Raw genomic sequence first — 55388 nt, 5'->3', positions numbered from 1 at the left:
CGTCCAGGTCCCGTCCGACGAGGAACACGCCGTCCCGGCGCGGCGCGCCGCACACCCGCCGGGCCGCGTCGTCCCCGACCAGGACGAGCGGCGCCGATTCCCATCCGGTGCCCGCGCCCGGCCCGCCCGCGGCGCTCGGCTCCGGCAGCTCGTGGTGCACGTGCGGCTCGGCGCCCGCGGCGGCGCACAGCCGCAGCAGATCGTCGAGCAGCAGGGGATCCTCGGTGATGATCAGCGGTCGCCCGCCCGCGCCCCCGGCCGGCGCCGCGGACGCGGCCCCCGCCCCGGCCGCCGCGGTCTCCGGTGTTTCGCACGACTTCGATCGAGCCACGATCTCCGCCCCCTTCTCCCTGCGATATCCAGCGCCGCGGACTTCGCGGCTGGAATCACCGTGCAGCGATCAGGGAAAAGAAGTGGATCTTGGTCCAAAGCTGTGGACAACGCGTCGATTGTGAATAACCCGGTCACCCGCCCAGGTGAGTTCCGGAGCGGGGCGGAACCACTACGCACCGTGACGAGTCTCAAGGGGTGTGGGCCTTCGCCGCGGAGGCGCCGTACGACAAGGAGGGCCGAAGGGATGGTCACTTGGGGCCGAAGGCAGGGACGCGAACCGCGTCCGGACATGCGACGACCCCCGCCGGGGGGGAGAGCGGGGGTCGTCCCCACGGTCCGACTCGGGGGGGGGAGGAGCCAGACCGGGTTAGCACGGTCGCGAACGATCCGTGACTTCCATGGTGTACCCGAGAGCCTTCTCAGGCAAACCCACGCGCCACACCTTACGCCGAATGGTGGGCGCATATGCTCGGAGCGTGGAAAATCAGCCCTTGCCGCACTCCTCGCCTCGCACCGCAGCCTTCTTCGACCTGGACAAGACGGTCATTGCGAAGTCGAGCACCCTGACGTTCAGCAAGTCCTTCTACCAGGGCGGCCTGATCAACCGGCGAGCGGTGCTGCGCACCGCGTACACGCAGTTCATCTTCCTGGCGGGCGGCGCCGACCACGACCAGATGGAACGGATGCGCGAGTACCTCTCCGCCCTGTGCAAGGGGTGGAACGTGCAGCAGGTCCGGGAGATCGTCGCGGAAGCCCTGCACGACCTCATCGACCCGATCATCTACGACGAGGCCGCCTCCCTCATCGAGGCCCACCACACCGCGGGCCGCGACGTGGTGATCGTGTCGACCTCCGGCGCGGAGGTGGTCGAGCCCATCGGGGAGATGCTCGGCGCCGACCGCGTCGTCGCCACGCGCATGGTGGTGGGCGAGGACGGCTGCTTCACCGGCGAGATCGAGTACTACGCCTACGGCCCCACGAAGGCGGAGGCCGTCCGCGAACTCGCGGAGTCCGAGGGCTACGACCTCGCCCGCTGCTACGCCTACAGCGACTCGGCCACGGACATCCCGATGCTGGAGGCGGTCGGGCATCCGCACGCCGTCAACCCCGACCGGGCGCTGCGCCGGGAGGCGCTGGCCCGGGAGTGGCCGGTGCTCGTGTTCAACCGCCCGGTGCGGCTGAAGCAGCGGCTGCCCGGGCTGTCGATGCCCGCGCGGCCCGCGCTCGTCGCCGCCGCCGCCGTGGGCGCCGCGGCCGCCACCGCCGGGCTGGTCTGGTACGCGAGCCGGCGCCGCGCGAGCGCGCTGGCTGCCGCCGCGTCCTCCTGATTGTCCTGACCTGGGGCGATATCAGGTGTCCGGTTCGCCCATGATCGCCCCGGAAAGTAAAAAGTGGAGCTAGGGGTTTCGCATGGCTCCGAAGCGGAGTACAAATAAAGCAACGGCCCGCGAGACCAAAGAACATCCGAGAGGATCATCTTTAAAACGCAGTAAGGCCCACGGACCGAAGCATGAACGCCGAGCACCCACGCGACGTCGACCCGTCGATTACGGGCCAGCCGCACCAGGTGACGGGCAAAGTACCCGACCTGATGGGCAACTTTCGAGGACGCTTGGTAACTGGGCGTAAGTGCCAGCGGCGACACCAAAGCAAGACGGTGTCGCCGCAACCCATGTCCGGGTGAAACCCCGATCGCGCCGGGGGTCGGCGGACCGCGGGAACCTCAGGCCGCGCCGCGCTGCAGCGCCTCGCACACCGCCGTCGACTCGCGGACACCGAGTTCTATGGCCCGGCCGCAGTGGGCGATCCAGGCGGCCATGCCCTCCCGCGTACCGGAGACGTACCCCTCGAACGCGGCCAGATAGGCCTCTCGGCCCTGCTCCGCGTGACCGACCTCCGCCGGGCAGATCGCCTTCGGGTCCAGACCGCTGTTGATCAGGACGATGCGCTCGGCCGCCCGCGCCACCAGGCCGTTGTGGGTGGCGAACGGGCGCAGGGCCAGCAGCTCGCCGTGCACCACCGCCGCCGTGACCAGCGCCGGGGCGGAGCCGCCCGCGATGACCAGGCGGGACAGCCCGTCCAGCCGCCCCGCGACCTCCTCGGCGCTCGGCAGCGGGAGCCGCACCAGCGGCTCGTCGACCGGCTCGCCCGCCAGACGGGGCCGGCCCACGACGTCCCCGTCCGCGGTGGACCCGCACGCGACCAGGTGGAGCCGCGCCAGCACGCGCAGCGGCGACTGGCGCCAGATGCTCAGCAGCTGACCGGCCTCGGCCGTGAGCCGCAGCGCCGCGCCCACCGTCAGGGCCTCGGGCTCGGCACCGAAGTCGGTGCGCCGCCGCACCTCTTCGAGCGCCCAGTCGGCGCCGGACAGGGCCGCGCTCCCGCGTGCGCCGCGCAGCGCGGCCTCCGAGGTGATCTCGCCGCTGCGGCGGCGCATGACCCGGTGCCCGTAGACCCGGTCCACGGCCTTGCGTACGGAATCCACGGAATCGGCGACACCCGGCAGCCCGGTCACGGCGACCAACGGGTCAGAAGCGCTACTCATAAGTAGGGAGCCTACGCACTGCGCCCCCGTAGCACCGACCCCTCCTTGGAGTGGTCTTCTTCACTCACCTTGACAACGCACCGCGGTCGACCCACTACGCTTGGTGAACATGAAGATCGCTTTCGTGGGAAAGGGCGGCAGCGGCAAGACCACGCTGTCCTCCCTCTTCATCCGCCACCTCGCCGCAAATGAAGCACCCGTCGTCGCGGTGGACGCCGACATCAACCAGCACCTGGGCACGGCCCTCGGGCTCGGCGAGGACGAGGCCGCCGAACTGCCCGCCCTCGGCGCCCACCTGCCCCTGATCAAGGAGTACCTGCGGGGCTCCAACCCGCGCATCGCGTCCGCCGACACGATGATCAAGACCACGCCGCCCGGGCGGGGTTCGCGCCTGCTGCGGGTCACCGAGGACAACCCGGTGTACGAGGCCTGCGCGCGCACGCTCCTGCTCGACGGGGAGCCCGTACGCCTCATGGCCACCGGCCCCTTCACCGAGGCCGACCTGGGCGTGGCCTGCTACCACTCCAAGGTGGGGGCGGTCGAACTGTGCCTGAACCACCTCGCCGACGGCCCGGACGAGTACGTCGTCGTCGACATGACCGCGGGCTCCGACTCCTTCGCCTCCGGCATGTTCACCCGCTTCGACGTGACCTTCCTGGTCGCCGAGCCGACCCGCAAGGGCGTCTCCGTCTACCGCCAGTACAAGGAGTACGCGCGGGACTTCGGGGTCGCGCTCAAGGTCGTCGGCAACAAGGTGCAGGGTCCGGAGGACATCGAGTTCCTCCAGGACGAGGTCGGCGATGACCTGCTGGTCACCGTCGGGCACTCGGACTGGGTGCGGGCCATGGAGAAGGGCCGGCCGGCCGCCTTCGAGCTGCTCGAGGCCACCAACCGGCTCGCCCTCCAGTCCCTCCAGGACACGGCGGACGACTCGTACGCGCACCGCGACTGGGACCGGTACACCGAGCAGATGGTGCGGTTCCACCTGAAGAACGCGGAGAGCTGGGGCAACGCCAAGACCGGGGTCGACCTGGCGGACCAGGTCGACCCCGGCTTCGTCCTGCGCGAGGGCGCCGAGGCGCCCGAGGCGGCCGGAGAGGGGGGCGAGGCCCTCGTCAGCCCTCGTCCGCCGCGGCTTCGGCCTGCTCCTCAGCCTGCGTGACCCCGGCGGGGGCCGTCGGCGGTGCGGGCGGCGGCCCCGCGGTCAGGAACTTCGACCAGCCCTGCTTCGGCGCCTCGCCGACGTCGAGGGTGCGCATCCACTCCACGACCTTGGGGTCCTGTGCGTCCAACCAGTCCGCCAGCTCCCGGAACGGCACGCAGCGGACCTCCTTCTGGGTGCACATCCCCTTGATGGACTCCTCGACGGCGCGCATGTAGGTGCCGCCGTTCCAGGATTCGAAGTGGTTGCCGATGATCAGGGGCGCCCGGTTGCCCTGGTAGGCGCGGTCGAAGGCCTGGCGCAGGCCGTCGCGCATCTGGTCGCCCCAGTAGGCGTGCTGCGAGGGGTCGCCCTGCGAGGTCGTTCCGGACTGGTTTGTCATGAAGTTGTAGTCCATGCTCAGGGTCTCGAAGGCGCGCCCCGGCACCGGGACCAGCTGCAGCGGGATGTCCCAGAGCCCGTCCGTCTTCTTGGGCCAGATCTGCTTGCTGATGCCGCTGGAGTCGTAGCGGAAGCCCAGGTCCTTGGCCGCGAGCATGAAGTTCTTCTGGCCTTCGAGGCAGGGGGTGCGGGCCCCGATGAGCTCCTTGTCGTAGTCGAAGGGCAGCGCGTCCATGTTCTTCAGGCCCGCGTTCGTCTTCCAGTTCTTGACGAAGGACTTGGCCTGGCTGATCTCGCTCTTCCACTCGTCCACGGACCAGGTGCCGACGCCGCCGTCGGGGCCGCAGAAGTGGCCGTTGAAGTGGGTGCCGATCTCGTTGCCCTCAAGCCAGGCCGCGCGGACCTGGGTGGCGGTGTCCTTGATGCCCTGGAGGTCGCCGAAGCCGATGTCCGAACGGCCGGGCTCGTGCTGCGGGGCGGTGTAGAGGGAGCGCTTCTCCTCAGGGAGCATGTACACGCCGCTGAGGAAGTACGTCATCCGGGCGTTGTACTTCTTGCCGACCTCGCGGAAGTGCGAGAAGAGCTTCTGGCTGTCCTCTCCGGCCCCGTCCCAGGAGAACACCACGAACTGCGGCGGCTTCTCACCGGACTTGAGCTTCTGCGGCTTCTGGACGTGGGGCTGCGCGCCGGTGTACGCGGTCGAACCGTCGCCGATGGGCCGGTTGACGCTGCCGGGGGCCTCGGGGGCGGCGACGCCCTCGTGGGCCTTCTGGGGGCCGGAGGCCGGGGGCTCGGCGGGTTCCGAGCCGCTGCACCCGGCGACCCCCAGGACCAGCGCCGTGGCGACCAGGCCGCCGGCGATCTTCTTCGTGGCGGCGATCATCCGCCCCACCTCTCCCTCGCAGTTCCATCGCAGGACTTCCGCGCCGCAACGTCCCACGCGGTCTGCTGTGAGGAAGGTGTGACAAGCCGTACTAAATGCTTAATCACCCCAGATGGTTAATTCCTAGTCCATTTGCCCGTATTTTTCACCACAGCCCTTTACTCTCCATTACCATCCATTTACCGAGTGTTGAGACTCCCGCCGCTTCACCCCTCCCCAGAGGAGACGGGACCTTATGACAGCCACCCCCCGCACACCCACAGGCAAAGACCGCGCACAGGTCCGCAAGGACCTGCCGGCGGACCTCTCCGCCTCCATCGCCGTGTTCCTGATCGCCCTGCCGCTCTCCCTCGGCATCGCCCTGGCCACCGGCGCCCCGCTCCAGGCCGGACTGGTCGCGGCGGCGGTCGGCGGGATCGTCGCCGGGCGGCTGGGCGGAGCCCCGCTCCAGGTGAGCGGTCCCGCGGCCGGACTCACCGTCGTCACCGCCGAGTTGATCCAGCACTACGGATGGCGCACCACCTGCGCCATCACCGTGCTCGCCGGCTTCTGCCAGCTGGGCCTCGCCCTGCTGCGCACCGCCCGGTCGGCGCTCATGGTCAGCCCGGCCATCGTGCACGGCATGCTCGCCGGCATCGGCGTGACCATCGCGCTGGCCCAGCTGCACATCGTCCTCGGCGGCACCCCGCAGAGCTCCGCCGTCGCGAACGTGCTCGGCCTGCCCGGCCAGTTGGCGGACCTGCACCCGGTCGCGCTCGGCGTCAGCGTGCTGACGCTGGTCGTGCTGCTCGGCTGGCCGCGCCTGCCCGGGAAGACGGGCAGCGCCCTGCGCAAGGTGCCGGCGGCCCTCGCCGCAGTCGCCACGGCCACCGCCTTCGCGGCCCTGGCCGGGCTCTCGCTGCCCCGGGTCGACCTGCCGTCCTGGCGCAGCCACGCCCTGCCCGAGCTGCCCGAGGGGCCCGTGCTCGGCCTCATCGCCGCCGTGCTGACCATCACCCTGGTCGGCAGTGTGGAGTCGCTGCTCTCCGCGGTCGCCACCGACAAGCTGATCGCCTCCGAGCGGGGTACGAAGCGCCCGCCGCGCGCCGACCTCAACCGCGAACTGCGCGGGCAGGGCGCTGCGAACATCGTCTCCGGGGCGCTGGGCGGCCTGCCGATCACGGGCGTGGCCGTCCGCAGCGTGGCCAACGTCAAGGCCGGGGCGGTCAGCCGGAAGTCGTCCATGATGCACGGATTCTGGGTCCTGCTCGCGGCCGGGCTGCTGGTCCCGGTCCTCGACCTGATCCCGCTCGCCGCGCTGGCCGCCCTGGTCATGGCGGTGGGCGTGCAGATGGTGAGCATCACGCACCTGCGCAGCGTCACCCGGCACCGGGAGATCCCGGTCTACGGCACGACCATCGTGGCCGTGGTCCTCGGCGGGGTCCTGGAGGGCGTGGCCATCGGCATCGCGGTGGCGGTCGCCCTGGCCCTGCACCGGCTGGCCCGGACCCGGATCACGGTGGAGCAGCTGGACGACGGCGTCCACCGCGTGTGGGCGCGCGGGCAGTTGACCTTCCTCGCCGTGCCGCGGCTGAGCCGGGTGCTGAACCAGATCCCGCACGAGGGGCGCGCGGTGATCGAGCTGGACGGCTCCTTCATGGACCACGCGGCGTACGAGACGCTGCGGGACTGGCAGGACTCCCACCTCGCCCACGGCGGATCGGTCGAGGTCACCGGCCGCAGGGCCGACGCGTTCCCGCCCTCCGATCCGGCCCGGCGCGGCACGCAGCGCGGGGGGCACCAGTGCTGCCGCCCCTGGACCCCGTGGCAGAACCACTGCGACCACCGGGCCGCCGGCGCCCTCGCCGACCCGCCCGCCGCGGCCGCGCCGGCCACCCCGGCGCCGGCTCCCCGGCGGCGCGGCGCGGGCCAACTGGCCAGCGGGATCAGCGCCTTCCAGCGCGATACGGCCCCGCGCGTACGGGACGAGCTGGCCCGCCTGGCCCGCGAAGGGCAGCGGCCCTCGCAGCTCTTCCTCACCTGCGCGGACTCCCGCCTGGTGACCAGCATGATCACGGCCAGCGGACCGGGCGACCTGTTCACCGTCCGCAATGTCGGCAACCTCGTCCCGCTGCCCGGCGCCGAGTCCACCGACGACTCCGTCGCCGCGGCCATCGAGTACGCGGTCGACGTGCTCCAGGTGGACAGCATCACCGTGTGCGGGCACTCGGGCTGCGGAGCCATGCAGGCGCTGCTCAACTCCGCGCCCGGAACGCCCATGACCCCGCTGCGCCGCTGGCTGCGGCACGGGCTGCCCAGCCTGGAGCGGATGGCCAGCCGCCACCACGCCTGGGCCAGGATCTCGGGCCGCCTCCCGGCCGACGCCGTGGAGCAGCTGTGCCTGACCAACGTGGTGCAGCAGCTGGAGCACCTGCGCGCCCACGAATCGGTGGCCAGGCGGCTCGCCGAGGGCACGCTGGAGCTGCACGGGATGTACTTCCACGTGGGTGAGGCCCAGGCCTATCTGCTGTCCGAGGGCGAGGACTTCTTCGACTGCCGGGTCTTCGACACCGTGGGGCAAAACGCCTGATCCGCGACACCGTCCCGGCACGTTCGAACCGATACCCTCCGGTATCCGTGCCATCGCCTGGGCCCCTTTCCGCACCCTGCAGCGGGAAGGGGCCGTCGCGCGCACCCGGACGTGCTATAGGTCTAAACCAATTTTCGGCTAGCTCTTGTCACCTGAGCCGCTGACTGATGAGCTATGCCGGGGACACAACGGACACCCTGGGAAAGGGACATGTCGTGAGCAATGAGAGCCTGGCCAATCTGCTCAAGGAGGAGCGGCGGTTCGCACCGCCCGCCGATCTGGCCTCCGCCGCCAATGTGACAGAGGCTGCGTACGCACAGGCCGACGCGGACCGGCTGGGCTTCTGGGCCGAGCAGGCCCGGCGGCTGACCTGGGCCACGGAGCCGACCGAGACGCTCGACTGGACCAACCCGCCCTTCGCGAAGTGGTTCGCGGACGGCAAGCTGAACGTCGCGTACAACTGCGTGGACCGGCACGTGGAGGCCGGCAACGGCGAGCGCGTCGCCCTCCACTTCGAGGGCGAGCCCGGCGACAGCCGCTCGATCACCTACGCCCAGCTCAAGGACGAGGTCTCCAGGGCCGCCAACGCCCTGACCGAACTGGGCGTCCAGGCCGGCGACCGCGTCGCCGTCTACCTGCCGATGATCCCCGAGGCGGTCGTGGCGATGCTGGCGTGCGCCCGTATCGGCGCCGCGCACTCCGTGGTCTTCGGCGGCTTCTCCGCCGACGCCGTCGCCTCCCGCATCCAGGACGCCGACGCCAAGCTGGTCATCACCGCCGACGGCGGCTACCGCCGCGGCAAGCCCACCGCCCTCAAGCCCGCCATCGACGAGGCCGTCGGCAAGTGTCCGCAGGTCAAGCACGTGCTGGTGGTCCAGCGCACCGGCCAGGACACCGCCTTCACCGAGGGCCGCGACGTCTGGTGGCACGAGGTCGTCGGCCGGCAGTCCGCCGAGCACACCCCCCAGGCCTTCGACGCCGAGCACCCGCTCTTCATCCTGTACACCTCGGGGACCACGGGCAAGCCGAAGGGCATCCTGCACACCTCCGGCGGCTACCTGACGCAGGCCGCGTACACCCACCACGCCGTCTTCGACCTGAAGCCGGAGAGCGACGTCTACTGGTGCACCGCCGACATCGGCTGGGTGACCGGGCACTCGTACATCGTCTACGGGCCGCTCGCGAACGGCGCCACCCAGGTGATGTACGAGGGCACGCCGGACACCCCGCACCAGGGCCGGTTCTGGGAGGTCATCCAGAAGTACGGCGTCACCATCCTCTACACGGCGCCGACGGCCATCCGTACGTTCATGAAGTGGGGCGACGACATCCCCGCGAAGTTCGACCTGTCGAGCCTGCGCGTACTGGGCTCGGTCGGCGAGCCGATCAACCCCGAGGCCTGGATCTGGTACCGCAAGCACATCGGCGGCGACCGCTGCCCGATCGTGGACACCTGGTGGCAGACCGAGACCGGCGCGATGATGATCTCCCCGCTGCCGGGCGTCACGCAGACCAAGCCGGGCTCGGCGCAGCGCGCGCTGCCCGGAATCTCCGCCACCGTCGTCGATGACGAGGCGAACGAGGTCCCGAACGGCGGAGGCGGCTACCTGGTCCTGACCGAGCCGTGGCCGTCGATGCTGCGCACCATCTGGGGCGACGACCAGCGGTTCATCGACACCTACTGGTCGCGGTTCGAGGGCAAGTACTTCGCGGGCGACGGCGCCAAGAAGGACGAGGACGGCGACATCTGGCTGCTCGGCCGGGTGGACGACGTGATGCTGGTGTCCGGCCACAACATCTCGACCACCGAGGTCGAGTCGGCCCTCGTCTCGCACCCCTCGGTCGCCGAGGCGGCCGTGGTCGGCGCCGCCGACGAGACCACCGGCCAGGCCATCGTGGCCTTCGTCATCCTGCGCGGCAGCGCCTCGGAGACCGACAGCCTGGTCGCCGAGCTGCGCAACCACGTGGGAGCCACGCTCGGCCCGATCGCCAAGCCGAAGCGGATCCTGCCGGTCCAGGAACTCCCGAAGACCCGCTCCGGCAAGATCATGCGCCGTCTGCTGCGCGACGTGGCGGAGAACCGCGCGGTCGGCGACGTCACCACCCTCGCCGACTCCTCGGTCATGGACCTGATCCAGAGCAAGCTGCCCTCCGCGTCCAGCGAGGACTGAGCGGGCACGGAACACGGGTCGAGAAGGGACCGAGCAGGCCCGGCGGGCCGCTCGGACCCGGTGGGGGCGTCCGGCGCACAGCGCGCCGGGCGCCCCCGCCCCATTTAAGGTGAAGATCACCCGATACGACCGCGCGACCCCTGTAACGTATGAGAAGCGTCAATAATTGACGTTCGAAATCTCAGGGTGCGCCGGGAAGTCTGGTCGGCAACTGCATGTGCCATGCCGTCGACCAACCGGAGGTGTCCCACCGTGGCCGCGCCCAACCCCACCGACCGCACGAACGAGAAGCTCCTCGGACGGCTCTCCCTGCCCGAGCGGCGGTTCGTCGCAGACGCCCTGCGCGCCGAGACCGTCGGCGGTGTTCTGCTCCTCGTGGCCGCCGTCGCCGCCCTGGTCTGGGCGAACACCCCCCCGCTGGCGGAGAGCTACCAGGCCGTCCGGGACTTCCACATCGGCCCCTCCGCCCTCGGCCTGGACCTGTCGGTCCAGCACTGGGCAGCCGACGGGCTCCTGGCGATCTTCTTCTTCGTGGCCGGCATCGAGCTCAAGCGCGAGCTCGTCGCGGGCGACCTGCGCGACCCCAAGGCCGCCGCCCTCCCGGTCATCGCCGCACTGTGCGGCATGGCCGCCCCCGCCGGGGTCTACGCCCTCGTCAACGTCTTCGGCAGCGGGTCCATGGACGGCTGGGCGGTCCCCACCGCCACCGACATCGCCTTCGCGCTCGCCGTCCTCGCGGTCATCGGCACCTCGCTGCCCTCCGCCCTGCGCGCGTTCCTGCTCACCCTCGCCGTCGTCGACGACCTCTTCGCGATCGTCATCATCGCGGTGTTCTTCACCAGCCGGATCGACTTCCTGGCCTTCGGAGGCGCGGTCGCGGGCCTCGCGCTGTTCTGGTTCCTGCTGCGCCGGGGCGTCCGCGGCTGGTACGTCTACGTGCCGCTCGCGCTGGTCATCTGGGGCCTGATGTACAACAGCGGGGTCCACGCCACCATCGCCGGTGTCGCCATGGGCCTGATGCTGCGCTGCACCCGCCGGGAGGGCGAGGAGCACTCCCCCGGCGAACACATCGAGCACCTCGTACGCCCGGTCTCGGCCGGCCTCGCCGTACCGCTCTTCGCGCTCTTCGCGGCCGGGGTCTCCCTCTCCGACGAGTCCATCGGGCAGGTCTTCTCCCGGCCCGAGACCCTCGGCGTGGTCCTCGGCCTGGTCGTCGGCAAGACGGTGGGCATCTTCGGCGGCACCTGGCTGGCCGCCCGCTTCACCAAGGCCGAGCTCAACGACGACCTCGCCTGGCCGGACGTGCTCGCCGTCGCCTCCCTCGCCGGCATCGGGTTCACCGTCTCGCTGCTGATCGGCGAACTCGCCTTCGCCGACGACCCGATCCTCACCGACGAGATCAAGGCTGCCGTCCTGATCGGGTCCCTCATCGCCGCGGTGTTCGCCTGCGTCCTGCTCAAGCTCCGCGACCGCAGGTACCGGGCGCTGACCGACGCGGAGGAGCGCGACGAGGACCTCGACGGCATTCCGGACATCTACGAGGAGCACACCCCGGAGTACCACCTGCGCATGGCGCGGATCCACGAGGAGAAGGCCGCGGAGCACCGGCGCAGGGCCGAAGCGGCGGCCGGGTCCAGCATCGAGGGCAACCGTCCGGCATGATCTGACGCAGGACGGCGTACACACGCGGCAGACGACAGAGGGAGAGAGCGATGAGCGCAGTGGACCAAGGGGCGCAAGGAGCCGAGCGCACACTCGGCCAGCTGGTCGCCTCGGCCACCGCCGAGATGTCGGCCCTGGTGCACGACGAGATCGCCCTCGCCAAGGTGGAGATCAAGCAGGACGTCAAGCGGGCGGGCATCGGCAGCGGTGCCGCGATCGTCGCGGGCGTGCTGCTGCTGTTCTCCCTCCCCGTACTGAGTTTCGCCGCGGCCTACGGGATCCATAACCTCGGGCTCGGCCTCGCCTGGTCCTTCCTCATCGTCGGCGGCGCGTTCTGGCTGCTCGCGGGCCTGATCGGGCTGCTCGCCATGGCCAAGTTCAAGAAGGTCAAGCCGCCGGTGAAGACCATCGAATCGGTCAAGCAGACCGCCGCGCTCGTCGGTACCGTCAAGCCGCACGCGCGGCCGGTGAGTGACAAGGCTGTGGGTGTGGCACGCTCGTCCTCATGACAGCGCCCACGTCTGAACCCGGCAATCCGCCCACCGCCGCCTCGGCGATCCGGCTCGATCTGCCCGGCGGGCAGGCGGTGACGCACCGGGACGTCGCCGCCAACGGCGCCCGCTTCCACGTCGCCGAGCTGGGCGACGGGCCGCTGGTGCTGCTGCTGCACGGCTTCCCGCAGTTCTGGTGGACCTGGCGGCACCAGATGACCGCGCTCGCCGACGCCGGGTACCGGGCGGTCGCGATGGACCTGCGCGGTGTGGGCGGCAGCGACCGCACCCCGCGCGGCTACGACCCGGCCAATCTCGCGCTCGACATCACCGGGGTCGTGCGGTCCCTCGGCGAGCCGGACGCCGCGCTCGTCGGGCACGACCTGGGCGGCTACCTCGCCTGGACCGCGGCCGTGATGCGGCCCAAGCTCGTGCGCCGCCTGGTCGTCTCGTCGATGCCGCATCCGCGCCGCTGGCGTTCGGCGATGCTGTCCGACTTCGGCCAGACCCGGGCCAGTTCGCACATCTGGGGCTTCCAGCGGCCGTTCATCCCCGAGCGGCAGCTCGTCGCCGACGACGGGGCGCTCGTGGCGGAGCTGATCCGGGACTGGTCGGGGCCGCGGCTCCAGGAGGACGGCGCCGACGAGGACGCGCTCGCGGTGTACCGGCGGGCGATGTGCATCCCCTCCACCGCGCACTGCTCGATCGAGCCGTACCGCTGGATGATGCGGTCGATGGCGCGGCCCGACGGCCTCCAGTTCAACCGGCGCATGAAGCGGCCGGTCCGGGTGCCGACCCTGCACCTGCACGGCTCGCTCGACCCCGTGATGCGCACGCGGAGCGCGGCCGGCTCCGGAGAATACGTCGAAGCCCCGTACCGGTGGCGGCTGTTCGACGGTCTCGGGCACTTCCCGCACGAGGAGGACCCCGTGGCCTTCTCGACCGAGCTGGTGAACTGGCTCAAGGACCCCGAACCGGACCGCTGATCGGTATGACAAGCATTCAATTGCCCCGCGCATAGGCCAATTGGCCGCCGCGTACGGGGTTACCGACCTTGGGTCACGGGCACAGCTCGGAGTATGGGCTGGACGCACGACTACGGTGACACCGCACACGAACGACGCTCGGCAGCGACGCCGGGCAGCCACGGGAGGACCGGCCGGGACGGCCACGACCTCCGCCTCGGGATTCCGCGCATCCTGCGCCGCCGGGCCCTGTGGGTCTCGGCGCGCCTGCGCCATCCACGGACGTAGAGAGCCGGCCGCTCCGCCGGGCCCCGCGGGCCCGGCGGACCGGTGTCAGAGGGCGCAGCCCTGGCTGTCGACCCGCTGTACGGCGCTCCGGCCGATCCGGATGTCGTCGCGGATCTCGTCCACGGTCAGGGCGTAGCCGGTGTTCGGGTCGTCGAGGGACTTCGCGAACACAACCCCGTAGACCTTGCCGTCGGGCGTCAGCAGCGGGCCGCCGGAGTTGCCCTGGCGGACGGTCGCGTACAGCGAGTAGACATCGCGCCGGACCGTGCCCCGGTGGTAGATGTCCGGGCCGTTGGCGTTGATCCGGCCGCGCACGCGGGCGGCGCGGACGTCGTACGCGCCGTTCTCCGGGAATCCGGCGACGATCGCGTCGCTGCCGCTCCCCGCGTCCCGGTCGGCGAACTCCAGTGCCGGGGCCTTCAGCTTGGGCACGTCCAGGACGGCGATGTCGCGCTCCCAGTCGTAGAGCACGACCTTGCCGTCGTAGAGCTTGCCCTCGCCGCCGATCTGCACGGTCGGTTCGCCGACCCCGCCGACGACGTGCGCGTTGGTCATCACCTTGCCGGGCGCGAACACGAAGCCCGTGCCCTCCAGCACCTTGCTGCAGCCGGGCGCGGTGCCGACCACCTTCACGATGGACTGCTTGGCCTGCTCCGCGACGGGGCTGGCGGCCAGCGCCGGATCGGGCGCCCTGACGTCGGTGATGGGCTCGTTGGAGAACGGGCTGAACACCTGGGGGAAGCCGTTGCGCGCGAGCGTGGAGCTGAAGTCCGAGAACCAGGTGTTCGCCTGCTCGGGCAGCACGCGCGACACGCCGAGGAGCACCTTGGAGTTGCGGACTTCCTTGCCCAGCGTGGGAAGTGACGTCCCGGCGAGCGCGGAACCGATCAGCCACGCCACCAGCAGCATCGCGACCACGTTGACCAGGGCCCCGCCGGTCGCGTCCAGGGCGCGCGCCGGCGACCAGGTGATGTGGCGGCGGAGCCGACTGCCCAGATGGGTGGTCAGGGCCTGGCCGATCGAGGCGCAGATGATGATCACGACGACGGCGATCACGACGACCGTGGTGGAGACCTGGGTGCCGTTGTCGGTCACCCGGTCCCAGATCAGCGGGAGCAGGGACACGGCGACGAGACCACCGCCGAGGAAGCCGATCACCGACAGGATGCCGACGACGAACCCCTGGCGGTAGCCGACGATCGCGAACCACACGGCCGCGAGCAGCAACAGGATGTCCAGCACGTTCACAGGGGCCACCGTCTCACGCGTGCCAGTCGAGCGGGACCTGCCGCGTGCGGTCCCAGGGGCGCTCCCAGCCCGCGAAATGCAGCAGCCGGTCGATCACTCCGGCGGTGAAACCCCAGACCAGAGCCGATTCGACGGTGAAACCCGGCCCCAGGTGACCCTTCGGGTGGACGGCCATGACCCGGTGCTCGGGGTCCGTGAGATCCGCCACGGGCACGGTGAAGACGCGGGCCGTCTCGGCCGGGTCCACCGCGCCGACCGGGCTCGGGGTGCGCCACCAGCCGAGGACCGGGGTGACGACGAACTCGCTGACCGGGATGTAGAGGCGGGGCAGCACCCCGAAGAGCTGGACGCCGGACGGGTCCAGCCCGGTCTCCTCCTCGGCCTCGCGCAGCGCGGCGCGCAGGGGGCCGGTGGTGTGCGGGTCGCCGTCCGCCGGGTCGAGGGCGCCGCCCGGGAAGGAGGGCTGGCCCGCGTGCGAGCGGAGGGTGCCAGCGCGCTCCATGAGCAGCAGCTCGGGCCCGCGGGAGCCTTCCCCGAACAGGACGAGTACGGCGGACTGCCGCCCCCGGCCGTCCTCGGGCGGCAGGAACCGGCTCAGCTGCGGCGGCTCGATGGTCCGGGCGGCCTCGACGACGGGATCCAGCCAGGCGGGCAGGCCGTCGGTGGTGAGGGTCGTGCCGTAGCGCTCGCCGCTCCGGTCGCCGTACGACGGCCCGGGCGTGTCGGCGTCGGCCCGGCGGTTCTGCGTAGCCCCAGTCATAGGCGTCCCTGTCCGCGTCTCTCTGTCAGCACCGTCTCCCACACCGCCAAACGCGGTGCGGGTACCGATTCGTTCCTCAGCGGCGCCGCCGCCGGGGCTCCGCGCCTCCCCCGCCGGACGGCGGGATCACGCCGGGGCGGAGCCCAGGGGCGGGGCCGGGAGGCCCGGGTAGTCCGGGGGCGGGGTCAGGCGCTGGCCCGGCTGGCCGCCCTTCTCGTACTTCAGCAGCTTGCGGGCCTTCTCCGGGTCGGTCTCGCCCTCCCCGTACGCCGGGCAGAGCGGGGCGATCGGGCAGGCCCCGCAGGCCGGCTTGCGGGCGTGGCAGATCCGGCGGCCGTGGAAGACGACGCGGTGCGAGAGCATCGTCCACTCGCTCTTGGGGAAGATCGCGCAGATCTCCGCCTCGACCTTCTCCGGGTCCTCCTGCTCGGTCCACTTCCAGCGGCGCACGAGCCGGCCGAAATGGGTGTCCACGGTGATCCCCGGGACTCCGAACGCGTTGCCGAGGACCACGTTGGCCGTCTTGCGGCCGACGCCGGGCAGGGTGACGAGGTCCTCGAGCCGGCCCGGCACCTCCCCGCCGAAGTCGTCCCGCAGCGCCTGCGAGAGGCCGAGCAGGGACTTGGCCTTCATCCGGAAGAACCCGGTCGGCCGGATCAGCTCCTCCAGGCGCTCGGGAGCGGCCGCGGCCATGTCCTCGGGGGTCGGGTAGGCGGCGAAGAGGGCCGGGGTCGTCTGGTTCACCCGCAGGTCCGTGGTCTGCGCGGACAGCACGGTCGCCACGAGCAGCTCGAAGGGATTGCGGAAGTCGAGCTCCGGATGGGCGTACGGGTAGACCTCGGCCAGCTCCCGGTTGATCCGGCGGGCCCGGCGGACCATGGCCAGCCGTGATTCCGGCCGCGCCGCGGAGGGCTTCGCGGCGGGTTTCTTGGCCGAACCTTTGCCCTCGGAGGCGGGCGGGGCCGCCGCGGACGCCTCCGGGAGGGCTTGTTCGCCCACAGCTGAATTTCGGGCCGCCGTCACTCCTGCGGACCCCTTGGCCTGTGCTCTCACCGGCTTATTGGACACCCGGCCAGCCTAAGGCCGGGCACCGACACCCGCCCGGACCTCAGGTAACACCACTCTGATTGGTCTCCCACCACCCAGCACGCGCGTCCGTCCGGCATCCTTGGTAGTGATTGATCGCACTGTTTGAGCCGTCCGGCAAAATGGGAGACCGGTCCCCTGAGCTGGTCGACATAGGAGAGAAACTCGTGGACGACGTTCTGCGGCGCGCCCCGCTCTTCGCGGCGCTCGATGACGAGCAGGCCGCGGAGCTCCGCGCCTCCATGGGCGAGGTGACCCTCGCACGCGGTGACGCCCTGTTCCACGAGGGCGACCCCGGCGACCGGCTGTATGTCGTGACCGAGGGCAAGGTGAAGCTCCACCGCACCTCCCCCGACGGCCGCGAGAACATGCTGGCCGTCCTCGGCCCCGGCGAGCTGATCGGCGAACTGTCGCTGTTCGACCCGGGCCCGCGCACCGCCACCGCCACCGCCCTGACCGAGGTCAAGCTCCTCGGCCTCGGCCACGGCGATCTGCAGCCCTGGCTCAACGCCCGGCCCGAGGTCGCGACCGCGCTGCTGCGCGCCGTCGCACGGCGCCTGCGCAAGACCAACGACCAGATGTCCGACCTGGTCTTCTCCGACGTACCCGGCCGTGTCGCGCGGGCGCTCCTCGACCTGTCGCGCCGGTTCGGCGTGCAGTCGGAGGAGGGCATCCACGTCGTGCACGACCTCACGCAGGAGGAGCTCGCGCAGCTCGTCGGCGCCTCCCGCGAGACCGTGAACAAGGCCCTGGCCGACTTCGCGGGACGCGGCTGGCTCCGCCTCGAGGCCCGCGCGGTGATCCTGCTGGACGTGGAGCGGCTCGCGAAGCGCTCCCGCTGACGCGGTCCCGGCTGTCGGAGGGGTCCTGCCCGAGGGGGCGGGGCCCTTCCGCGTTCACGGGGCGGCGTCCACGCCGCCGCCGCCCGCCGCCTCGAACACCCGCGCCTCGAACACCGGAGGGGCTCGAGCCTGCACAGTGGAGGCATGGAGCACAGAGGCCTGGACGCGTACGGGTACTTCGAGCGGGAGGGGTCCCTCGGCACGGTGCCCGATGAGTTCCGGGGCGTCGTCGCCGCCGCCCGGGAGCGGATCGGCGAGGCGTACGGACGGCGGCTGCACAGCGCCTACCTGTACGGCTCCGTGCCCCGCGGGACGGCCCGGCCCGGAAGCTCCGACCTCGACCTGCTGCTCGTCCTGCACCGCGCGCCCGCCGACCGGGACCGGGACGCCGCCGACGTGCTGGCGCTCGGCCTCGACGAGGACTTCGCGCAGATCGACGGGGCCGGGATCCTGCTCCAGGACAAGGCCACGGTGCTCAGCGAGGCGGAACGATTCGACCTGGGCTGGTTCCTCGCCTGCCTGTGCACCCCGCTGCTCGGCGCCGACCTGGCCGAGCACCTGCCCCGCTACCGCCCCGACAGCCTGCTCGCCCGGGAGACCAACGGCGACCTGGCCGACGTACTGCCCGCGTGGCGGACCAGGGCGCGGGAGGCCTCGACCCCGGACGAGCAGCGGAAGCTGAGCCGGATCTTCGCGCGGCGCCTGGTGCGCACCGGATTCACCCTGGTCATGCCCCGGTGGGGCGGCTGGACCAGCGACCTCGCCGAGTCCGCGGAGGTCTTCGGCACGTACTACCCGCAGCGCGCGGCCCAGATGCGGGCCGCGGCCGCGGTGGCCCTGGACCCGGTCGCCGACCCGGCCCTGCTGCGCAGCTACATCGAGGACCTCGGGCCGTGGCTGCCGGACGAGTACACGGCCCGGCACGGCACGAAGACCCCGAGGGCCTAGAGCTCGGGGCCGCCGGGGATCAGGCCGTGGTCCTTGAGGTACTCCAGCTGCGCCCTGACGGACCACTCCGCGGCCGGCCACAGGGAGCGGTCCACGTCCGCGTAGACGTGGGCGACGACCGCCTCCGGGGTGAGGAAGCCGTCCTCGACGGCCGTCTCGACCTGGGCGAGCCGGTGCGCGCGGTGGGCCAGGTAGAACTCGACGACGCCCTGGGCGTCGTCCAGGACCGGCCCGTGGCCCGGCAGGACGGTGTGCACGCCGTCGTCGACGGCGAGCGAGCGCAGGCGGCGCAGGGAGTCCAGGTAGTCCCCCAGGCGGCCGTCGGGGTGCGCGACGACGGTGGTGCCCCGGCCGAGGACGGTGTCGCCGGTCAGGACGGCACGGTCGGCCGGCAGGTGGAAGCAGAGCGAGTCGCTGGTGTGCCCGGGGGTCGGGACCACGCGCAGTTCCAGGCCGCCGGTCCTGATCACGTCCCCGGCGGCCAGGCCCTCGTCGCCCAGCCGCAGGGCCGGGTCCAGGGCGCGGACCTTGGTGCCGGTGAGCTCGGCGAAGCGGCCGGCGCCCTCGGCGTGGTCGGGGTGGCCGTGGGTGAGCAGGGTCAGCGCGATCCGCTTGCCGGCCTGCTCGGCGGTGTCGATGACCGCCCGGAGGTGCGCCTCGTCCAGCGGGCCCGGGTCGACGACCACGGCCTCGGTGGACCCGGGCTCGGAGAGCAGCCAAGTGTTGGTGCCGTCCAGGGTCATCGCGGAGGGGTTGGGGGCCAGGATGTTGACCGCGCGGGCGGTGGCGGGCCCTGAGGTGACGATTCCGCGGGGCTGGCCCGGCAGTGCGGCGGCGTCGGTCATGAGGAGCCTCCGAGGCGCACTCGTTTGGTGAACTCGTCGTGGCCCGGCCAGCTGAGCACCAGCTCGCCGCTCTCCAGCGCGGCCTGCGCCAGCACGGGGGTCAGGTCCTGCGCCCCGGCCGCGGCGAGCGCCTCGGAGGCACTCCCGTACGGCTCCAGGGAGCGCAGGGTGGAGATCGTGGGCGGCATCATCAGCAGCTCGCCCTTGTCGTACCCGTCGGCGGCGTCGGCGGGGCGGATCCAGACGGTCCGGTCGGCCTCGGTGGAGGCGTTGCGGGTGCGCTGGCCCTCGGGGAGTGCGGCGACGAAGAACCAGGTGTCGTAGCGGCGCGGCTCGAACTCGGGGGTGATCCAGCGCGCCCACGCGCCGAGCAGGTCGGACCGCAGCCGCAGGCCGCGGCGGTCCAGGAACTCCGCGAAGGACAGCTCCCGCGCCACGAGGGCCAGCCGGTCGGCCTCCCAGTCGTCGCCGGTGGTGTCGCCCACGACGGTGCCGGGGCTCTCGCCGGCGAGCAGTACGCCCGCCTCCTCGAAGGTCTCCCGCACCGCGCCGCAGACGATGGCCTGGGCGGTACGGGCGTCCGTGCCGAGGCGGTGGGCCCAGTCGTCCTGGCTCGGGCCCGCCCAGCCGACCTGGTGGTCCTCGTCGCGCGGGTCGACCCCGCCGCCGGGGTAGGCGTACGCGCCTCCGGCGAAGGCCATGGAGGCCCGGCGGCGCAGCATGTGCACGACGGGGCCGTCGGGGGTGTCGCGCAGCAGCATCACGGTGGCGGCGCGTCTGGGGTCCACCGGGGTGAGGGATCCGTCCGCGAGCGCGCGGATGCGGTCGGGCCACTCCGGCGGGTACCACTGGCCTCCGGCGGGGGGCTGCTGCTGACCGTGCTGACCATTCGGCATGGCCGGATGCTACGGCCATCCGGCCCGATGTTCGAGGGCCGACCGGTTTCGGCCGCGGCCGTAGCGCTGCGCGGCGGCTCCGGTGATGCGGCTGCGGCGCCGCTGCCGGCGTGCCGCCCCGGACCCCGCGCCTCACACGCCGGCGGGGCCGGATCTGGCAGCCGCGGTGGCCCCGGCGGGCCGACGGACGGAGTCCGGCGCAGCGGGCAGCGGCCCAGGAGGCCCGCCAGGGCCGAGTGGTGCGAGGAACGCGTCAGGAAGAGGAGACCAGTTCGACCTGGATCTCGACCTCTACCGGGGCGTCCAGCGGGAGGACCGCGACGCCCACCGCGCTGCGGGCGTGGACGCCCTTGTCGCCGAGGACGGCGCCCAGGAGCTCGCTCGCACCGTTCAGCACGCCCGGCTGGGCCGTGAAGTCGGGGGCGGAGGCGACGAAGCCGACCACCTTCACGACGCGTGCGATCTTGTCGAGGTCACCGATGACCGACTTGACCGCGGCCAGGGCGTTCAGCGCGCACGTGGCGGCCAGCTCCTTGGCCTGCTCCGCCGAGACCTCCGCGCCGACCTTGCCGGTGACCGGCAGGCTGCCCTTGACCATCGGGAGCTGGCCCGAGGTGAACACGTACGAGCCCGAGCGCACGGCCGGCTGGTAGGTGGCCAGCGGCGGGACGACCTCCGGCAGGGTCAGGCCCAGTTCGGCGAGCTTCGCCTCGACGACGCCGCTCATGCCTTCTCCCGCTTGAGGTAGGCCACCAGCTGCTCGGGGTTGTTCGGCCCGGGCACGACCTGGACGAGCTCCCAGCCGTCCTCGCCCCAGGTGTCAAGGATCTGCTTGGTGGCGTGGACCAGCAGCGGGACCGTCGCGTATTCGAACTTCTTGGTCATGGGAGCGAGGGTAGTGCCTGCGGTCCGGGGCGAAGGAATTAGGCTCGGACGCTGTGAGCAGGCTCCAGGTGGTCAGCGGCAAGGGCGGCACCGGCAAGACCACGGTCGCCGCGGCACTCGCGCTCGCCCTCGCACGCGAGGGCAAGCGGACTCTTCTGGTGGAGGTCGAGGGCAGGCAGGGCATCGCACAGCTCTTCGGTACGGAGGCGCTCCCCTACGAGGAGCGGAAGATCGCCGTCGCGCCCGGCGGCACCGGTGAGGTCTTCGCCCTCGCCATCGACGCCGAGCGGGCGCTTCTGGACTACCTCCAGATGTTCTACAAGCTCGGCTCCGCGGGCCGTGCGCTCAAGAAGCTCGGCGCCATCGACTTCGCGACGACCATCGCCCCGGGGCTGCGCGACGTGCTCCTGACGGGCAAGGCGTGCGAGGCGGTGCGGCGCAAGGACAAGGCGGGCCGGTTCGTCTACGACCACGTGGTCATGGACGCGCCGCCGACCGGGCGGATCACCCGGTTCCTGAACGTCAACGACGAGGTCGCGGGCCTGGCCCGGTTCGGGCCGATCCACAACCAGGCCCAGGCCGTCATGAAGGTGCTCAAGTCCCCGGAGACGGCCGTGCACCTGGTCACCCTGTTGGAGGAGATGCCCGTCCAGGAGACGGCGGACGGCATCGAGGAGCTGCGCCGGGCCGGGCTGCCCGTGGGCCGGGTCGTCGTCAACATGGTGCGCCCGCACCACCTGGACGAGGACACCCTGCGGGCCGCGGCCGAGGAGCACCGGGCCGGGGTGGCCCAGGCACTGTCCCGGGCGGGCCTCGGCGGCGCGCGCCGCGGCGGGCTGGCCGAGCGGCTGGTGGACCCGCTGCTCGCGCAGGCCTCCGAGCACGCGAGCCGGGTGGAGCTGGAGCGCGCGCAGCGCGCCGTACTGGCGGGGCTGGACGTGCCGACGTACGAACTGCCCCTGCTTGGTGCGGGGATGGATCTGGCCGGGCTCTACGAGCTGGCCAAGGAACTGCGGAAGCAGTCGGTGGGCGAATGAGCGAGGGGGTGGACACCGTGGGCATGGACACTCCGCCGCGGCTGGCGGTCGACGGTCTGCTGGACGATCCGCGGACCCGGATCATCGTGTGCTGCGGGGCGGGCGGGGTCGGCAAGACCACCACCGCCGCGGCCCTGGGCGTGCGGGCGGCCGAGCGCGGGCGCAAGGCGGTCGTGCTCACCATCGACCCGGCGCGGCGGCTGGCGCAGTCGATGGGGATCGACTCGCTGGACAACACCCCGCGCAAGGTCACCGGGGTGGGCTCCGGCGCGGCGGACGACGGCGAACTGCACGCCATGATGCTGGACATGAAGCGGACCTTCGACGAGATCGTCGAGGCGCACGCGGACGGCGAGCGGGCCGAGGCCATCCTCGCCAACCCCTTCTACCAGTCCCTGTCGGCCGGCTTCGCGGGCACGCAGGAGTACATGGCGATGGAGAAGCTGGGGCAGCTGCGGGCCCGGGACGACTGGGACCTGATCATCGTGGACACCCCGCCGAGCCGGTCCGCTCTGGACTTCCTCGACGCGCCGAAGCGCCTCGGGTCCTTCCTGGACGGCAAGTTCATCCGCGTGCTGATGGCGCCGGCGAAGGTGGGCGGCCGGGCCGGGATGAAGTTCCTGAATGTCGGCATGTCGATGATGACGGGCACGCTGAGCAAGCTGATGGGTGCCTCGCTGCTGAAGGACGTACAGACCTTCGTGGCCGCGATGGACACCATGTTCGGCGGTTTCCGCACGCGTGCGGACGCCACCTTCCGGCTGCTCCAGGCTCCCGGTACGGCCTTCCTCGTGGTCGCGGCCCCCGAACCGGACGCCCTGCGCGAGGCGGCGTACTTCGTGGAGCGGCTGGCCGCGGAGAAGATGCCGCTGGCCGGCCTGGTGCTGAACCGGGTGCACGGCAGCGGCGCCGACCAGCTGTCCGCCGAACGGGCCCTGGCCGCCGCAGAGAATCTTGAAGAAGGCGGCATTGTGGATCAGGAGCCCGGGAAAGCTGGACTTCGTGACTCCGCCGACGACGGCTCCCCCGCCCCCGACGTGGACGAGATCACGGCAGGACTGCTGCGGCTGCACGCCGAACGGATGCAGGTGATCGCGCGCGAACAGCGCACACGCGATCGCTTCACCTCGCTGCACCCCGAGGTGGCGGTGGCCGAAGTGGCGGCCCTGCCCGGCGATGTGCACGACCTCGCCGGGCTGCGGGCCATCGGAGAGCGACTCGCGGCCGGGGTTCCGGCCGGAGCATAGGCGTCCGGCGTTCGTACGACGTGGCGCCCGGGGGTCTACCCGACTGCCGCGTACGTCTCGTACGGAACGTCGATCTCCTCATCGGCATCCATGGTGAGGATGCCCGTACTGCGCTCGTACTCCGTGCGGGCGGTCTCGAGCAGCCGTCGCCACGAGGTGACGGTGGGACGCCTGCGCAGCAGCGCGCGGCGTTCCCGCTCGGTCATTCCGCCCCACACTCCGAACTCGACACGATTGTCGAGCGCGTCGGCCAGGCACTCGGTCCGCACCGGACATCCGGTGCACACCGCCTTGGCCCTGTTCTGTGCCGCTCCTTGAACGAACAGTTCATCCGGATCGGTAGTGCGGCAGGCTGCCTGCGCACTCCAGTCGGTAACCCAGCCCATCCCGGCGCCGTCCTCTCCCGAATCGAGGCTCCCCCACGGCGGCAGCGGCATATTCACCGCTGCCAGTTGAGGACGTTACGGAAGGCGAGCACAGTGCAACACCCCCGACGGGCCCAATCTTGAATGGTCCGAACGGACTATGGGTAAGCGGCAGATCACCCGACGGAGTGATCGGACGACATGCCCGACCATTCCGGCGATTCGGGTGAAATCACCGAGTCGCCAGTGGGGTGCGCTGATCACGGACGGCGGGATTCGGACATGAGTCCACCCCATTCGGGAAGGGTGAAAATCAAGCCGAGGGGTTGATGTCGGACCGCGGTGCTGTGACAGTTGAGGACAGCTTAGGCCAAGGCATTCGCGCGTGTCCGGCGAATGAGAACGTAGGCTGCCCCCCATGGGAAAGAAGCGCTCGGGCGGCGGGCTCACGGGGAGCCAGCAGGCCGCCAAGTTCCTCGGGGTGTCCGTTCTCTCCGGAGTTGTGCTGGCCGGCATGGCGATTCCGGCGGCAGGCGCCCTGGGACTCGCGGCCAAGGGCACGGTCGAGGGATTCGATGAGATCCCGGCCAATCTCAAGACTCCGCCGCTGAGCCAGCGGACCACGATTCTGGACTCCGAAGGTGGCTTGATCGCCACTGTCTATTCGCGTGACCGGCAGGTGGTCCCCCTCACGGCGATCTCCCCGTACATGCAGAAGGCGATCGTCGCCATCGAGGACTCGCGTTTCTACGAGCACGGCGCGGTCGACCTCAAGGGCATCCTGCGCGCGGTCAACCGCAACGCGCAGGAAGGCGGCGCCGCACAGGGCGCCTCCACGCTGACGCAGCAGTACGTGAAGAACGTGTTCGTCGAAGAGGCCGGCGACGACGAGACCAAGGTGCGCGAGGCCCAGGAGAAGAGCCTCGGCCGCAAGATCCGCGAGTTGAAGTACGCGATCCAGGTCGAAGAGGAACTCGGGAAGAAGAAGATCCTCGAGAACTACCTCAACATCACGTACTTCGGCCAGCAGGCGTACGGAATCGAATCCGCGGCCCAGCGTTACTTCAGCAAGCCGGCCAAGGACCTGGCGCTGGAGGAGGCCGCGCTGCTCGCGGGCGTCGTCCAGTCGCCCAGCCGGTACGACCCGGTGAACGACGCGCAGGAGGCGATGAAGCGCCGCAACATCGTCCTGCAGCGGATGGCCGACATCAAGGACGTCTCGCAGGCCGAGGCGGACGCGGCGAAGGCCAAGCCGGTCACGCTCAAGGTGACCCGGCCCAAGAACGGCTGCATCACCGCGGTCAAGGGCGCGGGCTTCTTCTGCGACTACGTCCGCAACAGCTTCCTGACCGACGCGGTCTTCGGCAAGACGCGCGAGGAGCGGGCCAAGGTCTGGAACCAGGGCGGCCTGACCGTCCGCACCACCCTGGACCCGCAGTCGCAGGACGCCGCCAACGAGTCGATCAAGGACCACGTCAACCAGGACGACTCGATCGCGACCGCCGTGACCATGGTCCAGCCGGGCACCGGCCGGGTGCTCGCGATGGGGCAGTCCAAGCCGTACGGCTTCGGGAAGAACGAGACCCAGATCAACTACTCCGTGGACAAGCGGATGGGCGGCTCGAACTTCGGCTTCCAGGTCGGCTCCACGTTCAAGCCCTTCATCGCGGCCGCGGCCATAGAGCGGGGCATGCCGGCGACCAAGGTGTACCCGGCGCCGAACAAGATGGACTACCCGAGCCCGGTGCAGAAGTGCGACGGCAGCAGCTGGCTCAACCTGCCGCTCTCGAACGGCAAGCTGCAGACGGCCGAGAACGAGACCGAGGACGAGGTCGGTCCGTACGCGATGCGGACGGCGATGGAGAAGTCCATCAACACCTACTTCGTGCAGATGATCTCGGAGATCGGGCTCTGCCCGGTCATGGAGATGACGCAGAAGCTCGGCGTGGTCTCGGCCAACGGCGAGAAGCTGGTGGAGGCCCCCTCCATCGCGCTGGGCTCCGCGGAGCTCTCCCCGCTGACGATGGCCAACGCGTACGCGACCTTCGCCAACCGCGGTGTCCACTGCACGCCGGTCGCCATCGAGTCGATCACCGACGCCCACGGCAAGGCGCTCGCCGTGCCGAAGCCCAAGTGCGAACGGGCGATGGCAGCGGAGACGGCCGACACCATCAACACCCTGCTGCGCGGAGTGGTCGACTCCGGTACCGGTGAGCGGGCCGGCCTGACCGACCGCGACAGCGCGGGCAAGACCGGTACGACGGACTCCCGGTACAACGCCTGGTTCGTCGGCTACACCCCGAACATCTCGGGCGCGGTGTGGGTCGGCTCGGGCGGCGCCAAGAAGATCACGATGGAGAACATCGAGATCGGCGACCGGTACTACGACAAGGTCTTCGGCGGCGGGCTGCCCGGCCCGATCTGGAAGGACGCGGTCACCGGCGCACTGGCCGGCCGCGAGTCCCCCACCTTCACCACCGTCAGCATCCCGGAACCCGTGCTCCCGGGCGGCAGCAACGGCGGACGCCCGGCCACCAACCCGAGCAAGCCCGGGAAGCCCAACAAGCCCGGCGGTGACAACAAGCCCGGCGGACGCCCCGGCGGCGGCGACGGCGGTGCGACCGGCGGCGGGAACCCGGAGAACCCGTTCCCCGGGATCTCCCTCCCGCCGGGCGTGATCGGCGGCCGCGACACCCAGTAGGCGCAAGGAGAGGGGCCCTCAGCCGGATCCGGCTGAGGGCCCCTCTCGTCGCGTCCGGCGCGTACGCGCGTCGGGCGCGGACGGCTCAGGAGAGCTGCTGCTTGACGACGGCGGCGACGCGCCCGCCCTCGGCGAGTCCCGCGACCTTCGGGTTCACGAGCTTCATGACGGCGCCCATGGCCCGCGGCCCCTCGGCCCCCGCCGCCCTGGCCTCCTCGACGGCCTGCGCCACGATCGCGACGAGCTCGTCGTCGGTCAGCTGCTTGGGCAAGTAGGTGTCGAGGAACTCGCCCTCCGCGGTCTCCCGGGCGGCCTGCTCGGGACGGCCGCCCTGGCCGAAGGCCTCCGCCGCCTCGCGGCGCTTCTTCGCCTCCTTGGCGATCACCTTGAGGACTTCCTCGTCGGAGAGGACGCGTGCCTCCTTGCCCGCGACCTCCTCCTTGGTGATGGCGGCGAGGGTCAGCCGCAGCGTGGACGAGTGCAGCTCGTCGCGCGCCTTGATGGCGGTCGTGAGGTCTTCCTGGAGCTTGGCCTTGAGCGTGGTCATGCACCTGAGTCTGCCACCTGCGGGGGCGGCGGCGCCCGCGGGTTTTCCGGGTCTGCGACGATGGGGCCATGCGTGCGCGTTACGGAGTCCCCCTGAAGGCAGCTGCCGGAATCGCCGCGGTGGGGGCCGCGGGCGTGGCCTATGCCGCCGGTTTCGAAGCCCGGTCCTTCCGGCTGCGCCGGGTCACGGTGCCCGTCCTCCCCCCGGGCATGCGGCCGTTGCGCGTGCTCCAGGTCTCGGACATCCACATGGTCGGCGGGCAGCGCAAGAAGCGCGCCTGGCTGCAGTCCCTGGCGGGCCTGCGCCCCGACTTCGTGGTCAACACCGGCGACAACCTCTCGGACACCGAGGGCGTCCCGGAGGTGCTCGATGCGCTGGGCCCCCTGATGGACTTCCCGGGCGTGTACGTCTTCGGGTCGAACGACTACTACGGGCCGCGGCTGCGCAATCCCGGCCGCTACCTGCTCGAGAAGGCCCAGGGCCGGCACGGGCTGAACGGCAACAAGCCGGTCGTCGGCGCCGTCCACAACCCCTGGGAGGAGATGCGGGACGCCTTCGACGCGGCGGGCTGGCTGAACCTCACCAACACGCGGGCGCGGCTGAAGCTGGAGGGCCTGGAGCTGGCCTTCACCGGGCTGGACGACCCGCACATCAAGCGCGACCGCTACGAGCAGGTCGCGGGCGGCCCGGAGCCGGACGCGGACTTCTCGATGGCCGTGGTGCACGCCCCGTACCTGCGGACCCTCGAGGCCTTCACCGCCGACCGGTACCCGCTGATCCTCGCCGGGCACACGCACGGCGGGCAGCTGTGCATCCCCTTCTACGGGGCGCTCGTCACCAACTGCGACCTGGACACCGACCGGGTGAAGGGCCTGTCCACGCACGAGGCGGGCGGCAACCGCGCGTACCTCCACGTCTCGGCCGGCTGCGGCACCAACCGGTTCACCCCGGTCCGCTTCGCCTGCCCGCCGGAAGCGACGCTGCTCACCCTGACGCCGAAGGCCTAGCGGCTGGGCACGGGGTCCGTCCCGGCCGGGCGGGCCCCGCGTGAAAACCGGATTTCGTCTCCGGCCGAGGGTCCGCTAAAGTAATCGATGTCGCCAGGGCAGCAAGCGCTGCGAGGGTGACGATCGGGGTGTAGCGCAGCTTGGCAGCGCGCTTCGTTCGGGACGAAGAGGTCGTGGGTTCAAATCCCGCCACCCCGACTTCGTAAGACCAGGTCAAGGGCCTGATCCGCACTGCGGATCAGGCCCTTCCTGTTGTCTCCGCGCGCCCGTCCGTCCGCCGGTCCGGGCGCACCCGAGCCCGAGGTCTGAGCCCCCGTGTCTTCTTCCCCCGCGTCCGGGCCCGCCCGGCTGCCCGGCGTGCGACGTCCGGCCCGGCCGGTCTGGCTCTCGCCGAAGGTGTTCCGGACCGAGGTGCTCGCCGGTCTGGTGGTCGCGCTCGCGCTGATCCCCGAGGCGATCTCCTTCTCGATCATCGCCGGGGTGGATCCGGCGGTCGGACTGTTCGCCTCGTTCACCATGGCCGTGGTGATCTCCCTCGTGGGCGGCCGGCCCGCGATGATCTCCGCCGCCACGGGCGCGGTGGCCCTGGTGATCGCTCCGCTGAACCGGGAGCACGGCCTGGGCTACCTGGTCGCGGCCGTGATCCTGGCCGGTGTCTTCCAGATCGGGCTCGGCGCGCTGGGCGTGGCGAAGCTGATGCGGTTCATTCCGCGCTCGGTGATGGTGGGCTTCGTCAACTCCCTCTCCATCCTGGTCTTCATGGCCCAGGTGTCCGAGATGCGCGGCGTCCCCTGGGCCGTCTACCCGCTGTTCGCGGCGGGGCTGGCGCTGCTGGTGTTCTTCCCGAAGCTCACGAAGGCGGTGCCGGCGCCGCTGGTCTCCGTCGCGGCCCTCACCGCGATCACCGTGGCCGCGGGCATCGCCGTACCGACCGTCGGCGACAAGGGCGCGCTGCCGTCCGCGCTGCCGGTGCCGGGCCTGCCGGACGTGCCGCTCACCCTGGACACGCTGACCCTCATCGCCCCCTACGCGCTGGCCATGGCCCTCGTCGGGCTGATGGAGTCGCTGATGACGGCGAAGCTGGTCGACGAGATCACCGACACCCGGTCCTCGAAGACGCGGGAGTCCATCGGCCAGGGCGTCGCCAACATCGTCACCGGGTTCTTCGGCGGCATGGGCGGCTGCGCGATGATCGGCCAGACGATGATCAACGTGAAGGTGTCCGGGGCCCGCACCCGGCTGTCGACCTTCCTCGCGGGCGCCTTCCTGATGGTGCTGTGCATCGTCTTCGGGCCGGTCGTCTCCGACATCCCGATGGCGGCGCTCGTCGCCGTCATGGTCATGGTCTGCCTGGCGACCTTCGACTGGCACTCCGTCGCGCCGAAGACCCTCAGGCGGATGCCCGCCGGCGAGATCACCGTCATGGTCGTCACCGTCGTGTGCGTGGTCCTCAGCCACAACCTGGCCGTCGGCGTGGTCGTGGGCTGCGTCACCGCGATGGTCGTCTTCGCGAAGCGGGTCGCCCACCTGACGAGCGTCACGGCCGTCCTCGACCCGGACGGCGGGCAGGTCGTCTACCGGGTGACCGGCGAGCTGTTCTTCGCCTCCGCCAACGACCTGGTCGGGCAGTTCGACTACGCCGGCGACCCGGAACGGGTGGTCATCGACCTCAGCGGCACCCACGTCTGGGACGCGTCCTCGGTGGCCGCCCTGGACGCGATCGAGCACCGGTACGCCCAGCGGGGCAAGACCGTCACGATCACCGGTCTGAACGAGGCCAGCGCCCGCCTGCACGGCACGCTCAGCGGCGAGCTCTCCGCCGGGCACTGACCGGCCCCGGGACTCCCGTTCTCCCGGTCCGCTACTCCTCGTGGAGCGCGGCGAGTTCGGCGCGCACCAGGGCGAGGAACTCAGGGGAGGGCGCCGGCTCCGTTCCCCGGGCCCCCGCCGCCGCGTCGAGGTGGGCGAGGACCGCCGCCAGCGTGGGGAAGGGGCCGACCGGGCGGAGCAGCCACAGGCGGCCGCGGGGGCGGGGCGGCAGGCCGAGGGCGGCGAGGGTGGTGTCGGTCTCCCCGCCGAGGCCGTCCAGGTCGGTGTCGGGGAGCGGGGCGCACTCGACCCCGGTGATGTGGCCGTGGCCGTCCAGCGAGGTCTCCACGGCCCAGTGCGTGGAGCGGTCCGGGATCCAGGTGCGGGCCGCCGGGGGCCAGACGTACGGGAGGAAGGCCCAGCGCAGTTCCTCGGGCGCGGGCTCCCAGCCGAGCACCTCCAGCTCCCGGACCTCGGGCAGCCGGTCCGGTTCCAGTTCGCTGCGGCCGGCGCGGCGCAGTGCGAGCGGGTGCGGTGTTCCGTCCTCGTCCCACGACATGCGGGCACGGTATCCGGCGCGGCCCCGCGAACCCGGCTCTCACACGCTGAAGTCGACCTCCACCGGGGGCTCGCCCGGCCAGGAGAGCACGGTCGGGGCGGGCGGGGTGCTGGCCAGGACGGTGCCGTGCGAGACGACGTGGCGGGGCCGGACCTGGCGGCGGATCGCCTCCTCGGGCGTGGGGGCCGGGAGCAGCACGAAGGAGGCGGGGGCGCCCTCCCCGATGCCGTACTCCTCCGCCGTCAGGCCCAGCACCCGCGCCGCACGGTCCGTCACCATCGAGAAGGCCAGCGGGATCTCCTGCGCGCCGGTCAGCTGGGCGGCGTACAGCCCGACCAGGGCGGTCTGGAGCGGGTTGCCGGTGCCGAGGGCGTTCCAGGGGTCCATGACGTCGTCGTGGCCGAAGGCCACGTTGACCCCCGCCGCGAGCATCTCCTTGACCTGGGTGAGCCCGCGCCGCTTGGGATAGGTGTCGAAGCGGCCCTGGAGGTTGAGGTTGGCGAAGGGGTTGGAGACCAGGTTGATGCCCGAACGCGCCAGCAGCCGCTGGAGTTTGAAGCTGTAGGCGCCGTTGTAGGAGCCCATGGCCGTGGTGTGGGAGGCCGTGGCGCGCTCGCGCAGGCCCGTGCGCAGCGCGAGGGCGGCCAGTACCTCCACGAAGCGGGACTGCTCGTCGTCGATCTCGTCGCAGTGCGCGTCCACGCGCAGCCCGTGCTCTTCGGCCAGCGCGAAGGCGGTGTGCAGCGAGGCGATCCCGTCCTCCCGGGTGTCCTCGAAGTGCGGGATGGCGCCGACGACGTCCGCCCCGCGTGCGACGGCCTCGCGCAGGAGCGCCTCGCCGTCCGGGAAGGAGCAGATGCCCTCCTGCGGGAAGGCCGTGATCTGCAGGGTCATGACGTCCCGGACCCGGTCGCGCACCTCCAGCAGCGCGTCGAGCGCGGTGAGCGCCGGATCGGTCACGTCGCAGTGGGTCCGCACGTGCAGCACGCCCTGCGCCGCCTGCCAGCGCAGCACCTCGGTGGCCCGCGCGACGACGTCCTCGCGGGTCAGCGTCTGCTTGCGCTCGCTCCAGCAGGCGATGCCCTCCCAGAGGGTGCCGGAGGCGTTGGGCCGCGGCTGCCCGGCCGTCAGTGCGGTGTCGAGGTGGATGTGCGGCTCGACGAAGGGGGCCGTGAGCAGCGAGCCGTGCGCCTCGATGAGGGTGCCGGTGGCGGGGGGCTCCTTCTGGTCGTCGTACGGGATCACCCGCGCGATCCGGCCGTCCTCGGCGACCTCCACGTCGGACAGCGTGTCGGACGGGCCGTGAGCGTGCAGCAGCCGGGCACCCCGGACGATCATCCGCATGCGGCCAGCGTACGCACGCGGCCCGCCCCCTCGTGGGAGGGCGCGGGCCGGTGACCGGGTGCCGGACTCAGCCGCGCTTGGCCTGAGCCTTCTGCTGCATGCCCCGCGTCTTCGCGGAGAGCGACTGCACGTCCCTGACGGCGGCCTTGGCACGCGCCTCGGCCGCGGTGTTCTTCGCCAGCGCGCGCTCGGAATCCTGGTGGCCGTGGTGTCCGGTGCGAGCCTTCCTGGACATGATCACTCCTCCTCGGGACGCGGAACACGCGTACGGGTTCCACTGTGCGCCCGTCCGGAGCAGTCGGCATCCCGGCGCGGCGTGCGGCAAGAATGGGGGCATGACCAGCGACACCGATCTGACCACCGGCGAAACCGGCGAGACCACGAGCACGGCCCCGGGCACGGCCCCGGGCACAGCCCCCGGCGGCGGGATGCCCGCCTGGGAGAAGCGGTTCCGGGCGCCGCGCGTCGGACTGCCCGAGTGGGCCGAGGACGCTCCGGACCGTTCGCTCTTCGTCTCCAACGCGACCGGGACCTTCGAGCTCTACGCCTGGGACCGCGCCACCGGCACCCAGCGCCAGGCCACCGACCGCCCCAACGGCACCACCGACGGCGCGCTCTCCCCCGACGGCGAGTGGATCTGGTGGTTCTCCGACACCGACGGCGACGAGTTCGGCACCTGGGTGCGCCAGCCCTTCGCGGGCGGCCCCGACGAGCCGGCCACCCCCGGGCTGGAGCCCTCCTACCCCGCCGGGCTGGCCATCGGCCGTGACGGCACGGCCGTGGTGGGCCGCTCCACCGACGAGGACGGCACGACCATCCACGTGGTCCGGCCGGACGGCACCGCGCCGGCCGTGATCTACCGGCACCGCGAGTCGGCCGGCGTCGGCGACCTGTCCCGCGACGGGACCCTCGTGGCCGTCGAGCACACCGAGCACGGTGACGCCATGCACTCCGCACTGCGCGTGGTCGGCCTCGACGGCGCCCCCGTCGCCGAGCTGGACGACTCCCGCGGCGGCACCGAGGACCTGGGGCTGGAGGTGCTCGGCTTCGCGCCGGTCGCGGGCGACACCCGGCTGCTGGTCGGCCACCAGCGGCGCGGCCGGTGGGAGCCGATGGTGTGGGACGTGGCGACCGGCGCCGAGGAGGAGCTCGCGATCGACCTGCCGGGCGATGTCAGCGCCGAGTGGTACCCGGACGGCTCCGCCCTGCTGATCGCGCACGAGTTCGAGGCGCGCAGCGAGCTGTGGCGCTACGTCCTGGCCACGCGGGAGCTCGTACGCGTGGACACCCTGCCGGGGACGGTGTCGGGTGCGACGGCGCGCCCCGACGGAACGGTGGAGTACCAGTGGTCCTCCGCGGCCGAGCCCTCGGCCGTGCGGTCCACCTCAGGGGCGACCGTCCTGGACCCGCCCGGCTTCCGGGCGCCCGGCTCGGTGCCGGTGGAGGACGTGTGGGTGGAGGGCCCGGGCGGGCGGATCCACGCGCTCGTGCAGCGGCCGGCCGGGCAGGGCGACGGCCCCTTCCCGACGGTCTTCGAGGTCCACGGCGGTCCGACCCATCACGACTGCGACGCCTTCGCGGCGACCCCGGCGGCCTGGCTGGACCACGGCTTCGCCGTCGTCCGGGTCAACTACCGCGGCTCCACCGGCTACGGCCGCGCCTGGACCGACGCCCTCAAGCACCGGGTCGGCCTGATCGAGCTGGAGGACATCGCGGCGGTCCGCGAGTGGGCGGTGGCCTCCGGCCTCGCGGACCCGGCCCGGCTGGTGCTCTCGGGCGGCTCCTGGGGCGGCTACCTGACCCTGCTGGGCCTCGGCACGCAGCCCGGTGCCTGGGCGGTGGGACTGGCCTCCGTACCGGTCGCCGACTACGTGACGGCCTACCACGACGAGATGGAGGCGCTGAAGTCCCTGGACCGCACCCTCTTCGGCGGCACGCCGGAGGAGGTCCCGGACCGCTTCGAGGCCTCCTCGCCGCTGACGTACGTCGACGCGGTGCGGGCTCCGGTGTACATCGCGGCGGGCCTCAACGACCCGCGCTGCCCGATCAAGCAGATCGACAACTACGTCGACCGGCTGGTGGCGCGCGGCGCGGTGCACGAGGTGTACCGCTACGACGCCGGGCACGGCTCGCTGGTCGTGGAGGAGCGGATCAAGCAGGTCCGGATGGAACTGGACTTCGCGCTCGAGCACCTGCCCCGCTAGACCCGCTCCGGTGCACCCCCCGTACGGTGGTGGGGTGCACCGGTTTCTCCTGACCCCGCGATGGTGGGGGATCAACATCTTCGTCGTGCTCGCCGTCCCCTTCTGCCTGTTCATGGGGTCCTGGCAGCTCGGCCGGTTCGAGGACCGCGTCGACAGCCACCGCGAGGCGAACACCGCGCGCCCCGCGGACCGGGCGGCCGCGCCGCTGGACTCGCTGCTCCCGGTGGACAAGAACACCTCCGGACGGCTGGCTTCCGTGTCCGGGGAGTACGGCGACCAGCTGCTCGTCCCCGAGCGGCGGCTGGACGGGGCGACCGGCTTCTACGTGCTGACCCTGCTGAAGACCGACTCCGGCAAGGCCGTCCCGGTGGTCCGGGGCTGGCTGCCGGGGACGGCCGACCCGGCGAAGGCCCCGGCCGCGCCGGGCGGCCGCGTCGAGGTCACCGGTGCGCTGCAGGCCTCGGAGAACTCCGGCACCAAGGGGGTCCACTCCCAGGGCGGCCTCCCGGCCGGACAGCTCGGCGTCATCGGGGCGGCCTCGCTGGTCAACATCGTCCCGGACGAGCTGTACGACGCCTGGCTGACCGTGCAGACCCCCTCGGACGGCATGACCCCGGTGCCCGCCGCGGCCCCGAACAACACCGGGCTCGACCTGAAGGCCTTCCAGAACCTCGGCTACACCGGCGAGTGGTTCGTCTTCGTCGCCTTCGTGCTCTTCATGTGGTTCCGCCTCTACCGCCGCGAGCTGGAAACCCTGCGCGACGCGGAGGCGGGCCTGCTGCCCGAGGCTCCGGCGGCGGCAGAGCGGGTCTGACCCCGCGGAAGCCCCGCAATCCCCCGCAAGCCCTTGGAAGCCCTTGGAGCGCCGGATCCGCCCGGATCCGGCGCTACGGCGTCGGCGCGTCCACCGGGATCGCTCCCGTGCGGTAGACCGTTCCCCCGCAGGCCTCCGGAATCGTCGTCCGCGTGACCGGCGTGCCCGTCGGGGGCGTGTGGGTCACCGCCACGCCCGGGGCGGCCGGGGGCGTGGTCCCCGTCTCCGGTTCGACGACGGGCGTGTCGGAGGACTGGCCCTGCGGCGGCTTCGCCCCCGCGTCCGGGCTCGCCGAGGGGCAGGGCTCGGCCGACGGCACCCAGGCGAAGCGGACCTCGTACGCGGAGTTCGGCTGGAGCACCAGCACCGGCGCCTCCGCCGAGGGATCGGGCAGCAGCCCGCTCGCCGGGTCCCCCGCCGTGTGGCCGACCACGGCGACCCCGGAGCCCGGGCCGGTCGGGGCGCCGGCCGCGGCGGCCGCCGTCACGGTGTCCGGGCCGGTGACGGTACAGCCCTGCGCCGAGACGTTGGTGACCTTGAAGCTGCCGTAGATCTTGCCGTCGGCCTCCGGGGTGCGGGCCGAGCCCACCACGCCCAGCTGCTCGGCCCCGCAGCCGGGCACACCCGGTGCGGCCGCCGGCGGCTGCGGGCCGTTCCCGCTGCCCACGACCGTGCCGGGCGCGGTGCCGCTGCTCGACGGGCCCGCCGTCGCACCGCCGGCCGGGGAGCCGGTGGACGCCGGATCCGGCTGCCCGGTGGTGCCGCCCGCGTCGGGCGCGCCGCCACCGGAGCGGGTGGCCCTGGGCTGGCTCCCGGATCCGTTCTGGTGCGGGTCGGAGGGCGCGCCGCCCGGCTTCCCGCCGGCCTGCGAGCCGTGTCCGGCCATCGCGGGGTGCTCGGTGGTGGTGCCGGCGCCGGCCGTCATGTGCAGGGCGGCCGGGATGGCGGTTCCGGCGAGCAGGGCGACGGCCGCGGCGCCCACGAGGGCCTGCCGCTTGAGGGTCCGGCGGGCGGGGACGGCGTACCGCAGCCGCTCGAGCGCGCCCTCGGCGGGCCGGAGGCCCTCGACGGCTCCGTGCAGCAGGCCCCTCAGCGCCTCTTCCTCGCCCGCGCCGCCGCGCCCGGTGTGGTCGTCCATCATGACTGCGCAGCCTCCATCGCCACCCGCAGCGCGGCAATGCCCCGCGATCCGTACGCCTTCACCGAGCCGAGCGACACCCCGAGCGTCTCCGCGACCTGGGCTTCCGTCATGTCCGCGAAGTAACGCAGTACGAGCACCTCTCGCTGGCGGCGCTGCAGTCCGCGCATCGCCTTGATCAGATCGTCCCGCTCCAGCTGGTCGTAAGCGCCCTCCTCGGCGCTCGCCATGTCCGGCATCGGCTTCGAGAGCAGCTTGAGGCCGAGGATGCGCCGGCGCAGGGCGGACCGGGAGAGGTTCACGACGGTCTGGCGCAGGTACGCCAGCGTCTTGTCGCGGTCACGGACCCGGTTACGGGCCGAGTGCACGCGGATGAACGCCTCCTGGACCACGTCCTCGCAGGACGCCGTGTCGTCGAGGAGCAGCGCGGCGAGGCCCAGGAGCGAGCGGTAGTGCGCCTGGTAGGTCTCCGTGAGGTGGTCGACGGTGGTGCCCGCCACCACCTCGGTCACGGGCTCGGCCCCGGCGGACGCGGGTGTCTCAGCCGCCTCGGCGCCGTCGCGCGGAGAGGGCACGCGGCCGCCCCGGGTCGGTACGGCAGCCCGGACGGGCACCTCGGACGGCCCGGCCGGCGGGACGGGAACGATCACAGGAAGACCGCCGCCGGGCGCGCGGGAGCCCCGGCGCGACGGGATGAACCCGCTGCGCGCCGGTAGGACGGCCAGTTCGAGCAGTGCCTCTGCCACGCCTGTAGGACACGCGTCCCCCCGTCAGGGTTGTACGCGCGAGGCAGCCGCCACAGCAATATCCCCATTGCCCTCATGCGTACCCGCTCTTCCCGATTGCCCTGTCCATCGAGACGGCAGTCGGGCCATCACCTTGATCTAGGGATCTACACACCGATCCTACAAAGCGAATTACGCAAATTCACCTGCGATCAGTTCCGCGATCTGAGTGGCATTCAGGGCGGCGCCCTTGCGGAGATTGTCGGCGCACACGAAGAACTCCAGCGCGTGCCGGTCGTCCAGCGAGACCCGCACCCGCCCCACCCAGGCCGGGTCCGTTCCGGCGGCGTCCGCCGGCGTCGGGAACTCCCCCGCCGCCGGGTCGTCCACGAGGACCACGCCGGGTGCGGCGTCCAGGATCTGCCGGGCGTGCGGGGCGTCCACCTCGTTCTCGAAGCGGGCCCGCACGGTCAGGGAGTGCCCCGTGACCACGGGGACCTGTACGCAGGTCACGGCGACGGGCAGCGCGGGCAGGTCCAGGATGCGGCGCGTCTCCTGCCGTACCGCCAGCTCGTGCGAGGACCAGCCGTCCTCGCGGAGCTCACCGGACCAGGGCACGACGTTGAGGGCGAGCGGCGCCGCGAAGGGGCCGGTGTCCTCGCCCACGGCCCGGCGCACGTCGCCCGGCTGCTCGCCCAGGGAGGTCCCGGCGACCAGCGACAGCTGGCGGCGCAGCGCCTCGGAGCCGGCCCGGCCGGCGGCGCTGGCCGCCTGGTACGAGGAGACGGCCAGCTCGGACAGGGAGTACTCGGCGTGCAGGGCGCCCAGGGCGGCGATCATCCCGGCGGTCACGCAGTCCGGGGTGGCGACGATCCCGCGCGGCCTGCTCCGTACGGCGTGCCCGTTGACCTCGGGCACCACCAGGGGGACCTCGGGATCGTCCCGGAAGGCGGCGGACTGGTCGACGACGACGGCACCGCGTGCGGTGACGACGGGCGCCCAGCGGGCCGACACGTCGGCCGGGGTCAGGAAGAGCGCGACGTCGCCCGGACCGAGGCCGTCGAAGGCGTCCTCGGTGAGGGCGAGCACCTCGGTCTCCTCCGCGCGGACGGCCAGCATGCGGCCGGCCGAGCGCGCGGAGGCGATCAGGCGGATGTCGCCCCAGACGTCGGCCCGCTGGGACACCATCTGGAGCAGTACGGTGCCGACCGCTCCGGTCGCCCCGACCACGGCGAGCGCCGGGGCGGAGGACCGGGCGCCGGTCATCGTCCGGTGCCTCCGTAGACGACGGCCTCGTCGCTGTCGGAGTCGAGGCCGAAGGCCGTGTGCACGGCGCGGACGGCCTCGTTGACGTCGTCCTGACGGGTCACGACCGAGATCCGGATCTCGGAGGTGGAGATCAGCTCGATGTTGACGCCCGCATCGGAGAGCGCCTGGAAGAAGGAGGCGGTGACGCCCGGGTTGGTCTTCATGCCCGCGCCGACCAGGGAGATCTTGCCGATCTGGTCGTCATAGCGCAGGGAGTCGAAGCCGATCTGGGCCTTCGCCTTCTCCAGGGCGTCGATGGCCTTGTGGCCCTCCGCCTTGGGTAGCGTGAAGGAGATGTCGGTGAGGCCCGTCGAGGCCGCCGACACGTTCTGCACGATCATGTCGATGTTGATCTCGGCGTCCGCGATCGCGCGGAAGATCGCCGCGGCCTCGCCCGGCTTGTCCGGGACGCCGACGACCGTGATCTTGGCTTCGGAGACGTCGTGAGCGACTCCGGAGATGATGGCGTGCTCCACCTGCTCGTCCCCTTGCGGATTCTCGTTGCTGACCCACGTGCCCGGCAGTCCCGAGAAGGACGAGCGGACGTGGATCGGGATGTTGTATCGGCGTGCGTACTCGACACAGCGGTGCAGCAGCACCTTGGAACCGGAGGCGGCGAGCTCCAGCATGTCCTCGGAGGAGATCCAGTCGATCTTCCGGGCCTTCTTCACGACGCGGGGGTCCGCGGTGAAGACGCCGTCGACGTCGGTGTAGATCTCGCAGACCTCGGCGTCCAGCGCCGCGGCGAGCGCGACGGCGGTGGTGTCCGAGCCGCCGCGGCCGAGGGTGGTGATGTCCTTGGAGTCCGCGGACACGCCCTGGAAGCCGGCGACGATGGCGATGTTGCCCTCGTCCAGCGCGGTGCGGATACGGCCCGGCGTGACATCGATGATGCGCGCTTTGTTGTGGACCGAGTCGGTGATCACGCCTGCCTGGCTGCCGGTGAACGACTGGGCCTCGTGGCCCAGGTTTTTGATCGCCATGGCCAGCAGGGCCATGGAGATCCGCTCTCCGGCGGTCAGCAGCATGTCGAATTCGCGTCCGGCAGGCATGGGTGAAACCTGCTCGGCGAGATCGATCAGCTCGTCCGTCGTGTCGCCCATCGCGGAAACCACGACGACCACCTGGTGGCCGTTCTTCTTGGCATCCACGATCCGCTTGGCGACGCGCTTGATGCCTTCGGCATCGGCTACGGAGGAGCCTCCGTACTTCTGCACGACAAGGCCCACGTGCGCTCCTCGCTCAGTCCGTCTCATTTGCTGGTGCAGTCTAACGAGCGACCGTGATCCGACCGCTTCGTACCACATCATGAGACGTAAAGATCAAACGATAAGTTCCCCCGCCCGGGCTCTCATGTGCGGCCGAGGCCGCCGAGCTCCTGGGCCATCACCTGTCCGGCCTGCTCCGCGAGGTCGTCCTCCGTGAGGTCCTCGTCCGTGTCCAGACCGTCGAGGGCGGCGAGCGGCTGGTCCAGCCGTACGTGCGCGATCAGCGACTGGAGGGCGCGCAGGGTCGCCGAGGCCGTCGGGCCCCAGTTGGTGAAGTACGAGAACTGCCACCACCACAGCGCCTCGGTGATCCGGCCCGCCTGGTGGTGGATGAGCCCGTGCCGCAGGTCGGCGACGACGTCGGCCAGGTCGTCGGAGATCCGGTGCGCCACCGGGGCCTTGCGCGGCTCGTACGGGTCGAAGACCTCGGAGTAGACGTCGACCGGCTCCAGCATGATCGCGAACCGCTCGCGCAGGTCGTCCACGTCCGGCTCCGGGCCCAGGTCGGGCTCGTAACGCTCGTCGGGCAGCACGTCCTGGTACGCGCCCAGCCGGCCGCCCGCCAGCAGCAGCTGGGACACCTCCAGGAGGAGGAAGGGCACCGCGCTGTCCGGGTCCTCGCCCTTGGCCACCTCGGTGACCGCGACGATGAAGGACTCGATCTGGTCCGCGATCGAGGCCGCGAAATCGTCCGGGTCCTGGCCCAGTGCGTGCAGCGTTGCGTCAGACATCGAGAAGTCGCCTTCCTTCAAAGGCCCGCCCGAGCGTGACCTCGTCCGCGTACTCCAGATCTCCCCCGACGGGGAGCCCGCTGGCCAGGCGGGTGACCTTCAGGCCCATGGGCTTGATCATGCGGGCGAGGTAGGTGGCGGTCGCCTCGCCCTCCAGGTTCGGGTCGGTGGCCAGGATCAGCTCGGTCACCTCTCCGTCCGCCAGGCGCGCCAGCAGCTCGCGGATGCGCAGGTCGTCGGGGCCGACGCCCTCGATCGGGCTGATCGCGCCGCCGAGGACGTGGTACCTGCCCCGGAACTCGCGGGTCCGCTCGATCGCGACGACGTCCTTCGGCTCCTCCACGACACAGATGACCGTGGTGTCGCGGCGCGGGTCGCGGCAGATGTTGCACCGCTCCTCCTGCGCCACGTTCCCGCACACCGCGCAGAACCGGACCTTGTCCTTCACCTCGAGCAGCGCGTGCGCGAGGCGGCGGACGTCGGTGGGCTCCGCCTGCAGGATGTGGAAGGCGATCCGCTGCGCGCTCTTGGGCCCGACGCCGGGCAGCCTGCCCAGTTCGTCGATCAGGTCCTGGACCACGCCTTCGTACAACGGACTGCCTTCTTTCGTTCGGGTGGGGTGGGAGTGCTAGAAGGGGAGGCCGGGGATGCCGCTGCCGCCGCCCAGCCCCTGGGCCAGCGGGCCCAGCTTCTGCTGCTGGAGCGCCTGGGCGTTCTCATTGGCCGCCTGGACGGCCGCGACCACCAGGTCGGCGAGCGTCTCGGTGTCCTCGGGGTCCACGGCCTTCGGGTCGATCACCAGGGCGCGCAGCTCACCGGAACCGGTCACCGTCGCCTTGACGAGACCGCCGCCGGCCTGGCCCTCGACCTCGGTCCCGGCCAGCTCTTCCTGAGCCGTGGCGAGGTCCTGCTGCATCTTCTGGGCCTGCTGGAGCAGCTGCTGCATGTTGGGCTGGCCACCACCGGGAATCACAGGTCACTCACTCCGTAGCATCGGTCCGAGCCTGGGGCAGCCCGGTCAATCCGAGCCTACGTGCTCCCCGGGCGCTGCGCCCTACGCCGTGAGGACCAACTCTTTCGAGTGAGGGAGCGGACGTACGCGTACCTGATGGAGACCTCCTTGTGGGCGGAAATCCCGGGATTCGTTGCCCATCGCGCCCCATTCGAAGGTAGGAAGAGCATGCGCATCATTGCGCACACGCGCACCACCACACGTCAGCGCAGGCAGAGGGAGTGCCGGGTGAGCCAGCCGGAGATGCAGCCCGAGGGGCCACCCCGGGATCCCCGGGAACCCCGGGAGGAGGGCAGCGGACCGATGGCGGCGGGCGATCTGACCGGGCGGCCGTTCCCCCTCGGGGACTGGGGCGAGCCTGCCGAGCGGCTCGACGAGCTCTACCGCCGCGTCGAGGCCGACGCGCTGCGCACCGCCGAGTGGTACCTGTCCGACCGGGCGTGGAAGCGCCGGGGGGCGCGCGTGCTGCGCGTGGGAGCCGCCCTGGGCGCCGTCACGGGCGCCGCGCTGCCCCTGCTGGAGCTGACGGGCTCGGTGCCGGGCGCGTCGGCGTACGGGTTCCTGTCGCTGCTGCTGGCCGCGGCCTGCCTGGCCTGCGACCGGTTCTTCGGCCTCACCTCGGGCTGGATGCGGGACGTGGCCACCGCCCAGGCGGTGCAGCGTCGGCTCCAGACCCTGCAGTTCGACTGGGCCTCGGAGAACGTACGGGAGGTGCTGGGGCCGACCGAGGGCACGGCGAGCGAGGCCGCCGAGCGGTGCCTGACGGTGCTGCGGCGGTTCTCGGAGGACGTGACGGAGCTGGTGCGCTCCGAGACCGCGGAGTGGATGGTGGAGTTCAGCTCCGGCCCGGCCCCGCTGGTCATGCAGTCCCTGGGCGCGGGCGGGGCCCGGCCGGACGCGTACGTGCCCCCGGCCCGCTTCCCCCTCCCGCCGGGGACCCGCCCCAACATGCCGCGGCAGCGGCCCCCGGAGCAGCCCCGCTAGTCCGGCTGGTTCGGCTGGTTCGACTGGTTTGGCTGGTTTGGCTGGTCCGGCTGGTCCCACCAGTCCCGCCGAGGCCGTACGCTCCGGGCCCGCGGCGCCTTCCGGCCCCGCGGGCGCGGTGCCCCGCTCAGCTGAAGATGATCATCGACCCCTGGCCCAGGCTCCGGGTGGCAGCGGCATGCAGCCCCAGCCACACGTGCCGCTCCCGCGCGAAGGGGCTGTCGTCGTAGGGAATCGGCCCCGCGGGCTCCTCCAGCGAGGTCGGCCTCCCCGGCGGAGCCGGCGCGGCCGGCGGGTTCCCGGGGTCTATCCCGATGGCCGGAGCCACCAGCGCGAGCTCACGCAGCAGCCCCTGGGCGGACCCCAGCGGCCCGCCGCCGGCCAGCAGCTCCTCGTTCGCCAGCGGAGCCGCGAAGTCCACCGGGACGTACGCCCCGGCGTGGTCGTAGTGCCACACCAGGTGCGACTGCTGCGCCGTCGGCTCGAACATCTCCAGCAGCTGCTCGTAGTCCCCGCCCAGCTCGTCCACCGGGGTCACCGGCAGCCCGCAGATCTGGAGCAGGTACGCCCGCCGCAGGAAGTGCAGGGCGTCGTAGTCGAAGCCGGCGACCGGGGCCACGTCCCCGCTCAGGCCCGGCATGTAGGCGAACACGGGTACGGACGGCAGCCCGGCCTCGCCGAGCGCCTTGTCGTACGCGGCGATCTCCTCCGCGAAGGGGTTGTCAGGGCTGTGGCACAGCACATCGACAAGGGGGACTAGCCACAGGTCACAGGCCACGCGGGCTCCGATCAGTCGTTGCCGCCGATGCGGCCAGCGTAGTGCGCCGGACACGCTCCGCGAAGGGGTGCGCAGAACCCGTACCGCCGACCCCTGGCCTGGAGCCGTAGCGGGTCGCGCGGGACTCGCGTGGGATGCCCGTGCGGCTTCGTCCAAGTCCGTGCGGGTCCGTGCGGTTCCGAGCTGGTCCGTAAACGGTTCCGAGCTGGTCCGTGCGGGTCCGTGCGGCTTTAGAGCCCGGCCGCCCAGTCCAGGCCGTGCTGGTTGTAGCCCTGCACGATCCGCCGGACCGCGTCCGCGTCGGCGAGGGTCACCGCGTCCACGAGGTCGCTGTGCTTGTCCCACAGCGCCGTCCGCAGCTGCTGCGGGTCGCGCTGGAGGTGGGGTACGGCGAAGACCCAGCACTGCACCCGGATCCGGTGCAGGAACTCCGAGATGTAGGTGTTGCCCACCAGCTCGCTCAGCTCCCGCCAGAAGCGCAGGTCGTAGCCGATCAGCACCTCGAGCGAACCGCTCTGCGCGGCCCGGCGCGCTTCCTCGGCCCGGCGCCGCACGGACACCAGCAGCTCGCCGGTGCCGACGGCGGCGCCCCGCTCGGCGAGCCTGCGGAAGATCCCGTCCACGACCAGCGAGCGGGCCTCGATCATTCCCCGGAAGTCGTCCACGGAGAAGATCCGCACCCGGAAGCCGCGGTGCTGGACCAGTTCGAGCAGGCCTTGGGCCGAGAGGTCGACCAGCGCCTCGCGGACCGGGGTCGCGGAGACCTCGTACTGCTCAGCGATCTGCTTGACGGTGAACTCGGTTCCGGGCGGCAGGCGTCCCGCGAGCACCTCGTCGCGCAGCGCGTCCGCGATCTGCTGGCGAAGCGTGTTGCGGGTGACAGCGCCGCTGCCTGGCATAGGGGTCCGTCTCCTTAGGTGAACTCCGGACACCTTAGGCCAGGCAGCGAGGCTGAAATAGAGCGGTTGTGGATCGGTATGCGAATGTGCCGTCCGCTATCCGGACGTGGTGTGGCGGTCGGCGACCGTCAGCGCCTCGTCCAGCAGGGCCAGCCCCTCCTTCGCCTCCGTCTCCGAGATCGTGCAGGGCGGGACGACGTGGGTGCGGTTCATGTTGACGAACGGCCACAGCCCGGATGCCTTGCAGGCCGCCGCGAATTCGGCCATCGGCGCGTTGGCGGCGCCCGAGGCGTTGTACGGGACGAGGGGCTCGCGCGTCGCCTTGTCCCGTACGAGTTCCAGGGCCCAGAAGGTGCCCAGCCCGCGGACCTCGCCGACGGAGGGGTGCCGCTCGGCGATCTCGGCGAGCGCCGGGCCGATCACGTTCGCACCGAGGTGGGCGGCGTGCTCGACGACGCCCTCCTCCTCCATCGCGCTGATCGTGGCGACGGCTGCGGCGCAGGCCAGCGGGTGGCCGGAGTACGTGAGTCCGCCCGGGTAGGGGCGGGTGGCGAAGGTCTCGGCGATGGCGGCGGAGATGGCGACGCCGCCGAGCGGCACGTATCCGCTGTTCACGCCCTTGGCGAAGGTGATCAGGTCGGGGGTGACGCCCCAGTGGTCGGCGGCGAACCACTTGCCGGTGCGGCCGAAGCCCGACATGACCTCGTCGAGGATGAAGACGATGCCGTTGCGGTCGCAGAGCTCGCGCACCCCCGCGAGGTAGCCGGCCGGCGGGGTCATGATCCCGGCGGTGCCGGGGACGCTCTCGAGGATGATCGCCGCGATGGTCTGCGGCCCCTCGAAGGCGATGGTGTCGGCGAGGTGGGCGAGGGCGCGCTCGCACTCCTCCGCCTCGGTGGCGGCGTGGAAGGCGGAGCGGTAGAGGTACGGGCCCCAGAAGTGCACGACACCGGCGGCGGCCGTGTCGGAGGGCCAGCGGCGCGGGTCGCCGGTGAGGTTGATCGCGGCGGCGGTGGCGCCGTGGTACGAGCGGTAGGTGGACAGCACCTTCTGCCGGCCGGTGTGCAGCCGGGCCATGCGGACGGCGTTCTCGACGGCCTCGGCGCCGCCGTTGGTGAAGAAGATCTTGTCCAGGTCGCCCGGGGTCCGCTCGGCGATGAGGCGTGCGGCCTCGGAGCGGACGTCGACGGCGAAGCCGGGCGCGAGGGTGCAGAGCCGGGCGGCCTGCTCCTGGACGGCGGCGACGACCTTGGGGTGCTGGTGGCCGATGTTGGTGTTGACCAGCTGGGAGGAGAAGTCGAGGAAGCGGTTGCCTTCGTAGTCCCAGAAGTACGACCCCTCGGCCCCGGCCACGGCGAGCGGGTCGATCAGGGCCTGGGCGGACCAGGAGTGGAAGACGTGCTTCCGGTCAGCTTCCTTTACTGCGGCGAGGGTGTGCGAGGTGACATGAGGGGTCATGGCGTCACGCTAGAAGTGTGCAGGTGGGAAGGGACATCGGCGGACTGTATGGGGGTGGGGGGCCGGTCTCGGCAGTCTGTCTGGCGCGGGGCCGACACTGAGGGACATTGACAACATCCTGTCATCATGACAGTCTCTTGCCATAGGGCTGGCCGCAAAAGCCGCTGCGGCAGGCCGCACAGAACGCCATGGAGCACTGCAGCACGGCACGGAGCAGGTCCCGAACGTCAACGCCGGAGGCGATCACCATGAACGAGACCCCGCGCAAGCCCGTCCACCTCGCGGTCTACGACACGTACGCGGACTGGGAGACCGGCCACACCACCGCGCACCTGACCCAGCGCGGCCACCAGGTCCGCACCGTCGCGCTCGCCGCGGAACGGCCGGTCACCACCATGGGCGGCGTACGCGTCCAGCCCGACCTGGCCCTGGCCGACCTGCGGCCGCAGGACTCCTCCCTGCTGATCCTCACCGGCGCCGCCCTGTGGGACACCGGGGACGACCTGGCACCGTTCGCGGCGAAGGCCCGGGAGTTCCTGGACGCCGGCGTTCCGGTGGCGGCGATCTGCGGAGCCACGGCCGGCCTCGCCCGGGAGGGCCTGCTGGACGGGCGCGCCCACACCAGCGCGGTCTCCTTCTACCTGGCGGAGCAGCCGGGCTACGGGGGCGCCGAGCGCTACGTCGAGGCCGACGCGGTGACGGACGGCGACCTGATCACGGCGGGGCCGACGGAACCGGTCGCCTTCGCCCGCGAGGTCTTCGCCCGGCTGAACGTGTACAAGCCGGACGTACTGGACGCGTGGTTCCGCCTGTTCCACGACTCGGACGCGAGCGCGTACCCGGTCCTGATGGCGGCGGAGGAGTCGGGCGATGCGTGAGTCGGATGCGGTGTCGGATGCGGTGTCGGAATCGGGGTCGGAGTCAGCCTCTTTGCCGGTGCCGGTGCCGGTGCCGGTGCCGGAGCCGGTGTCGGAGTCGCTGCCGCTCCGCGCCCGCCAGGACCTGCTGAGCCGGACCGCGCTCGGGGTGTTCCGCCTCAACGGCCAGTTCCTCGCGGTGTCGGAGGAGCTGGCCCGCCCGGCGGGCCTGACCGCCGCGTGGTGGCAGGTGCTCGGCGCCGTGCTCCGCGAGCCCCTCCCGGTGGCGGGCATCGCCCGGGCCATGGGCATCACGCGGCAGAGCGTCCAGCGCATCGCCGACCTGCTCGCCGCCAAGGGCCTGGCGGAGTACGTACCGAACCCGGCCCACCGCCGCGCCAAGCTCCTGCGCCCGACGGAAGCGGGCCGCGAGGCGATCGCCCGCATCACCCCCGGACACGCCTCCCTGGCCGCCCGACTGGCAGACGAGCTGGGCGACGCCGCGTTCGCGGAGACGGTCCACGTGCTGAACCGCCTGACGAAGGCGCTGGACGCGGTGGCGGAGCCGCAGGCCGACGCCTAGGGGCCGACGTCCCTACGGACGCGGGGACACGAGGACGCGGGGCAAGCGGCCGAATGTGTCGATGTCAATAAGCCTTCAGGCAACGCTTGTTGCGTCCGCGGCGCCCGTCGGACACTGCGGAGCATGGAGCCGTTGAATGTAGTGGCACACCTGTGGCAGCGGATCGGGGCCCGCGACTGGGACGGCGTCGCCGACCTCATCGCCGAGGACGCCGTCATCGAATGGCCGGTCAGCGGCGAACGCATCGTCGGCCGCGACAACTTCATCGCCGTGAACAGCGACGACGCGGACACGGCCGAACGGTCGGTGGAGCTGCTGCGCATCCTCGCGGACGGGGACCTCGTCGTCACCGAGGTGGAGATGCCCCAGGACCACGTGCTCTACCGGGCCGTCTCCCTCTGGACGGTGCGGGACGGCGAGATCGTCGGGGCCCGGGAGTACTGGACCAGCCCCGGCCAGGACCCGGCGCCCCGCTGGCGTGCGGGCTTTGTGGAGGCCCTGCCGGCCGACTGAGCCAGGGGGGGAGGGGGTACGGAGGAATCAGCACGGACGCCCGAGCTGCGGGCGCCCGATCCGCGGGCGCCCGATCCGCGGGCCTTCGGCCTCACGCCCCGCCGAGGGCGTCCAACTCCTCCCCGATGGCGGCCCGCAGGCCGTCGTGGCGTTCGCTCAGCGCGTGCCGGTCGTCGCGCCAGTACTCCTCCCCGTACAACCAGACCGGCAGCCGGACCAGGTCGGCGGGCTCCCAGTCGTACCGCGGCCAGACGTGGGCGTGCAGGTACGGGTCGGTGTTGCCCAGGATCTCGATGTTCACGCGCCGGAAGGCGGGGTCGAGGCGGCGGCAGGCCCGTTCGACGGCCTCGGCGAGCCGCTCCATGTCGGTGAGGTACGCCGCCCGGCGCGCCCGGGGCAGGTCGGAGAGCCGGGTCACGGCGGGGTCGTCGGTCAGCAGGACGGAGTACCCGGGCAGGAACTGCCGGTCCCCGATCACGGCGAAGCCCTCGTCGAGGCGGCGCAGGACGGTCGGGTTCTGCCCCCGGTGAGCGCTGCCGATGCGGTCGTGGCGCCAGTCCGATTCGATCATCCGACGACCCTAACCGACCCTCCTCGCACGATACTTCGAGGATGCCCTGCCTCTCAGGTATCCCCTGTCATACCTGAGAGCTACACAGAAACACGGCTCTGGAGCGGGACGCCGATGAGGGGGCCGGATTTCTAACTTCGGAGGCAGTGAAGGGCGCTGACGGCTCTTCCCGACCGAAGGAAGAGACGATGGCGGCGGGGACCACCACCACGAGCACCAAGAGGGCCGCGGCGAGGGCCGCTGCGCCTGCCACCGCCCCCGGCACCGCGGCTGCGGCCGCGAGGGCGGGCGGTCCCGGCACGGCGGCGCCCGGGCGCGGACGGGCGGCAACCGGCCGGTGGCGCCGAACCCTGTTGGCCGCGCTGGTCGCGGCGGCCGTCGTGATACCGGTGTCCGCCGCCGCCTCCCCGCACGTCCCCGCGCCCCTGCCCGCGGCGTTCACCGAGTCCGCCGCGCCCCACGACCGGTACGAGGCGAACCGGGCCGACCTCGCCGAGGCGGCCCGGATGGCGGCGGCCGCCGGGCGCACCGGCCGGGCCGGGAAGCTGCGTGCGATGGACGCGGGCGGTGCGGGGCGGTTCCTCGCCTTCGACGGCCGGGGGAGCGGCCGGGCCGTCGAGGTGTTCGGCGATCTGGAGACCGCCGACCGGGTCACCGTCCTGGTGCCCGGGTCCGATACGACACTCGACACCTACCAGAGGTTCCGTGCCGGGGCCGTCTCCCTCCAGCAGCGCCTCCAGGCCGCGCATCCGCGCTCCGCCGTGGTCGCCTGGCTGGGGTACGACACCCCCGGCACGGTCAGCACGACGGTCCTGACCGCGGCCCGCGCCGACGAGGCCGCCGCCGAACTGGGGCCCTTCCTCGACCGGTTGCGGGACATGGCAGGGCCGGGCGCCCGGCTCTCCCTGCTCTGCCACTCCTACGGCTCGGTGGTCTGTGCCCGTACGGGGACCGGGCCGGCGGTCGCCGACATCGTCCTGTACGGCAGCCCGGGCACGGGGGCCGACTCGGCCCGGGACCTTCCGACGGGGGCCCGGGTCTGGGCCGGGCGGGGCAGCGGCGACTGGATCGGCCGGATCCCGCACGCCCGGCTCGGTGCGATCGGCTTCGGCACCGACCCCGTCGACCCCGCCTTCGGAGCCCGGGTGTTCGCCGCCGGCTCCGCCGGGCACAGCGACTACCTCAAGCCCGGCACGCGGTCCCTGGATAGCCTGGCCGCCATCGTCCTCGGCACCGCGGCCGCGGATACCGCCACCTCCGCCACCTCCGCCACCTCCGCCGCCTCCGCCGCCTCCGCCGCCTCCGCCGCCTCGGAGGGTTCCCATGCGTGAGCTCCGCGCCCGCTGGTCCCTCCTGGCCGAGGGCATCGACGCGGCGACCCCGGCCGGCCGCGACCGCGCCGTGGACGCGCTGCGGGCCTTCGCGATCCTCGGCGTGGTCCTCGGCCACTGGCTGGTCACCGCCCTGACCACCGCCAACGGCGGCCTGAGCACCACCAGTCCGCTGGCTTACACGAGCTGGCTGGCCCCGGTGTCCTGGGTGTTCCAGACCCTGGCCGTCTTCTTCCTCGTCGGCGGGCACGTCGCGGCCCGCGGCTACGCCTCGGCCCGGGAGCGCGGGGATTCGTACCGCACCTGGGTCGGCGGGAGGCTGGGCCGGCTGTTCCGTCCCGTCGCCGCCGTGCTCGTCCTGTGGACGGTCGTCGCGGGCGGGATGCTGGCCGGCGGGGTGGACATCCCCACCGTGCAGACGCTGGTCAAGCTGGTGCTGTCGCCGCTGTGGTTCCTGCTCGTGTTCGCCGTGCTGACCGCCGCGACCCCGCTCGTGGCCCGGCTCCATCCGCTGTGGCCGCTGGCCGTGGTGGCGGGCGTCGACCTGTGGCGGTTCGGGCTCGACGGGCCCGAGTGGGCCGGCTGGGCCAATGTGGCCGCCGGCTGGCTCGTCCCCTACACCCTGGGCGCAGCCTGGTCCCGGGGGGCGTTCGCCCGGCGCGGGCCCGCGCTGCTGCTGCTCGCCGCGGGCGCCGCCGCCACGGCCGCGCTGATCCTGTGGGGCGGGTACCCGGCTTCGATGGTCGGGGTCCCCGGGGCGGCCGTGTCGAACCTGAACCCGCCGACGCTGGCCGCGGTCGCGTTCGGACTGGCCCAGTGCGGGCTGGCCCTGCTGCTGCGCGAGCCGCTGGCCCGGGCCATGCGGCGGCCGGGCGCCTGGGCGCAGGTGGCCCTGCTGAACCTCTCCGCCATGACGGTCTTCCTCTGGCACCAGACCGCCATGATGACCGTCACCGCCCTCGGGCTGCTGGCCCCCGCCGACCTGCCCGGGCTGCACACCGTGCCCGACTCGCTGCTGTGGATACCGGCCCGGCTGCTGTGGCTCCCCGTGTTCGCCGCCGCGCTGGCCCTGTGCTGGGCCGCGTTCCGCGTGTACGAGCGGGGCGGCCGCCCGAAGCCGGAGGGCACCACCCGTCTCGTCGTCGGCTCCGGCCGGCGGGCGACCGCCCCCGTCAAGGAGATCACCCATGCCTAGGCTGGAGCCCGTGAGCGAGCCGAGCGAGTCCCCCGTACCCGACGCCCGCGAACCCCGTGGCGGCCGTCCCGACCTGCGCGGCCTGGCGCGGGAGATGGTCACCCTGGAGTGGGACCCGCTGCCCCGTCTGTCGCGGCCGCGCTGGCTGGCCTGGCTGCCGCACGTCGCCCTCGGCTACGCGGCCGTGGCTTCCTGCGCCCTCACGGTCTCGCAGCTCGAGGACCACTACAAGGTCACGGGTGGCCTGGTCGTCGCGATGGCCCTGCTGACGGGTGGCTCCATCGTTCTCGGCATGTTCCGGCCTCTGGCCGGCTGGTGGCTCGGCCTCGTCACCGCGGCCATGGTCGCGTGGACGATCTACGGGAATGTCGGTCAGGGCCAGTCCTGGCCGTGGACGCCCGCCGGGGCTTTCACGTTCGCACCGCTGATCCTGCTGGTGGCCCTGCGCAAGCCGCCCCGGGTGACGATCGGGGTCGTCGGACTGTCGATCCTCTACTCCGGGCTGGCCGAAACCGCCTTCAGGCCGCCCCACAGTGCGACGCTGCTCCCGGGCATCGCCCTCCTCTTCGGATTCGTCGGTGTCCTCGGCTATGCGCTCCGCGCGACGCGCCTGGCGCGCGGCAAGCTCGTCGAGCAGGAGTTCCGTACCGAGGAGGAGCGCGCGCGCCGCACGCTGCTGGAGGAGCGCAGCCGGATCGCCCGCGAGCTGCACGATGTCGTCGCGCACCACATGTCGGTCATCTCCATCCAGGCGCAGGTCGCCCCCCACCTGGTGGAGAACCCCTCGGAGGAGCTCAAGGAGAACCTCGCCGGCATCCGGGAGAACGCGCTGGAGGCCCTGACGGAGCTGCGGCGGGTGCTGGGCGTCCTGCGCTCCGAGCAGGCCGACGATCCACTGGCCCCGCAGCACCCCCAGCCGACCCTCGCGGAGCTGGACGGTCTCGTGGACAACGTGCGGGGTGCCGGGCTCCAGGTCACCACCGAGATCGCGGGGATACGCCGGCCGCTGACGCCGGGCGTCGAGCTCACCGCGTACCGGATCGTGCAGGAGGCGCTGAGCAACTGCCTGCGCCACGCGCCCGGTTCGCGGGTGGAGGTCGGCATCGCGTACGGCCCGCGCGACCTGCACCTGTGCGTGGCCAACACCGCGCCGACCCGGCCGGCCCCTCCGTCGCCGGGTGCGGGGCACGGGCTGCTGGGGATGCGGGAGCGGGCGGGCATGCTGGGGGGCGAGCTGGCCGCCGGTCCCCTGCCCAGCGGCGGTTACGAGGTGACCGCGGTACTTCCGATGGATCCGCAGGACATGCCCGGCGGTTCCGCATCCGAGACGACGAGGGATTCATGAGCACCCCGATCAAGGTGATGATCGCCGACGACCAGATGATGGTCCGGCAGGGCTTCACCGTGCTTCTCAACGCCCAGCCGGACATCGAGGTGGTCGGCCAGGCCGTCGACGGGGCGGATGCCGTCGCCAAGGTCGGTGAACTGGGGCCGGACGTGGTCCTGATGGACATCCGGATGCCGGGGATGGGCGGCATCGAGGCCACCTCCGTCATCACGGGCGCCGCGGGCGCCACCGTGAAGGTGCTGGTGCTGACCACCTTCGACCTCGACGAGTACGTGTACGAGGCGCTGCGGGCCGGGGCGTCCGGGTTCCTGCTCAAGGACGCGTCGGCCGACCAGCTCGCGGAGGCGGTGCGGGTGGTGGCGGCCGGGGAGGCGCTGCTCTCGCCGAACATCACGAAGCGGCTGATCACCGAGTTCTCCCGGCTGGGGGCGCCGCGGGCGCCGTCGCGGGCCCGGATCGACGAGCTGACCGAGCGGGAGACCGAGGTCCTGTCCCTCGTGGCCCAGGGCCTGTCGAATGCGGAGATCGCGGCTCACCTGACCGTGGCCGAGCAGACGGTGAAGACCCATGTGGGCCGGATCCTGGTGAAGCTGGGTCTGCGGGACCGCACCCAGGCGGCGGTGTTCGCGTACGAGACCGGGCTGGTCCGTCCGACGGGCTACTGACGTCACCCGTGTAGTACCTGAGGGGGACCCCGGGAAATCCCCTTCGGCGGCGACGCGGGCCAGGGCGGTACCGGCCTACGGTGGTGCGTATGACCGAGACGACCACCGGGGGGACAGCCCGGACGCCTGAAATCCGCATGGCATCGGGGGTGATCGAGACCCTGCGCCAGGACCTCTTCACCGACGCCCTCGCCTATCGGCCTCTGCCCCTGGTGGAGACGCCGGGGCGCTTCGTGCGGCGGCTGCCCCGGGCGATACGCCGGTATGCGCCGTGGAGGCAGTACGCGGCGGTGGGGGCGTTGGCGTTCTTCGTCGTGGTGTTCACGAGCACCACGCATTCGTCCTACATCGGTGAGACCGGCAGGTTCGCGATGGGGCTGATAGCCGGGGTCCCGGTCCTCATGACGCTGGTCCGGCCGGTCGCCGCGTTCTGGGCGGCCGTGGCGATGACGCTGGTGCTCGCCGTGGTCGGCGGGGGGACGGACTGGCCGTGGAGCCCGGGCAGCTTCCTCTCCTACCTCGCGGTCATGGTCCTCGTCACCCTGCGGACCGGCCCGCGGGTCGCGGCCTGGATGTGGACGCTCACCCTCGCCCTCGGTTTCGCGATGTCGGCGCTCCTCGGCAACGGGTACGCGACCGGTCTGCCGCAGATGGCGGTGACCTCGGCCATCGCGCTGGCGATCGCGAGCAGCGTCCAGATACGCCGCTCCGCCAGGGCCGAGGTCAGTGCGCAGCAGGAGGTCACGGCCGTCGAGCGGGACAAGCGGACGCTGCTGGAGGAGCGGACCACCATCGCCCGGGAGCTGCACGACGTGGTCGCCCACCACATGTCGGTGGTGGCGATCCAGGCGGAGGCCGCGCCGTACCGGGTGAAGAACCCGCCGCCGGAGCTGGAGGCGGCGTTCGTCACCATCCGGGAGAACGCGGTGGCGGCGCTGACGGAGCTGAGGCGGGTGCTGGGCGTGGTGCGCTCCGCGGACTACGAGGCTCCCGACGCCCCGCAGCCGACGCTGGCCTCGCTGGACGGGCTGCTGGCGAATGTGCGGGAGGCCGGGCTGAGCGTGGAGAAGACGGTCACGGGCGCGGTGCGGGAACTGCCGCAGGGGGTGGAGCTGTCGGCGTACCGCATCATCCAGGAGGCCCTGAGCAACACGCTGCGGCACGCGCCGGGGGCGGCGGCCTCGGTGGAGGTCTCGTACGTGCTGGGCGGCCTGGGGATACGCGTCGTCAACGGGGCGGCGACCGGGGACGTGCGGCCCTCGCCGGGGGCTGGGCACGGGATCACGGGGATGCGGGAGCGGGTGGCCATGCTGGAAGGGGAGATGACGGCCGGCGCGACCGCGGCGGGCGGGTATGAGGTGGCGGTGTTCATACCGGTGCCCCATCGGCCGGAGTCCCTGGCCGAGCCCCAGAAGGAGACCGGGGCCGGGACGGGAGCGGGGACGGTATGACGATCAGGGTGCTGATCGTCGACGACCAGATGATGGTGCGGGAGGGGTTCTCCGTCCTGCTGAACGCCATGGAGGGCATCGAGGTCGTCGGCGAGGCCGTCGACGGCCGTGAGGCCATCGCGCAGGTGGCGGCGCTGCGGCCGGATGTGGTGCTGATGGACATCCGGATGCCGCGGATGAACGGGCTGGAGGCGACGCGGGAGATCGTGGCGGCCGACACGGACGCGAAGGTGCTGGTGCTGACGACCTTCGACCTCGACGAGTACGTGTACCAGGCGCTGCGGGCCGGGGCCTCCGGGTTCCTGCTCAAGGACGCGTCGGCCCGTCAGCTGGCAGACGGGGTAAGGGTGGTGGCGGCCGGGGAGGCGCTGCTGGCGCCGTCGGTGACCAAGCGGCTGATCTCGGAGTTCTCGAAGCTCGCCGAGACGCCGAGGGTCGCGGATCCGGCGGGGCTGGGCGAGTTGACGGATCGGGAGAAGGAGGTGCTGGTCCTGATCGCGCAGGGGCTGTCCAACGGGGAGATAGCCGGCCGGCTGATCGTCGCCGAGTCGACCATCAAGACCCATGTGAGCCGGATCCTGGTGAAGCTGGGGCTGCGGGACCGCACGCAGGCGGCGGTGTTCGCCTACGAGACCCGGCTGGTGACTCCGTCGTAGGGTGCGGGGATGGGCTTTGATCCGTGGGATGCCGCGTTCGTCGCCGATCCGTACCCGGCTTACCGGGAGTTGCGGGAGCAGGGGCGGGTGATGTGGTGCGAGGACACCGGGCAGTGGCTGGTGCCGCACTACGCCGATGTGAGTGCGCTGCTGCGGGACCGGCGGCTGGGGCGCACCTATCTGCACCGGTTCACCCACGAGGAGTTCGGGCGCGAGGCGCCGCCCGCGGAGCACGAGCCCTTCCATGTGCTCAACGGGAACGGCCTGCTGGATCTGGAGGATCCCGCGCACGCCCGGGTGCGCAGGCTGGTCGCGAAGGCGTTCACTCCGCGGACGGTGGAGCGGCTGGTGCCGGCCGTGCGGCGGATGGCCGGGGAGCTGGTGGGGCGGCTGCTCGCGGACGGGGGCGGGGACCTGCTCACCGTGCTCGCCGAGCCGCTGCCGGTGGCGGTGATCGCGGAGCTGCTGGGCGTTCCCGAGGCGGACCGCGGGATGCTGCGGCCCTGGTCGGCGGACATCTGCGGGATGTATGAGCTCCGGCCGGACGAGGAGACGGCGCGGCATGCCGTGCGGGCGAGCCTGGAGTTCAGCGCGTACCTGCGGGGGCTGATCGCCGAGCGGCGGGCACGGCCCGGGGAGGATCTGATCTCCGGCCTGATCGCCGCTCACGACGAGGAGGGGAGGCTCAGCGAGCAGGAGATGATCTCCACCTGCGTGCTCCTGCTGAACGCCGGGCACGAGGCCACCGTCAACACCACGGTCAACGGCTGGTGGGCGCTGTTCCGCAACCCCGGGGAGCTCGCCGCGCTGCGCGCGGATCCGAATCCCGAAAAGTTGTCCACAGCTGTGGATGAACTCATGCGCTACGACACCCCCCTCCAGATGTTCGAGCGCTGGGTCCTCGACGACATCCGGATCGGGGACACCGAAATCCCCCGCGGAGCCGAGGTCGCGCTGCTCTTCGGGTCCGCGAACCGGGATCCCGCGCGGTTCTCCGACCCCGACAGGCTGGACCTCGTACGGGCCGACAACCCGCACCTGGCCTTGGGGGCCGGGATCCACTACTGCCTGGGGGCGCCGCTCGCGCGCCGGGAGCTGGAGGCGTCCTTCGGGGCGCTGCTGGCTGACGGCGTCCCGCCGCTGCGGCTCGTCGAGGAGCCGCAGTGGCGGGACGGGTACGTCATCCGGGGCCTGGAGCGCCTGCTCGTGACGTTCTAGGCGGCCGGGACTAGGTCCTGTCCGGCGGATCTTGTGACTGTCTGCTTGTCCGGTCGTTAGGTCCGGCATGGGGCGGGGTGATCTGACGAATGCGGAGTGGGTGCG

General features: G+C 72.0%; 53 protein-coding genes and 1 tRNA gene (1 of these 54 running past the window's edge). 28 read left to right on the top strand and 26 right to left on the bottom strand.

Features of this window, described 5'->3' with window-relative positions:
- Positions 1–235, bottom strand: the 5' end (the start) of a protein-coding gene (gene ssd / locus AB0D66_RS27565) for a septum site-determining protein Ssd (RefSeq protein ID WP_362309004.1). Its footprint begins 839 nt before the window's first position; 235 of the gene's 1074 nt are visible here — the first part of the coding sequence; it begins with the start codon at positions 233–235; its stop codon lies off the left edge, out of view.
- Between the two features lie 550 nt (positions 236–785).
- Between ssd and AB0D66_RS27560 the strand changes: the two genes are divergently transcribed.
- Complete coding sequence (locus AB0D66_RS27560; RefSeq protein ID WP_362308959.1) at positions 786–1661, top strand: HAD-IB family hydrolase; 876 nt, start codon at positions 786–788, stop codon at positions 1659–1661.
- Between the two features lie 395 nt (positions 1662–2056).
- Here the strand turns inward: AB0D66_RS27560 and AB0D66_RS27555 are convergent, their stop codons facing one another.
- Complete coding sequence (locus AB0D66_RS27555) at positions 2057–2878, bottom strand: oxidoreductase (RefSeq protein WP_362308956.1); 822 nt, start codon at positions 2876–2878, stop codon at positions 2057–2059.
- A gap of 109 nt (positions 2879–2987) precedes the next feature.
- Between AB0D66_RS27555 and AB0D66_RS27550 the strand changes: the two genes are divergently transcribed.
- Positions 2988–4040, top strand: a complete 1053-nt coding sequence (locus AB0D66_RS27550; protein ID WP_362308953.1) for an ATP-binding protein — start codon at positions 2988–2990, stop codon at positions 4038–4040.
- Here AB0D66_RS27550 and AB0D66_RS27545 read toward each other — a convergent pair.
- Positions 3994–5304, bottom strand: a complete 1311-nt coding sequence (locus tag AB0D66_RS27545) for a hypothetical protein (RefSeq protein WP_362308950.1) — start codon at positions 5302–5304, stop codon at positions 3994–3996. The two genes, AB0D66_RS27550 and AB0D66_RS27545, sit on opposite strands and share 47 nt — an antisense overlap.
- Before the next feature lie 235 nt (positions 5305–5539).
- On the opposite strand from AB0D66_RS27545, the gene AB0D66_RS27540 reads away from it, so the two are divergent.
- From AB0D66_RS27540 to AB0D66_RS27520, 5 genes are all read left to right on the top strand, one after another.
- A complete protein-coding gene (locus tag AB0D66_RS27540; RefSeq protein ID WP_362308948.1) occupies positions 5540–7873 on the top strand; it encodes a SulP family inorganic anion transporter in 2334 nt (777 codons plus the stop codon).
- 167 nt (positions 7874–8040) lie between these two features.
- Positions 8041–10044: an acetate--CoA ligase gene (acs, locus tag AB0D66_RS27535; protein ID WP_362308945.1), complete on the top strand. Its 2004-nt coding sequence runs from the start codon at positions 8041–8043 to the stop codon at positions 10042–10044.
- Between the two features lie 252 nt (positions 10045–10296).
- Positions 10297–11706, top strand: a complete 1410-nt coding sequence (gene nhaA, locus AB0D66_RS27530) for a Na+/H+ antiporter NhaA (protein ID WP_362308942.1) — start codon at positions 10297–10299, stop codon at positions 11704–11706.
- Positions 11707–11756: 50 nt separating this feature from the next.
- On the top strand, positions 11757–12215 hold the full coding sequence (locus AB0D66_RS27525; RefSeq protein WP_362308939.1) for a phage holin family protein: 459 nt from the start codon (positions 11757–11759) through the stop codon (positions 12213–12215).
- A complete protein-coding gene (locus AB0D66_RS27520) occupies positions 12212–13183 on the top strand; it encodes an alpha/beta hydrolase (protein ID WP_362308936.1) in 972 nt (323 codons plus the stop codon). Before AB0D66_RS27525 ends, AB0D66_RS27520 begins: the two co-directional genes overlap by 4 nt.
- A gap of 312 nt (positions 13184–13495) precedes the next feature.
- Here the strand turns inward: AB0D66_RS27520 and AB0D66_RS27515 are convergent, their stop codons facing one another.
- From AB0D66_RS27515 to nth, 3 genes are all read right to left on the bottom strand, one after another.
- Positions 13496–14698, bottom strand: coding sequence for a MarP family serine protease (locus AB0D66_RS27515; protein WP_362308933.1), 1203 nt, complete (start codon positions 14696–14698; stop codon positions 13496–13498).
- A gap of 13 nt (positions 14699–14711) precedes the next feature.
- Positions 14712–15458: a CoA pyrophosphatase gene (locus tag AB0D66_RS27510; RefSeq protein ID WP_362308930.1), complete on the bottom strand. Its 747-nt coding sequence runs from the start codon at positions 15456–15458 to the stop codon at positions 14712–14714.
- A 126-nt stretch (positions 15459–15584) separates the two neighbouring features.
- A complete protein-coding gene (gene nth / locus AB0D66_RS27505; protein WP_362308927.1) occupies positions 15585–16457 on the bottom strand; it encodes an endonuclease III in 873 nt (290 codons plus the stop codon).
- A 254-nt stretch (positions 16458–16711) separates the two neighbouring features.
- Between nth and AB0D66_RS27500 the strand changes: the two genes are divergently transcribed.
- Together AB0D66_RS27500 and AB0D66_RS27495 are read left to right on the top strand one after the other, a co-directional pair.
- The gene (locus AB0D66_RS27500) at positions 16712–17386 is read left to right on the top strand and encodes a Crp/Fnr family transcriptional regulator (protein WP_003981529.1); all 675 of its coding nucleotides are present in this window, start codon (positions 16712–16714) and stop codon (positions 17384–17386) included.
- Between the two features lie 144 nt (positions 17387–17530).
- Positions 17531–18334, top strand: coding sequence for a nucleotidyltransferase domain-containing protein (locus AB0D66_RS27495; protein WP_362308924.1), 804 nt, complete (start codon positions 17531–17533; stop codon positions 18332–18334).
- On the opposite strand, the gene AB0D66_RS27490 is transcribed toward AB0D66_RS27495, so the two are convergent.
- From AB0D66_RS27490 to AB0D66_RS27475, 4 genes are all read right to left on the bottom strand, one after another.
- Positions 18331–19179: an MBL fold metallo-hydrolase gene (locus AB0D66_RS27490; RefSeq protein ID WP_362308921.1), complete on the bottom strand. Its 849-nt coding sequence runs from the start codon at positions 19177–19179 to the stop codon at positions 18331–18333. The two genes, AB0D66_RS27495 and AB0D66_RS27490, sit on opposite strands and share 4 nt — an antisense overlap.
- Positions 19176–20075 (bottom strand): NUDIX hydrolase, encoded by a 900-nt coding sequence (locus AB0D66_RS27485; protein ID WP_362308918.1) that lies wholly within the window; start codon positions 20073–20075, stop codon positions 19176–19178. Before AB0D66_RS27485 ends, AB0D66_RS27490 begins: the two co-directional genes overlap by 4 nt.
- Before the next feature lie 253 nt (positions 20076–20328).
- Entirely contained in the window at positions 20329–20802 is a 474-nt protein-coding gene (locus tag AB0D66_RS27480; RefSeq protein WP_362308915.1) for a RidA family protein, read from the bottom strand.
- A complete protein-coding gene (locus AB0D66_RS27475; protein ID WP_007264966.1) occupies positions 20799–20960 on the bottom strand; it encodes a DUF4177 domain-containing protein in 162 nt (53 codons plus the stop codon). Before AB0D66_RS27475 ends, AB0D66_RS27480 begins: the two co-directional genes overlap by 4 nt.
- 53 nt (positions 20961–21013) lie before the next feature.
- Here AB0D66_RS27475 and AB0D66_RS27470 point away from each other — a divergent pair, with 53 nt between their 5' ends.
- A complete protein-coding gene (locus AB0D66_RS27470) occupies positions 21014–21997 on the top strand; it encodes an ArsA-related P-loop ATPase (protein WP_362308912.1) in 984 nt (327 codons plus the stop codon).
- Entirely contained in the window at positions 21994–23244 is a 1251-nt protein-coding gene (locus tag AB0D66_RS27465) for an ArsA family ATPase (RefSeq protein WP_362308909.1), read from the top strand. The genes AB0D66_RS27470 and AB0D66_RS27465 overlap by 4 nt, the downstream gene beginning before the upstream one ends.
- 35 nt (positions 23245–23279) lie before the next feature.
- Here the strand turns inward: AB0D66_RS27465 and AB0D66_RS27460 are convergent, their stop codons facing one another.
- Positions 23280–23630, bottom strand: coding sequence for a WhiB family transcriptional regulator (locus AB0D66_RS27460; protein ID WP_362309001.1), 351 nt, complete (start codon positions 23628–23630; stop codon positions 23280–23282).
- 397 nt (positions 23631–24027) lie between these two features.
- Here AB0D66_RS27460 and AB0D66_RS27455 point away from each other — a divergent pair, with 397 nt between their 5' ends.
- Positions 24028–26310 carry a transglycosylase domain-containing protein gene (locus AB0D66_RS27455; RefSeq protein ID WP_362308906.1) on the top strand — a complete coding sequence of 761 codons (2283 nt, stop codon included), beginning with the start codon at positions 24028–24030 and terminating at the stop codon, positions 26308–26310.
- 85 nt (positions 26311–26395) lie between these two features.
- Here the strand turns inward: AB0D66_RS27455 and AB0D66_RS27450 are convergent, their stop codons facing one another.
- A complete protein-coding gene (locus tag AB0D66_RS27450; RefSeq protein ID WP_362308903.1) occupies positions 26396–26857 on the bottom strand; it encodes a GatB/YqeY domain-containing protein in 462 nt (153 codons plus the stop codon).
- 68 nt (positions 26858–26925) lie between these two features.
- Here AB0D66_RS27450 and AB0D66_RS27445 point away from each other — a divergent pair, with 68 nt between their 5' ends.
- From AB0D66_RS27445 to AB0D66_RS27435, 3 genes are all read left to right on the top strand, one after another.
- Positions 26926–27864 carry a metallophosphoesterase gene (locus AB0D66_RS27445; RefSeq protein ID WP_362308900.1) on the top strand — a complete coding sequence of 313 codons (939 nt, stop codon included), beginning with the start codon at positions 26926–26928 and terminating at the stop codon, positions 27862–27864.
- A 124-nt stretch (positions 27865–27988) separates the two neighbouring features.
- A tRNA-Pro gene (locus tag AB0D66_RS27440) sits at positions 27989–28062 on the top strand.
- A gap of 117 nt (positions 28063–28179) precedes the next feature.
- Complete coding sequence (locus AB0D66_RS27435) at positions 28180–29694, top strand: SulP family inorganic anion transporter (RefSeq protein WP_362308897.1); 1515 nt, start codon at positions 28180–28182, stop codon at positions 29692–29694.
- Positions 29695–29725: 31 nt separating this feature from the next.
- Here the strand turns inward: AB0D66_RS27435 and AB0D66_RS27430 are convergent, their stop codons facing one another.
- The 3 genes from AB0D66_RS27430 to AB0D66_RS27420 all read right to left on the bottom strand — a co-directional run bounded on the left by AB0D66_RS27430 (position 29726) and on the right by AB0D66_RS27420 (position 31811).
- Positions 29726–30232 (bottom strand): DUF5956 family protein, encoded by a 507-nt coding sequence (locus AB0D66_RS27430; RefSeq protein WP_362308894.1) that lies wholly within the window; start codon positions 30230–30232, stop codon positions 29726–29728.
- Between the two features lie 39 nt (positions 30233–30271).
- Entirely contained in the window at positions 30272–31576 is a 1305-nt protein-coding gene (gene codA, locus AB0D66_RS27425) for a cytosine deaminase (protein WP_362308891.1), read from the bottom strand.
- Positions 31577–31643: 67 nt separating this feature from the next.
- Complete coding sequence (locus AB0D66_RS27420; RefSeq protein WP_362308888.1) at positions 31644–31811, bottom strand: hypothetical protein; 168 nt, start codon at positions 31809–31811, stop codon at positions 31644–31646.
- A 193-nt stretch (positions 31812–32004) separates the two neighbouring features.
- Here AB0D66_RS27420 and AB0D66_RS27415 point away from each other — a divergent pair, with 193 nt between their 5' ends.
- On the top strand, positions 32005–33780 hold the full coding sequence (locus tag AB0D66_RS27415; RefSeq protein ID WP_362308999.1) for a prolyl oligopeptidase family serine peptidase: 1776 nt from the start codon (positions 32005–32007) through the stop codon (positions 33778–33780).
- 34 nt (positions 33781–33814) lie between these two features.
- On the top strand, positions 33815–34594 hold the full coding sequence (locus tag AB0D66_RS27410; RefSeq protein ID WP_362308885.1) for an SURF1 family protein: 780 nt from the start codon (positions 33815–33817) through the stop codon (positions 34592–34594).
- 73 nt (positions 34595–34667) lie between these two features.
- Here AB0D66_RS27410 and AB0D66_RS27405 read toward each other — a convergent pair whose 3' ends face one another.
- The 7 genes from AB0D66_RS27405 to AB0D66_RS27375 all read right to left on the bottom strand — a co-directional run bounded on the left by AB0D66_RS27405 (position 34668) and on the right by AB0D66_RS27375 (position 40737).
- Positions 34668–35735, bottom strand: a complete 1068-nt coding sequence (locus tag AB0D66_RS27405; protein ID WP_362308882.1) for a hypothetical protein — start codon at positions 35733–35735, stop codon at positions 34668–34670.
- Positions 35732–36427: a SigE family RNA polymerase sigma factor gene (locus AB0D66_RS27400; RefSeq protein WP_362308996.1), complete on the bottom strand. Its 696-nt coding sequence runs from the start codon at positions 36425–36427 to the stop codon at positions 35732–35734. The genes AB0D66_RS27405 and AB0D66_RS27400 overlap by 4 nt, the downstream gene beginning before the upstream one ends.
- 222 nt (positions 36428–36649) lie before the next feature.
- On the bottom strand, positions 36650–37723 hold the full coding sequence (locus AB0D66_RS27395; RefSeq protein WP_362308879.1) for an aspartate-semialdehyde dehydrogenase: 1074 nt from the start codon (positions 37721–37723) through the stop codon (positions 36650–36652).
- Positions 37720–38994 (bottom strand): aspartate kinase, encoded by a 1275-nt coding sequence (locus AB0D66_RS27390; protein WP_361750658.1) that lies wholly within the window; start codon positions 38992–38994, stop codon positions 37720–37722. Before AB0D66_RS27390 ends, AB0D66_RS27395 begins: the two co-directional genes overlap by 4 nt.
- Before the next feature lie 122 nt (positions 38995–39116).
- Positions 39117–39764, bottom strand: coding sequence for a DUF5063 domain-containing protein (locus AB0D66_RS27385; RefSeq protein ID WP_362308875.1), 648 nt, complete (start codon positions 39762–39764; stop codon positions 39117–39119).
- Complete coding sequence (recR, locus tag AB0D66_RS27380; RefSeq protein ID WP_030152816.1) at positions 39757–40356, bottom strand: recombination mediator RecR; 600 nt, start codon at positions 40354–40356, stop codon at positions 39757–39759. Before recR ends, AB0D66_RS27385 begins: the two co-directional genes overlap by 8 nt.
- Before the next feature lie 36 nt (positions 40357–40392).
- The gene (locus tag AB0D66_RS27375; protein ID WP_362308872.1) at positions 40393–40737 is read right to left on the bottom strand and encodes a YbaB/EbfC family nucleoid-associated protein; all 345 of its coding nucleotides are present in this window, start codon (positions 40735–40737) and stop codon (positions 40393–40395) included.
- 267 nt (positions 40738–41004) lie between these two features.
- Between AB0D66_RS27375 and AB0D66_RS27370 the strand changes: the two genes are divergently transcribed.
- Positions 41005–41760: an SLATT domain-containing protein gene (locus AB0D66_RS27370; RefSeq protein WP_362308869.1), complete on the top strand. Its 756-nt coding sequence runs from the start codon at positions 41005–41007 to the stop codon at positions 41758–41760.
- A gap of 127 nt (positions 41761–41887) precedes the next feature.
- Here AB0D66_RS27370 and AB0D66_RS27365 read toward each other — a convergent pair whose 3' ends face one another.
- The 3 genes from AB0D66_RS27365 to AB0D66_RS27355 all read right to left on the bottom strand — a co-directional run bounded on the left by AB0D66_RS27365 (position 41888) and on the right by AB0D66_RS27355 (position 44895).
- Positions 41888–42538 carry a hypothetical protein gene (locus AB0D66_RS27365; protein ID WP_069920890.1) on the bottom strand — a complete coding sequence of 217 codons (651 nt, stop codon included), beginning with the start codon at positions 42536–42538 and terminating at the stop codon, positions 41888–41890.
- 230 nt (positions 42539–42768) lie between these two features.
- The gene (locus AB0D66_RS27360; RefSeq protein ID WP_362308865.1) at positions 42769–43437 is read right to left on the bottom strand and encodes a GntR family transcriptional regulator; all 669 of its coding nucleotides are present in this window, start codon (positions 43435–43437) and stop codon (positions 42769–42771) included.
- A 96-nt stretch (positions 43438–43533) separates the two neighbouring features.
- Positions 43534–44895 (bottom strand): aspartate aminotransferase family protein, encoded by a 1362-nt coding sequence (locus tag AB0D66_RS27355; protein ID WP_362308862.1) that lies wholly within the window; start codon positions 44893–44895, stop codon positions 43534–43536.
- 248 nt (positions 44896–45143) lie between these two features.
- Here AB0D66_RS27355 and AB0D66_RS27350 point away from each other — a divergent pair, with 248 nt between their 5' ends.
- From AB0D66_RS27350 to AB0D66_RS27340, 3 genes are all read left to right on the top strand, one after another.
- Positions 45144–45773 (top strand): DJ-1/PfpI family protein, encoded by a 630-nt coding sequence (locus AB0D66_RS27350; RefSeq protein ID WP_362308859.1) that lies wholly within the window; start codon positions 45144–45146, stop codon positions 45771–45773.
- Positions 45774–45831: 58 nt separating this feature from the next.
- Positions 45832–46335, top strand: a complete 504-nt coding sequence (locus AB0D66_RS27345; RefSeq protein ID WP_362308856.1) for a MarR family transcriptional regulator — start codon at positions 45832–45834, stop codon at positions 46333–46335.
- Positions 46336–46458: 123 nt separating this feature from the next.
- Entirely contained in the window at positions 46459–46848 is a 390-nt protein-coding gene (locus AB0D66_RS27340) for a nuclear transport factor 2 family protein (protein WP_362308853.1), read from the top strand.
- Positions 46849–46939: 91 nt separating this feature from the next.
- Here AB0D66_RS27340 and AB0D66_RS27335 read toward each other — a convergent pair whose 3' ends face one another.
- Positions 46940–47416: a diadenosine tetraphosphate hydrolase gene (locus tag AB0D66_RS27335; protein ID WP_362308993.1), complete on the bottom strand. Its 477-nt coding sequence runs from the start codon at positions 47414–47416 to the stop codon at positions 46940–46942.
- A gap of 191 nt (positions 47417–47607) precedes the next feature.
- Between AB0D66_RS27335 and AB0D66_RS27330 the strand changes: the two genes are divergently transcribed.
- The 7 genes from AB0D66_RS27330 to AB0D66_RS27300 all read left to right on the top strand — a co-directional run bounded on the left by AB0D66_RS27330 (position 47608) and on the right by AB0D66_RS27300 (position 55283).
- Positions 47608–48750, top strand: coding sequence for an alpha/beta hydrolase (locus AB0D66_RS27330; protein WP_362308850.1), 1143 nt, complete (start codon positions 47608–47610; stop codon positions 48748–48750).
- Entirely contained in the window at positions 48743–49945 is a 1203-nt protein-coding gene (locus AB0D66_RS27325) for an acyltransferase (protein WP_362308847.1), read from the top strand. Before AB0D66_RS27330 ends, AB0D66_RS27325 begins: the two co-directional genes overlap by 8 nt.
- Before the next feature lie 10 nt (positions 49946–49955).
- Positions 49956–51290 carry a sensor histidine kinase gene (locus AB0D66_RS27320; RefSeq protein ID WP_362308844.1) on the top strand — a complete coding sequence of 445 codons (1335 nt, stop codon included), beginning with the start codon at positions 49956–49958 and terminating at the stop codon, positions 51288–51290.
- A complete protein-coding gene (locus tag AB0D66_RS27315) occupies positions 51287–51958 on the top strand; it encodes a response regulator transcription factor (RefSeq protein WP_215143277.1) in 672 nt (223 codons plus the stop codon). Before AB0D66_RS27320 ends, AB0D66_RS27315 begins: the two co-directional genes overlap by 4 nt.
- Positions 51959–52047: 89 nt before the next feature.
- Entirely contained in the window at positions 52048–53409 is a 1362-nt protein-coding gene (locus tag AB0D66_RS27310; protein WP_362308839.1) for a histidine kinase, read from the top strand.
- Positions 53406–54065, top strand: coding sequence for a response regulator transcription factor (locus AB0D66_RS27305; RefSeq protein WP_362308836.1), 660 nt, complete (start codon positions 53406–53408; stop codon positions 54063–54065). Before AB0D66_RS27310 ends, AB0D66_RS27305 begins: the two co-directional genes overlap by 4 nt.
- Positions 54066–54074: 9 nt before the next feature.
- Positions 54075–55283, top strand: coding sequence for a cytochrome P450 (locus AB0D66_RS27300; protein ID WP_362308833.1), 1209 nt, complete (start codon positions 54075–54077; stop codon positions 55281–55283).
- Positions 55284–55388: the final 105 nt, after the last annotated feature.

It is taken from the genome of Streptomyces sp. NPDC048270 (assembly GCF_040652335.1).
GTDB lineage: Bacteria > Actinomycetota > Actinomycetes > Streptomycetales > Streptomycetaceae > Streptomyces.
This window is presented reverse-complemented; position numbering and strand designations above follow the sequence as displayed.

Excerpts from the sequence above, each read along its gene's own strand:
- AB0D66_RS27485 (WP_362308918.1), bottom strand. The coding sequence starts at position 20,075 with ATGCCGAATGGTCAGCACGGTCAGCAGCAGCCCCCCGCCGGAGGCCAG.
- AB0D66_RS27305 (WP_362308836.1), top strand. The coding sequence starts at position 53,406 with ATGACGATCAGGGTGCTGATCGTCGACGACCAGATGATGGTGCGGGAG.
- AB0D66_RS27415 (WP_362308999.1), top strand. The coding sequence starts at position 32,005 with ATGCCCGCCTGGGAGAAGCGGTTCCGGGCGCCGCGCGTCGGACTGCCC.
- AB0D66_RS27550 (WP_362308953.1), top strand. The coding sequence starts at position 2,988 with ATGAAGATCGCTTTCGTGGGAAAGGGCGGCAGCGGCAAGACCACGCTG.
- AB0D66_RS27480 (WP_362308915.1), bottom strand. The coding sequence starts at position 20,802 with ATGAGCGGCGTCGTCGAGGCGAAGCTCGCCGAACTGGGCCTGACCCTG.
- AB0D66_RS27300 (WP_362308833.1), top strand. The coding sequence starts at position 54,075 with ATGGGCTTTGATCCGTGGGATGCCGCGTTCGTCGCCGATCCGTACCCG.
- acs (WP_362308945.1), top strand. The coding sequence starts at position 8,041 with ATGAGCTATGCCGGGGACACAACGGACACCCTGGGAAAGGGACATGTC.
- AB0D66_RS27555 (WP_362308956.1), bottom strand. The coding sequence starts at position 2,878 with ATGAGTAGCGCTTCTGACCCGTTGGTCGCCGTGACCGGGCTGCCGGGT.
- AB0D66_RS27310 (WP_362308839.1), top strand. The coding sequence starts at position 52,048 with ATGACCGAGACGACCACCGGGGGGACAGCCCGGACGCCTGAAATCCGC.
- AB0D66_RS27460 (WP_362309001.1), bottom strand. The coding sequence starts at position 23,630 with ATGGGCTGGGTTACCGACTGGAGTGCGCAGGCAGCCTGCCGCACTACC.
- AB0D66_RS27455 (WP_362308906.1), top strand. The coding sequence starts at position 24,028 with ATGGGAAAGAAGCGCTCGGGCGGCGGGCTCACGGGGAGCCAGCAGGCC.
- AB0D66_RS27465 (WP_362308909.1), top strand. The coding sequence starts at position 21,994 with ATGAGCGAGGGGGTGGACACCGTGGGCATGGACACTCCGCCGCGGCTG.
- AB0D66_RS27525 (WP_362308939.1), top strand. The coding sequence starts at position 11,757 with ATGAGCGCAGTGGACCAAGGGGCGCAAGGAGCCGAGCGCACACTCGGC.
- AB0D66_RS27350 (WP_362308859.1), top strand. The coding sequence starts at position 45,144 with ATGAACGAGACCCCGCGCAAGCCCGTCCACCTCGCGGTCTACGACACG.
- AB0D66_RS27405 (WP_362308882.1), bottom strand. The coding sequence starts at position 35,735 with ATGATGGACGACCACACCGGGCGCGGCGGCGCGGGCGAGGAAGAGGCG.
- AB0D66_RS27330 (WP_362308850.1), top strand. The coding sequence starts at position 47,608 with ATGGCGGCGGGGACCACCACCACGAGCACCAAGAGGGCCGCGGCGAGG.
- AB0D66_RS27420 (WP_362308888.1), bottom strand. The coding sequence starts at position 31,811 with ATGTCCAGGAAGGCTCGCACCGGACACCACGGCCACCAGGATTCCGAG.
- AB0D66_RS27560 (WP_362308959.1), top strand. The coding sequence starts at position 786 with ATGGTGGGCGCATATGCTCGGAGCGTGGAAAATCAGCCCTTGCCGCAC.
- codA (WP_362308891.1), bottom strand. The coding sequence starts at position 31,576 with ATGCGGATGATCGTCCGGGGTGCCCGGCTGCTGCACGCTCACGGCCCG.
- AB0D66_RS27540 (WP_362308948.1), top strand. The coding sequence starts at position 5,540 with ATGACAGCCACCCCCCGCACACCCACAGGCAAAGACCGCGCACAGGTC.
- AB0D66_RS27545 (WP_362308950.1), bottom strand. The coding sequence starts at position 5,304 with ATGATCGCCGCCACGAAGAAGATCGCCGGCGGCCTGGTCGCCACGGCG.
- AB0D66_RS27325 (WP_362308847.1), top strand. The coding sequence starts at position 48,743 with ATGCGTGAGCTCCGCGCCCGCTGGTCCCTCCTGGCCGAGGGCATCGAC.
- AB0D66_RS27355 (WP_362308862.1), bottom strand. The coding sequence starts at position 44,895 with ATGACCCCTCATGTCACCTCGCACACCCTCGCCGCAGTAAAGGAAGCT.
- AB0D66_RS27385 (WP_362308875.1), bottom strand. The coding sequence starts at position 39,764 with ATGTCTGACGCAACGCTGCACGCACTGGGCCAGGACCCGGACGATTTC.
- AB0D66_RS27340 (WP_362308853.1), top strand. The coding sequence starts at position 46,459 with ATGGAGCCGTTGAATGTAGTGGCACACCTGTGGCAGCGGATCGGGGCC.
- AB0D66_RS27475 (WP_007264966.1), bottom strand. The coding sequence starts at position 20,960 with ATGACCAAGAAGTTCGAATACGCGACGGTCCCGCTGCTGGTCCACGCC.
- AB0D66_RS27520 (WP_362308936.1), top strand. The coding sequence starts at position 12,212 with ATGACAGCGCCCACGTCTGAACCCGGCAATCCGCCCACCGCCGCCTCG.
- AB0D66_RS27315 (WP_215143277.1), top strand. The coding sequence starts at position 51,287 with ATGAGCACCCCGATCAAGGTGATGATCGCCGACGACCAGATGATGGTC.
- AB0D66_RS27395 (WP_362308879.1), bottom strand. The coding sequence starts at position 37,723 with ATGACCGGCGCCCGGTCCTCCGCCCCGGCGCTCGCCGTGGTCGGGGCG.
- AB0D66_RS27510 (WP_362308930.1), bottom strand. The coding sequence starts at position 15,458 with ATGACTGGGGCTACGCAGAACCGCCGGGCCGACGCCGACACGCCCGGG.
- AB0D66_RS27490 (WP_362308921.1), bottom strand. The coding sequence starts at position 19,179 with ATGACCGACGCCGCCGCACTGCCGGGCCAGCCCCGCGGAATCGTCACC.
- AB0D66_RS27450 (WP_362308903.1), bottom strand. The coding sequence starts at position 26,857 with ATGACCACGCTCAAGGCCAAGCTCCAGGAAGACCTCACGACCGCCATC.
- AB0D66_RS27360 (WP_362308865.1), bottom strand. The coding sequence starts at position 43,437 with ATGCCAGGCAGCGGCGCTGTCACCCGCAACACGCTTCGCCAGCAGATC.
- AB0D66_RS27445 (WP_362308900.1), top strand. The coding sequence starts at position 26,926 with ATGCGTGCGCGTTACGGAGTCCCCCTGAAGGCAGCTGCCGGAATCGCC.
- AB0D66_RS27495 (WP_362308924.1), top strand. The coding sequence starts at position 17,531 with ATGGAGCACAGAGGCCTGGACGCGTACGGGTACTTCGAGCGGGAGGGG.
- AB0D66_RS27430 (WP_362308894.1), bottom strand. The coding sequence starts at position 30,232 with ATGTCGTGGGACGAGGACGGAACACCGCACCCGCTCGCACTGCGCCGC.